Raw genomic sequence first — 55,963 nt, 5'->3', positions numbered from 1 at the left:
CAGCGTGATCCGATAGTCCCGGTCCAGGACGTGCAGTACATCGAGTGGCGAAGATGCCCGGTCCGGCCGGTGCCACGACAATTCGAATGCGTAATCCGTCTGGTTCGAATTTGAATGATGTTTCTGGCCGAGGAAGTGGGCGCGATATTTCATAGGTTCGACCAGATTTGACACCTGCTCAACGACATTCCAGTTCGCTTCGCAAGTGACGACCAGACGGGCGTGATGCTCGCGCGGAATTGTGCCATCCACCCATTTCAGGATCCAAAGCGTGAGCACCGCAAGCACTGTCGCGGCCGTTCCAAGCAGCAACTGTCCGCCGCCGAGGCAGAGCCCAATCACCGTCATCAGCCACAGTGTCGCGGCGGTCGTGACGCCGGTGATCAGGTCGCCCCTCTTGAGGATGGCGCCGCCGCCGATGAAGCCGACGCCGGTCAGGATCCCCAAGGGAAGCCGCATCAGATCCATGATCGCAAAGGACTCCGGTGTCTTGCCGCTCACCGATAGCAGAATATTGGCCTGGATCATGGCGACCGAGGCCGCCAGTCCGACAAGGATCGTGGTCCGGAAGCCGGCCGCATGACCGCGCGCGCCGCGGTTGAAGCCGATGATCGCTCCCGCCAGCATCGTCAGCGCCAGCCGGATTGCAATGTCGGTCCACGATGGTTGCAGCGGTATGTTCATCGCAGCATCCAGAACCACCGGTGCGGCAACGGGCGCTCAGTCCGCTCCGATCGCCTCCGAGTGGCTGAAAATCTCGAACGCGGAGCCGCGCGCAATGCCCACAAGAGACATGCCGCAGGCCCTTGCCGTTCGCACCGCAAGCGCGGTCGGCGCCGAAATCGCGATCAGCACGCCGGCCCCGATCGCTGCCGCCTTTTGCACCATCTCCACGGAGACGCGGCTGGTCAGGACGATGGCACCGCTGCTGCCGTCGCGATTGTCGGTGGCGAGCGCACCCGCAAGCTTGTCGAGCGCATTGTGGCGGCCGACGTCTTCGCGCAGCGCGACCAACCGGCCCTCGGGCAGGTAAAAGCCTGCGGCATGCGTCGCTCGCGTCGCCATGTTGAGGCTCTGCGCCTGCGTCAGCGTCTCGACGGCGTGGCTGACCTGGCGCCGGGTCAAGGTAACGGCGTGACGCAATACCGGAATCGGGCGCGCCGCCTCGCTCAGGCTCTCGATGCCGCAAAGTCCGCAGCCGGTCGGGCCGACAAGACGTCGTCGCCTTGCCTGCAGCTTTCGCTCGCTTTCCGTCGCAAGCCACATGCGCAGCTCAACGCCGTCGGCGTGCGGAACGATGTCCAGGTCCTGGATCTCGGTGGGGCTGGCGATGATGCCCTCGGTCAAGCTGAAGCCGATTGCGAGGTCGGTCAGGTTCGCGGGCGTCGCCATCACCACCGCGGTCGTCGTGCCGTGATAGACAAAGGCAACCGGACATTCCTCGGCTACAGTCCGGGCGCCGGCCTTGCGGAGGTGATCTACTCTCGACATGTCGACCGCCGCCGGCGGCAGCCTTACCGCGTCGCGCTGAGCGAACTGCGAGCCATGCAATGCTTTTCTCCTTGTGACGCTCATTCGACGCGCGGGCGCGCGCAAGGTTCCGTCTGCTGCGGGAACTTCGCGCCGAATCGCCGGTTTCTGCTGCAGCCGAAAATTCGCGTCCTCGCACGCAATCGAAGGAGACGTCATGAGAGCGACAGCGATCTCACTCGCCGCGTTGCTGACGCTGGTTGGCGGCCTAGCCCTGGCGCAATCGCAGGTTCCGAGCGGGCGAGGCTCCGTGACCGGCGACCCCGCGGCAAGCTCGGCGACGCCGGGCACTTCGCCGACTACCGGAAGCGCCGCGAAGTCGGGCCCGAGCGGTAGCGGCACCTCGACGTCGGGCGGCAGCGACGCCAATGGCGATCAGGGCAGGGACACAATGCCGGAAACGCGCAATCGCCCGACGATTCCGCTCGACAAGCAGAACAAGCCCGCTGTCGGGCGTTAGAGGGTGATCCGGAGAAGCGCGCAGCGATTCTTCCCGACCAGATCATGCTCAGACACAAATGCGATGACGATCATCGCGCGCCAGCAACTATTCGTCGCCCAGGCCGGCCTCGGCGTCTTCCAGGGCCGCGTAAAGCGTTGGTAGCTGTTCGGCCGCGAACGCACGAACGGTTTCGTTATCGGGTGACGCCAGGTAGCGCTGCAGCAGAGCGATCGCGGACCTGTGTTCGACGATCTCGACCGTGTAGAAATTGCGAACGTAGTCCGGCCCGTCGAAGGTCTGCAAAGCTGTCAATCGGTCTGCGCGCCTCGGCCTCGCCTGGCGGTCAAACGCGGGATCGGTGTTCACCTGTTCCCGAATCTTGGTGAGCGCTTTGTCACGCTTCTGCGCGGCATCGGCGTGTGCAAGTGCAAAAGCCCTGATCTCCTGGTTGCCGCGTGCATCTGCACTCTCGATCGCGTCTTGCTGGAACCGGTCGAACTCGTAGAGTTCTCCGATCACCTCCGCGGCGGCCGGCGTCGCTTCTGCCGCAATAGTGGCGTCACTCTCGGCGCGGCTTGTCGCAAGCTGGGTAGTGCCGGCAAGGAAAAGAAGCGCGATAGGGATCTTGAACATGCGGATCAACCGGAGGCCTCGCCGCAGGTTCCGGGTGCATTACGATCGCGTAAGAGATGGTTGAGGTTGCGAGGTTCGTTACCACCTCTTTGTCTATGAAACAGTCAGACATATTCCGAGAGAACGCCGAGAACTGCTTGCAGCTTGCGGAAGGCGCGGAAGGCCAGCCGGCATATAGGCGCTATATGCGCATGGCGCAGGCATGGGCGGCCTTGGCAGATGAGCAGGATTGGTTGGACGGGGAGATTCCCCCGCTGCCTCCCGGTCCGAAGGAGGCCGCATGACGGGAGTACGGCGCGCCCTTATAGGCCTCATGATTGCCTTCGGCATTTCCGCGACCATCGCGGCGGTGACGACGATTAGGCAGGTGCACATGGCCTCGTCGTCGGCATCGCCGCCAATCACGCGGATCTAGCCCGGCGCGAGCTTTCCTTGACGGCGCATACCAGGTGGTTGCGCTGCGGCGCGCTTTGCGACCCGGTAGGCTATAGGAACTAAGGCCGCGACTCCAGAATTGGGTGGCGACAATCCCTTCTGGAGGACCAAAATGCGTAAGTTAATTATTTCGGCTGCGGTTGCCACGATGCTTGCCGTGCCCGCGGGTCTCGCCCAATCGGTGGGCGAAAAGACCGGCGTCAATTCCGTTCTCGGTGTCAGCCCCAGCACGGATGATTTCGTCAAGGAAGTCGCGAACAGCGACATGCTCGAAATCGCAACGGCCAAGATCGCAGAGGATAAGGGCAACGCCGACGAAAAGAAATTCGCGCAGCAGATGATCACCGATCACACCAAGACCACGTCCGAACTGAAGGGACTGGTCAACAGCGGCGACGTCAAGGCGCAGATCCCGAGTACGATGGATTCGTCCTACCAGAAGAAGCTCGACAAGCTGCGCGACACCAAGCCTGCGGATTTCGCCAACGAATATGATTCGATGCAGGTGAGCGCGCACAAGGACGCGGTGTCGCTGTTCCAGCGCTACTCGAAATCCGGCGATAATGCCAAGCTCAAGGATTGGGCCGGCAAGACGCTTCCGACCCTTCAGCATCATCTCGAAATGGCGGAGGCGCTGGACAACAAGAAGCGGGATTGATGGCGGTTCAGGCGGCGGGTCGTCCTGCGCGTGGATACGATAGAGCATGAGTGACCCTGACGTCCGCAAGGGCATGCCGCCCGTCAAACTGTCGCGTGAGGAATTCGAGCGTCGTTATCGCCGCCGTTTCATCGACCCGGTGTTTCGCCCTCTGCAACGCGAGATTGATGCAATCATTGCTGCGGCCTGGGACGCCTACAGCCATTCGCGCAAGGCGCCGGTCACGCGCAAGGCCGGCCCCGGATTTGCCGACCCGGATTACGAAATCGCGGTGGATTGGCTCGCCGCGCGCGAGGCGGTGCTGGCAGCGCAGCGGCGGCACGATGACTTGCACGAAAATCCACGCATTCTGCTCATCAACGGCTCCTCGCGCAGCGAGCACACTTGTCCGGGCGAGATGTCGAAGACGTGGCGGCTCGTGAAACTCGCCGAGCCCGTGTTCAACGAAATGGGTTTTGCGACGGATATCCTGGATCTGTCGCGTCTTGCGTCCGAGTTCGGAAAGCAGATTCATCCCTGCAAGTCCTGCGTCGCAACCTCGATGGCGCTGTGTCACTGGCCTTGCAGTTGCTATCCGAACTACTCACTGGGCCAGACCGACGACTGGATGAACGAAATCTATCCGCTCTGGGTCGCCGCCCACGGCATCCTGATTGTCGCGCCCGTGAACTGGTATCACGCACCGGCCGGATTGAAATCCATGGTGGATCGGCTGGTTTGCGCGGACGGAGGTAACCCGGATCCTTCTTCGACGCATGGAAAGCATGCCGCGGAGGCGAAGGCGCTGGAGCTGAAGGGCTGGCCCTATCCGCGACACCTTGCGGGCCGTTACTTCGGCATCATCGCCCCACGGCGATGCTGTCGGGGCGGAGACGCTGCGTCGATCGTTGTCCGATTGGTTGACCGACATGGGACTGATCTCGGCGGGCCGCATGGCCGAACTCGATGGCTACATCGGCTACATGCAACCCTATGCGACGTCGCATCAGGCGCTGGACGAGGATGTGGTGTTCCAGCAGGAAGTGCTGAACGTCGCCCGCGCCCTCGGCCGGGCGGTGCAACTGCATCGCGCCGGTAAGCTCGACAATCCGGGCGCGGGTCTGCTCGACCCCGCGCAAAAATGACGATCAGGGCTGGCCGGAGCCGCCGGCCGACCCATAGACTTGGCCATTGGCGTAGCTCGCATCGGCCGCCGCGAGCTGTACATAGATTGAGCCAAGCTCGGCGGGTTGCCCCGGACGCCCGAGCGGCGTCTGACCGCCGAATTTTTCCAGCTTCTCCATTGGAGCGCCTCCGGACACCTGCAGCGGTGTCCAGATCGGCCCCGGCGCCACGCCATTGACGCGGATACCCTTAGGGCCGAGCTGCTTGGCGAGGGACTTGACGTAGTTCATCGTGGCAGCCTTGGTCTGCGCGTAATCGTAGAGCTCCGGTGATGGATCATAGGCCTGCTCGGAGGTCGTGCCGATGATCACGGAGCCGGGCTTCAGATGCGGCAGCGCCGCTTTGATGATCCAGAACGGCGCGTAGATGTTGGTCTTCATCGTCGCATCGAAATCCTCGGTCGTGAGATCGAGGATCGAATCGCGCGCCTGCTGCCGTGCGGCATTGCTGACGACGATGTCGAGGCCGCCGAGCCCGTCGACCGCGCGACGCACCAGCTCCTGGCAGAATTTCTCGTCCCTGAGGTCGCCGGGAATGGCGAGGCCATTGCGCTCTTCGGCGCGGATCAATGCGATCACTTCCTGGGCATCCGCCTCTTCGGTCGGGTAATAGTTGATTGCGACGTCGGCCCCTTCTCGTGCGAAGGCAATCGCGGCGGCGCGTCCCATTCCGGAATCGCCGCCGGTAATCAGCGCCTTGCGCCCGGCCAGCCGGCCGGAGCCGCGATAGCTGCGTTCGCCATGGTCGGGGCGCGGATCCATCTGGCTGGCGAGGCCGGGCCACGGCTGCGACTGTCGCTTGAACGGCGGCTTCGGGTATTTGTCCGTCGGATTGCTGAGTTCCTGGGCGGCCATTCCTTGGTCTCCCTTCGCGGTTGTAGAAGCGAGAGAAGCAGCCGCCAATGTCGCGCCGCCGCCGACGACCTGTCGGCGGGACATTGAAGGATCCGCGGTGCGTGCCATTCGCTTCTCCATCTGTTGAGGGGATCAACAGGCGAAGCCGCCGAACGTTTCGGCTGCACACGTAAAGCTCCGGCAAATTGCTGCGAGCCAAAACGTGATGTAGCTCACGGGGGGGGATGAGCGCTATCGGACGCTGTTGATTGTGGTGCTGGGGTACGATGGCCGGCGGCGGTCAATTTGCTCAGCGCCGCTTGCTCTCTGCCTGCAGATTTGATGATCTCTCTTGCGATACGCTTGGACCCCGCGTGGCTTTCGCCATTCGCCGTGCTTTCGTAAAACGCGATCCAACGCAAGCCTCATGTAGGTCAGTGTAGTTGATCAAACTTGTGTTCGATCACCTCCCCGTTCTTCTCGCCTTATTTCGAACTTGTATCATTCCGCGTCGCCAGCCATTCGGTGACGGCCAGTACGTTGTCGACCTGCACCGCCTTCTTCATCAGCGCGTCGCGCTCTTTCCCCGGAGGCATCCGACGTGCGGTCTCCCGCGCGTTGTCGGCGTATCTCTCCAGACGCATTTCGAAAGTCTCGGTGGGCCGAGACCTGTTTCTCTTCTTTTTTTGCATAGGTTGTACCCGGCTTGGTTGAGGGCATGCTAGGCCCTCTGAGGGTGCCCGTCGTTAACTTATGACAGGGGCAGGCGGGGGAACGTTTGCCGGCGCACAGCGTAAGCTTAGGGCTTCCGGCGCCGCTTTCTCTCTCAGGCGCGATGTCGCGGTTCCGATCAAAGCGGCCAACCAAGAGAACGTCGCCGGGCCAAGGAGGAGAGAATGCCGCTCTATCATTTCGATCTCGTGAATACAAAGACGATCCTGGATGAGGGCGGCGCAGAGCTGCATGACGACATCGAGGCGCTGGACTCCGCGGATGACATCGCGCGGCGGATATTGGACGAGCGGCCCGAGTTGAAAGGCCGGCACTATTTCATTCTCGTCACCAACGAGGATGGCGAAGAGGTCTTTCGATTACCGCTCGAGATCATTCATTAGGGATAGGAAAAGGCGAAGCGATGAAGAACTCGGGTCAAGGAATTGCCCGCGACAAGGCGGAAGAACAGCCGGCCGACAAGAAGCGCGCGCAGACGGTCCACAAGGCCAATCCGCAAAAGTCGGTCTCGCGCGAAGCGACGCGCGATCCAAAATTGAATGATGCTGAGAAGACGCCCGGGTCCGGCATGACGGCGGACGAAAGCGGAGATGCCCCGACGGGCTGAGCGTATCAGGGCAGGCCACCCTGACCGAACAGCAGTGATAATTCTGTGGTGCGAGCTTGGCGGTAGCGTTGAAAAGCGGCAATGGCGCGGTTGGCCAATGCGAGCTTGTTGCGCTGGCCCTGGCTGATCATGAATTGGACTTTGTCCGCCAGGAATCCGACCGTCTCGGCGGGATCGTCGATTTCGCCGGAACGCGCGAGGAAGTTGAAGGCGATCTGGACCGCGTCCTCCACCAGAAGCGGAGCGTCGTGGTCGTTGAACCAGGCGGACATGACAGTTTCCCGGATTTGCGATCTCTCGCGAACCGCGAACTCCGTCCAGCAAGCATTGGTTCCTAAATTCATGCGATGATCGTGAAAGCCGCCCGGAACCGGCGGCACCGCGCCTCGTTGCACGAATCAATGACTTGCATGGAGGCTGCAATGACTATCGACGAACGCGAAACCGGCAATCTGATCGGCAGCGACAAGGTCGAGGGGACTGCCGTGTACGGCGCCGATGACAGCAGGATCGGCGCGATCGAACGAGTGATGATCGACAAGGTCAGCGGGAGGGTATCCTACGCGGTGCTCGGCTTCGGCGGTTTTCTGGGGCTTGGAAATGACCATTATCCGCTGCCATGGCAGTCGCTCAAATACGATACGCGGCTTGGCGGCTATGTCACCGGCATCACCGAGCAGCAGTTGCGCGGCGCGCCGAAGTATAGCGAGGGCAGCGAGTGGAACTGGAGCGACGTCGCCAGGAACAGGGCGCTCAACGCCTATTACGGCGTACCCGTCGCGTGATGGCGGATCTGCGAGCTGGCGTATCAGCGGTGCGAGATTCGCGACGCGCCTTTTCGCGAGCGCTCATCGCGATTGTCTCGTCGGCTTTCAGACCCGCACGATGGACAAGAGGTCGCTCACAAAGGTCAACGACGGACAACGGGCGCCGCTAGGAACGATCGCCGCCGCGCAACGTCATTTTTGCGCAACCGGCTTCATCCTCCCGGAACGCCGGTTGCATCCAAAGACGACGGCTCCGGCGCTTCACGCCGGAGCCGTCAGTGTGTGCTCGTGAACGAAAAAGCCGCCGATGGGCGGCCTCCTCGAAGGCTTTCGCGTAAGGAGCTTTACCAGGATTCCCAACTATCGCCACGCCAATAGCCGCGCCCCTCATGCTCGCGGAAGACGTAATGCTCGTTGGGGCCCCACCGCCAGTCGTCATCATGGATGATGACCCTCGCCTCCGGCGGATAGCGATAGGTTTCCTGCGTGTGCCAGCACACGTTGCCGCTGCAGACGATCGCGGCGGACGCGCTCACACTCGAGATGGCCAACAACCCCGCAACGGTTACCGCGCTTGCAAGGGTCTTGCCTACCAGCTTCATTTTGTCCTCCTTCTCCTGATCATTGCCCGCTGGCCAACACGAGAGACGTGCTTTCGTTCCGGACGCAGAAATCCACGGCGAGAGGGAACTGGGGGAAAGCCGCGGCTCAGGCTTGCGAGGGCCGGACCAGTGCGCGCAGCGCAATCCTGTCGGCTCAATCGGTTTCTCCAGCCGCAAGATATTTTCAAACTCGCTGGGAATGTGCGCACGCCCGAAGCCGGTGGCAAAGAGGAAAGGGATGTCTCGTTCGGCCAGCGCGCTGCAGATCGCGAACACGTTCTCTCCGCCGAGACCAATGTCGAGGACGGCGCAATCGATTTGCGGCTCCGCCTCGATCGTGCAAAGCCCGTGGGCCAACGTGGGTACGGGTCCAAGAACGTGTGCGCGCTCTTGGACCAGCAGCCGCTTAAGATCATCGGCGAGGAAATACTCGTCCTCCACGACGAGGACCCGTCGTCCGGCGAGCACGCCTTCAGTTGCATTGTCCATGCAAGATCCAACCACGAAATTGATAGGACCAGGGAACTTCAATTTCGGAGGACTAACATAGGTTATTGAATTTGGTTCCCCGCGCGCTGGATTAGCCCTTGGGGAGACGAACCCTTGAGTTCACTTATTCGAAAACTGGAACATTTCGCGCGGCTCTCCGGGGCCGATCGCGCCATCCTCGAGCGCGCAGGCTCCGAGCGCGTCCGCAAGTTCGGGCCGCGCGCGGACATCGCGCGGGAGGGAGACAGGCCGAAGGACGTTCATTTGGTTCTTTCGGGATGGGCCTGCCGCTACAAGCAGCTCGAGGACGGACGCCGGCAGGTGGTCTCCTTCTTCCTGCCGGGCGATCTTTGCGATCTCAACATTTTCATCCTGCGGGAAATGGATCACTCGATCGGCACCATAACGTCCGTTAACATTGCTGACCTGTCGCGCGAGTTCTTTGACGAGATCAGCACGCGCTATCCGCGCATCATCGCCGCGCTGTGGTGGGCGAGCCTGGTCAACGCGGCAATCCAACGTGAGTGGACCATGAATCTCGGCCAGCGCACCGCGTCCGAGCGGATGGCGCATCTGCTATGCGAGCTGTTCTTTCGCCTGAGGGTGGCCGGGCTCACGCGCGACGACAGTTGCGAGTTTCCTCTGACCCAGGCAGATCTCGCCGATGCCACCGGGCTTTCGAAGGTGCATGTCAATCGCACGCTGCAGGAACTACGCTCGGCCGGCCTCATTGTGCTCAAGGGAAAGACGCTGGTCGTGCCCAACCTGGAGCGGCTGATGAATGCGGGCCTGTTCAACGCCAACTACCTGCATCTGGAGCGCGAGGGACGCCAGCTTGATGCTAACGACTGATGGCGCCTCGGTGCGACCGGGCATGGAGCCGCCGAGGAAGAACGGCCGATGATGGTAGACGGCGAGACCGTTGGCAGAGCGGCGTTCGAACGTGAAATCGCCGACCGCTTTGGCCTGCTGCCGAATCTTTTCCGTTCCGCGCCTGCAGCGCCCGGTTTGATCGAAGAGATCTGGACCTTTGGCAAATCCGCCTATCTCGACAATCCTTTGCCGTCGCTGCTGAAGGAGCGTCTATTCGTCTATCTCTCCCGCTTCTGCGGAGCGCCTTACTGCCTCGCGCGGCACGTCGGCTTTCTGCTGGGGAGGGGGCGACCCGCAGGCGACGCAAGGGCGACCCCGGAGACCATTCAAGAGGCCGGCGAGCTCTTGGCCCGTCCCCTGCCGAATGCCGGAACACTCGACCGGGCACTGGCGCGCTTGGAAGCACTGCGTCAGCCCGCGGAAAGTCCCGCTCCGCGCTCGCAGATGGAAGCTGATCTGTTCGACGCGGCGAGCGTCTTGTTCGTTGCGCCCCGCCAGTCCGAGCGGGCCCGGCTCGCCATTCGCAACGCCTGGGGCGACACCAAGCTCGAACTGGTCACCGTGCTGCTCGCCTTCATTCGCATGGCCCATTATTGGACCGAAACGCACCCCGATCTCGGCTACGAGCCCGACGTTACGGCCTTGATGCGCGAACACCCCGAACTCGCGGCCCTGATGCCGGACGCGAACGAAGCCCAACGCGCGCAGGAAACAATACGGCGCATCAGCAGCAATAGCCCCAAAGTCGCGCCGACCAAGGTCGATGAAGATCAGAGCGCGCGGCTCTTGAGCGAATTGCAGCACCGGATGCGCAATACGTTGGCCGTGATTCGATCCGTCGTTCGGCGCACGGCGGAAACCAGCGAGACGATCGAGGATTTCGCCAATCATCTGGATGGACGAATCGGCGCGATATCGCGCGTCCAGCTCGCGGTCGCCCGCGATCCGCTTGCCGGCTTCGACCTCGCTGCGTTGCTCTCTGACGAGTTGTGTGCATGCGCGGCCCGCGAGGGCGAGCAATTCGAGCTGAGCGGGCCTCAGGTGTACTTAAATCCCAAGGCCGCCGAGAACATTGGGCTGGCGATCCACGAACTCGCAACCAACGCGGTCAAGCACGGCGCCTTTACCGCCCAGCGCGGACGCATCGAGGTCACTTGGTGGACGCAGCAGCGGGCCGATAGCGAGTGGCTGTGCCTGCACTGGAAGGAGAGTGGAATGGCAGGCCGGCCCGTGAAACAGGCACGAGAAGGGTTCGGTTCGATCCTGCTGCAGCAAATGTTGCAATACGATCTCGGCGCCGAGGTGACACAGGCCTTCGAGCCGAGCGGCTACCACTGCGAGATTGCGTTTCCGCTGCGGCGAAACAAATCGACATGATCTTCCGCCTCGCACTTGGTAGGAACGGCGCGACCGTGCCTTCGTTACTATCGGTCAATTTCGCCATTGGGATTTCCAAGATGCGCGCTCAATCCGTTGTTGAGGGGCCCGAACGGGTATTTGTCCTGATCCTTGACCAGGGCGAGGAAGCACTCAAGGCCATTGCGGATTTCGCGAACAAGGAGCGCATCACGGGCGCGTCCGTCGCGGCAATCGGAGCGTTTGAGCAGGCCGACCTCGGATGGTTCGATCTCGAAGCCAGGACCTATAGGCCGATCGCCGTCGACGAGCAATGCGAGGTTCTCAGTCTCCTGGGTGATGTCGCCGAAGGTGATGACGGCAACGCAAGCCTGCATCTTCATGCCGTGCTGGGATTGCGCGACGGCCGCGTCCGAGGCGGCCATTTGATATCGGGCATGGTGCGGCCGACGCTTGAAGTTACCATCAGGGAAACTGTGCAATATCTGCGCCGCAAGAAGCGTGCCGATCTCGGCATCGCTTTAATCAACATATAGAGATCGGGGCGCATTGGGGCCGTAGGAACCATTGTACGTTGCCTCGCGTTGGCGGGTCATTGGGCCGCTACATGATCCATCGCCGCAAATTCCTGCTCTCGACAGCGATTTGGCTTGCCGGAACGTCGCTGACGCGCGCGACCGTCATCCGTAACGACATGCCTTGGGACCCCTTCCCGTCGTCGGCGCCGCAAATGGAACGACCGGGTCCATGGCAATTCTTTACCGCGGACGAGGCGAGGACGATGGAAGCGATCGTCGATCGCATCATTCCGCCCGATCCGGAGACACCAGGCGGAAAAGACGCGGGCTGTGCGGTCTTCATCGACCGGCAATTGAAGGGACCGTACGGATCGTCCGAAGGCCTCTACATGCTCGGCCCCTTCATCAAGGGTACGAAGGAGCAGGGCCCGCAGTCGTCGCTGACGCCCGCTGAGCTGTACCGCAAGGGATTGGCCGCGCTCGACACATATTGCAAGGTCAACCGCGGCGGCAAGGCATTTGCGGACCTTTCCACCGACGAGCAGGATGATGTCCTGAAGCAAATCGAAGCCGGCAAGATCAAGTTCGACGAGGTCGATGCCGAGGGCTTCTTCAGCGCGCTTCTGCAAAATGTTCCTGAAGGGTTTTTCTCCGATCCGATCCACGGCGGCAATCGCGACATGGCCGGCTGGAAGATGATTGGATTTCCGGGAATTCGTTACGACTACCGTGATTGGGTCAACCGTCACAACGAGCGTTATCCTTACCCGCCTGTCGGCATCGGCGGGCGAAGCGACTGGACCCCACGCAAAGGCTGAATGCTGCAATGGCCCGCAAGCTGCCGGCAAAGGACGTGGCAATCATAGGGCTCGGCTGGACCGGGTCCATCATGGCCTATGAACTCGCCGATGCGGGGCTTGAGGTGATCGCGATCGAGCGCGGTCCATGGCGCAACACGCCGACCGATTTCCCGCCCAACTTCGCGCCCGACGAACTGCGCTACAGGATTCGCCACGAGCTCTTCCTGCGTCCCGAGCAGACCACGTTCACGTTTCGCAACAAGATGGATCAGACGGCGCTGCCGATCCGCACCTGGGGCGCGTTCATGCCGCCCAACGGCGTCGGAGGCGGTGGCGTGCATTGGAACGCCGAGACCTGGCGGTTCTTGCCGTCCGACTTCGTGCTGCGCACGCATCTGACCCAGCGCTATGGCGCCGGCTTCCTGCCTGAGGACATGACCATCCAGGATTGGGGCGTCACTTACGACGAGATCGAGCCCTATTACGATCGCTTCGAATATCTCTGTGGCACATCGGGGCAGGCCGGCAACATCAAGGGAAAGATCATCGATGGCGGCAATCCCTTTGAGGGCCCGCGCTCGCGCCCCTATCCCACGCCGCCCCAGGATCAGCCGTTCAGCCACACGCTCTTCGCGAAAGCTGCGCGCGATCTCGGCTATAAGCCATTTCCGCAGCCCTCGGGAAATCTGTCGCGACCCTATCAAAATCCGCTCGGCGTCCGGCTTGGCCCGTGTACCTTCTGCGGCTTCTGCGAATGGTTCGGCTGCGGCAATTATTCCAAGGCATCGCCGCAGACGACGATCCTGCCCGCGCTGTTGCGCAAGCCGACCTTTTCAGCGCGCGACAATAGCGAGGTCACCCGCATCAACCTCGATGGCACCGGCAAGCGCGCGACCGGCGTCACCTTCGTCGATGCAGAGGGCAACGAATGGGAGCAACCGGCCGATCTCGTCATTCTCTCGGCCTATACCATCTTCAATGTGCAGCTCTTGCTGCTCTCGGGCATCGGCAAGCCCTACGATCCCGTCGCCAACGCCGGCGTGATCGGGCGTAATTTTTCCCACCAGACGATCTCGAGCGTCGACAGCTTCTTCGAGCCCGGCAAGTTCATCTTCAACCCCTTCATCGCATCCGGCGCGATCGGGATGTGCATCGACGAGTTCAACGGCGACAATTTCGATCACGGGCCGCACGGCTTCGTCGGCGGCGCTTACATGGGCCAGGTGCAGACCAACGGCCGGCCCATCGAGACGACGCCGGTGCCGCCGGGCACGCCGCGCTGGGGGGCTGCGTGGAAGAAGGCTGTGAAGGAAAATTACCTGAGCGCGCTGAAGCCGGGCACTGGCGTGCACGGCAGCATGTACAGCTATCGCGACGTCTATATGGATCTCGATCCCACCTACAAGGATCGCTTCGGCCGACCGCTGGCGCGCATCACGATGGATTTCCATGACAACGAGATCAAGCAGAACGCATTCCTGACCGACAAATTTGCGGAAATCTTCCAGGCGATGGGCGCCAAGCAGGTGGTCAAGCACTATCGCAAGGGGCCCTACGACGTCACGCAATATCAAACGACCCATCTGTGCGGCGGCGCTATCATGGGCACCGATCGCAACACCAGCGCCATCAACCGCTATCTGCAGTGCTGGGATGTGCCAAACCTGTTCGTGACCGGCGCCAGCGGTTTTCCGCAAAATGCCGGCTACAATCCGACCGGCACGCTCGCGGCCCTTGCCTTCTGGGCGGCGAATGCCATTCGCACCCACTATCTGAAAAATCCCGGGCAGTTGATCAATGCGTAAGCGGTCGACGATTGCGATCGCCTTGCTTGCGCTTACCGCAAGTGTCGGCGCGAGCCGCAGCGCCGGCCTGCAGGATTTCGCCGAAATCGAGCGCGGCCGCTATCTGGCCAATGCGGCGGATTGCGCCAGTTGCCACACCGTTCCCGGCAGCAATCAGCCCTTTGCCGGCGGACGGCCGATTGAGACGCCGTTCGGCAACTTGGTTTCCCCGAACATCACGCCCGACCGCGACACCGGCATCGGCACATGGACCGACGAGGAGTTCGACGCTGCGGTGCGAGCAGGGCGGCAGCGCGGTGGAGCGCGGCTCTACCCGGCAATGCCGTTTCCCTATTACAGCCGCATGTCACGCGAGGACGTGAAGGCCATCCGCGCTTATCTCAGCACGGTCCCGCCGGTCCACAATGCGGTGATGTCGGACGCGCTGCCGTTCCCGTTCAATCTGCGGTCCTCCATGATCGTGTGGGACAGGCTTTATTTCAAACCCGGCGAGTTTCACCCGGACCCTTCGAAATCGGCGGAGTGGAATCGCGGCGCCTATCTCGTGGAAGGACCGGCGCATTGCGGAGCCTGTCATACGCCGAAGACTCTGCTCGGCGGAGACAAGAAATCGGACGCGCTGCGCGGTTACACCTTGCAGGGCTGGGTCGCGCCCGACATCACCAGCGGACAGGGGCCGCTCGGCAATTGGTCGGTCGATGACATCGCCGAATATCTGAAAACCGGCCACAACAAATATGCCGCCGCCGCCGGCCTGATGGCGGAGGTCGTTCAGCTCTCGACCTCGAACATGACCGACGAGGACGTACGAGCGATGGCGGTGTATTTGAAAGACATTCAGGGCGCGGCGTCTCCGGGGCCGGGCTCGGTTGACCAGAACGTGCTCACCGCCGGCGGCGCGATCTTCCAGGATCTCTGTGCGGCTTGCCACCGCCAGGACGGTCAGGGAATCCCGAACCTGTTTCCGAGGCTCTCCGATGCCGCCACCGTTGCGACGCCAGACCCCACCACGGTGTTGCGTGTGATTCTGCAGGGAACGCCAACCGTCGCCACCGATCGCGAACCGACCGGACCCGGCATGCCGGCCTTCGGCTGGCAGCTTGATGACGAGCAGGTCGCGGCGGTTGCGACCTACGTGCGCAATCATTTCGCCCACGCACCCGCGGTCACTGCAGAGCAGGTGCACAGGATGCGCGCAACGCTTGCGAAAACGGAATGAAGAGACGGAATGACCGGCATTTTCGCGCCGGTCATTCGAGCGTTCCCTTTGCCTCTCGCTTCACTTTTTGCCGGGCAGTACCGATTCAAGCACCTGTCGCGCTGTCCCCTTAATGACGCTTGCCTCGTTCGGGTCGCCCTTCAGCAACGCGGTCGAGAACGCCTTCGCCTGCTCGAACTTGATGTGCGGCGGCAGCGGCGGCACTTCCGGATCGGTCTTGACTTCAAGAACCACCGGAACGTCGCTTGCCAGCGCCTGCTGCCAGGCCGAGGCGAGCGAGTCGGGATTATCGACGTAGATGCCGCGCAGTCCGATCATCTCGGCAAAGCGCGAATAGGGAACATTCGGGATCGTCTGCGATGCCTCGAACTTGGGGTCGCCGTTCATGACCCGCTGCTCCCAGGTGACCTGGTTGAGATCTTCATTATTGAAGACGCAGACGATCCAGCGGCGATCCGGCCAGTCGCGCCAGTATTTGGCGACCGTGATCAGCTCGGCCATGTTGTTCATCTGCATGGCGCCATCGCCGACGAGCGCGATCACGGGGCGGTCGGGATTGGCGAACTTGGCGGCGATCGCATAGGGAACGGCTGCGCCCATCGAGGCGAGCCCGCCGGAAAGCGACGCCTTCATGCCGCGCCGCATTTTCAGGTCGCGGGCGAACCAGTTCGCGCATGAGCCGGAGTCGCTGGTGATGACCGCGCGGTCCGGGAGCAGCGGCGACAATTCCCAGGCCACGCGCTGCGGATTCACCGGGTTGGCAGGCTGCTTCGCGCGCTCCTCGAGGGTCTTCCACCAATCCTTGAGGTTGGCTTCGATGCTGTTGCGCCAGCTCCGGTCGGACTTCTGCTTCAGTCGCGGTAACAGCGCGCGCAGGGTTTCCGCGGCATCGCCGACAAGTCCGACTTCCATGGGGTAGCGGATCGACAGCATGCCGGCATCGATGTCGATCTGCACGCCGCGGGCCTGCCCTTCCTTCGGCAGGAATTCGGAATATGGGAATCCCGAACCGATCATCAGCAGCGTGTCGCATTCGGTCATCAGCTTCCAGCTCGGCTCTGTTCCGAGCAGGCCGATGCAGCCGGTTACCCAGGGCAGATCGTCCGGCAGGACGGCCTTGCCCAGCAGCGCCTTGGCGCAGCCGGCGGCGAGGCAATCGGCAACCGCGATGACTTCGTCGGTGGCGCCAAGCGCGCCGGCGCCGACCAGCACGGCAACCTTCTTGCCGGCGTTGAGGACATCAGCGGCGCGGTCGAGATCGTCGTCGCTCGGCCTGATCTTCGGCATGCTATAGCCGATGCCCGATCGCAGTGTGCCATGTGCACGAGGCGGATCGCTGTAGGTCTCGTCCTGGAGGTCGTTGGGCAGCACGATCGTGGTCGGGGCACGGCGCGCGAGCGCGATGCGTGCGGCGCGATCGATCAGGTGGCGGACCTGGGCGGGAGAGGCGGCCTGCTCGACGTAGGCGCCTGCGACGTCCTTGAACATCGAGCAGAGGTCGAGTTCCTGCTGATATTGTCCGCCCAGCGCATTGCGCGCCTGTTGTCCGGCGATGGCGAGCACCGGCTGGTGATCCAGCAGTGCATCGTAGAGACCGGTGATGAGGTGAGACGCGCCCGGCCCTGACGTTGCGATGCAGACGCCGAGCCGTCCGGTGAATTTCGCGTAAGCGGAGGCCATGAAGGCCGCCATTTCCTCGTGGCGGGTCTGAATGAAACGGATCTTGCCGTTGGCGCGATTGAGCGCGCCGAACACGCCATTGATGCCGTCACCGGGATAACCAAACATGTGCCGCACGCCCCATTCGTGCAGCCGTTGAACAAGAAAGTCGCCGACGGTCTGAGACATTGTATGAGCTCGCTTTGCAGGGATGACAGCGGCTCAACGATGGCTTTGGAAGGCAGTTCCGTCACCATTTCGATCAATCGTCCACCTTTGGGGGAACCATGTTTCGCAGTTGCAATTAGGCCCTGAGCGGTTGAGGTGCAGGGATGCCATCAACCACCGCCCGAGGTGACGGAATTGGATGCGCACGCAAAAGAGCGTGGGCCATCGGCGGAAAGGCCGGAGCAGCTTGAGCGCCGTTCCGATCAGCCGCCCGCGCGAGAGCAGAATCGAAAAACAGGCGATGGCCCGCGTGATGCGGGCGACAAGGCGCCGCCTTCGCTGCGCGACCGGTTGCGCGAGCACTGGATCGCCGTATCCGTCGCGGCCATTCTGTTCCTGGTCGCGCTGATTGGCGGCACCGCCTATTGGCTCAATGTGCGCAACTACGAGTCGACCGACGACGCCTTCATCGCCGCGCGGAGCTTTTCTGTCGCGCCGAAGGTTGGCGGCTATGTCACCGCTGTTCCCGTGACCGACAACCAGCATGTCAATGCCGGTGACCTGCTGGCCCGGATCGACGATCGCGACTACAAGAACGCGCTCGACCAAAGCCAAGCGCAGGTCGCGGTGGCCCAGGCCAATATCGACAATATCCAGGCGCAGATCGACAGCCAGCGCGAGCAGATCAACCAGGCCAAGGCCCAGCTCGATCAAGCCCAGGCGCAACTGCAATTCGCGCAGCAGGAGGAGAACCGCGCGCTGGACCTGGTCAAAAAGGGCGCCGGCACTGTGCAGCGCGAGCAGCAGACGCGCTCCGACCTGCAGTCGCAGCAGGCCAACACGGCGCGCGCCAAGGCCGGGTTGATCGCGGCCGAACTCGGCATCAAGACGCTTCAAGCACAGCTCGAAAGTGCCCGCGCCAACCTGCAGCAAGCGCAGGCCCAGCTCGATCAGGCGAAGCTCAATCTTCAATACACCGAGGTGAAGGCGGCCCAGTCCGGGCGTGTGGTGAGGCTCACCGGCGCGGTCGGAACGTTCGCCACAGCGGGACAGAGCCTGATGATGTTCGTGCCGGACGATATCTGGATCGTCGCGAATTATAAGGAAACGCAGCTAAGAGACATGCGCCCGGGCCAGCCGGTCGAGTTCACCATCGACGCCTATCCGAACCGCAAGCTGACCGGTCATGTGGATTCGATGCAGCCCGGCTCCGGCACGGCGTTCAGCCTGCTGCCCGCCGAAAACGCCACCGGCAACTACGTCAAGGTGGTGCAGCGCGTGCCGGTGAAGATCGTCGTCGATCAATGGCCGAGCGACGTGGCGATCGGGCCGGGCATGTCGGTCGTGCCCTGGACCAAAGTGCGATGACGGACCTTGCAGAGGGCGGCGGTGCATCACGCGGCTGGTCGCCGGAGCGTTCGGCGGCCGGTGGACACAATCCGTATCTGATCGCCTTCGTCGTCTCGATCGCGACCTTCATGGAGGTGCTCGATACGACGATTGCCAATGTCGCGCTGCGTTATATCGCAGGCGGGCTGGCGGTCGGTCTCGACGAAAGCACCTACATCGTAACCAGCTATCTCGTCGCCAACGCGATCGTGTTGTCGATCTCGGGCTGGCTTTCGACCGTGATTGGCCGCAAGCGCTTCTACATGATTTGCGTTGCAACCTTCACCTTCGCCTCGCTGTTGTGTGGTTTTGCCTGGAGCCTGCAGGCGCTGGTGCTGTTTCGCATTCTGCAGGGACTTGGCGGGGGCGGCATGGCGACGAGCGAGCAGGCGATCCTCGCCGATTCCTTCCCGCCGGAGAAACGTGGCCAGGCATTCGCGATCTACGGCATCGCCGTGGTGGTTGCACCGGTGATTGGCCCGACGCTGGGCGGCTGGATCAGCGACACCTATTCCTGGCATTGGGTGTTCCTGATCAACGTGCCGATGGGCCTGATCTCGCTGTTTCTGGTCGGGACCCTCGTCAGCGAGCCGTCGGGCGCGGAGGAGGAGCGCAGAGAGCTGCTGAAGAACGGCCTGCGCGTCGACTATATCGGCTTTCTGTTGATCGCCGCCGGGCTTGGCTCGCTCGAATTCGTACTCGACGAAGGCCAGCGCAATGACTGGTTCGGATCGAGCATGATCCTGGGCTTCGCGCTGACGTCGGCGTTCTGCCTCGTCACGTTTGTCGTCTGGGAGCTGATCCACGACGATCCCATCGTCGATATCCGCCTGTTGGGCCAGCGCCAGTTCGGCTGCTGCTTCCTGCTCATGCTTGGCACCGGTGCGATCGTCATAGCCACGACGCAGATCCTGCCGCAATTCCTGCAGACGGACATGGGTTACACGGCGATGCTGGCGGGGCTGGCCTTGTCACCGGGCGGTCTGGTGACAATGGTCATGATGCCGATCACCGGACAGTTGATCGGAATGGTGCAGCCGAAATATCTGATCATGGCCGGTGCAACGATTGCGGCGCTTTCGATGTGGCACCTCACCGGGCTCACCGGCGACGTCTCCTACGGTTATGCCGCGATGGCGCGCATTTATCTGGCGGTCGGCCTTCCCCTGCTGTTCCTGCCGGTCACGACCGCCTCTTATGAGGGCATGCCGCCGGAGAAGACCAACCAGGCGTCCGCGCTGATCAACGTGGCGCGCAATCTCGGCGGTTCAATGGGCGTTGCGCTCGCACAAACGCTCTTTGCGCAGCGCCAGCAATTCCATCAGAGCCGGCTGGTCGAGCATATCGCGCCGTCCGACATCGGCTATCAACAGACGGTCGATGCAATGACACGCTTCTTTGAGGCACAAGGGTCGAACGCCTCGGACGCGGCGGGCCAGGCGATCGCCTGGGTCGGCCAGACGCTGCAGCACCAGATCGATCTGTTGGCCTATATCGACGTGTTCTGGGCGCTCGCCATGGTGGGCGTTGCGATGATTCCGACTGCGCTGATCCTCAGGCGGGTCGATCCGTCGGCCGCGAGGGCGCCGCACTAAAGCGCGATGGGATTAGGTTGAAGCGCCATCGCGCTTTAGATTATTGCTTGAGCATGATCTTTTCGGAAAACCGCTTCACACTTTTCCGGATCATGCTCTAGCAGCACACCTCCGCGACTGCATCGTCTTCAGCGCCTTTCCTCTTCAGCTCTGCAGCTCTTCGGCGAGCCGCTGCTCGACGAATCGACGCTCGTGGTCGGAGAGACGCGTGCGAAGCAACTTGCGGTACCGCCTGACGTTGGCCTCGCGGCTCCAGCGCGCCCGGTTGAACGCGATCGGCGGAAGCGAGCGCAGACGGATGTCGGTTGCGTGCGAGGCGTCGGATCGCGCCTCATCCCCCTCATCGAGCTGTCGCAGTGCGAAGAGAATCTCGCCAAGACGCATTTCCCGCGCGATGCCGGGAATCTTGCGCAGCGCGGGTTGGGATTCCACGGCATACATGTCGGAAGCCCAGGACGAGAGGATGGCCCGTTTCTCAGGGGCCGAAAGCGCGGGATCGAGCAGGACCTCCGCGGGTGAGTCGTAATGGGATACAGAATGAAACAGAGCATCAAGACCGTGGGATGCGCGCTCAGCCTGGCTCATGTCGAAACTCCTCGCTGCTCCTTTCTCGAAAATGGGTCAATTGGGGGAGACGGCCGGATTGCCGTCTCCCTCAAACCTGGCTGATTGCCCGAAGCCGTCCTAGGCGGCTCTCTTCTGCTCGATTTTCTCGGGGGCTACGCCATCGCCGATCGGGATACGCCGGGGCTTCATGGCCTCGGGAATCTCGCGGAATAGTTCGACACGGAGCAGGCCGTTATCGAACGACGCGCCTTTCACCTGGACATAATCCGCGAGATTGAACTGCCGCTTGAACGGCCGGGCCGAGATGCCCTGGTAGAGATATTCGTGCTGCTCCTTGTCGGCCTTGCGCCCTTCCACCGTCAGCACATTCTGCTCCGCGGTGATGGCGATCTCATCCGGGTTGAAACCGGCGAGCGCGAGCGAAATCTGATAGCGATCCTCGCCAAGACGCTCGATATTGTAGGGCGGATAGTTGTCCTCGGTAGCCCGCTGGGTCTCGTCGAGGAGATCGAAAAGGCGGTCGAAGCCGATGGTCGAACGCCACAGGGGAGCGAAGTCGTAGGTCCTCATAACCATGTCCTCCTAAGAGCAAAATGGATACGAAGGGGCGTCGGACACCTGGCCGGCGCCCGCTTAGCTCGCCGGACCCGATTTGGCGCCCGGCACCGCGGCGGCGGCGAAAATCCACTTAGAACAAACGCGCCCGCTTTCAAGAGGGGGCGCGAAAAAAATCCAGGCTGGCGGTGGCGTAAGACGGGTTAATTCTGCGAGCGGCGGCGACCCGCGAGTGGGGTCCGGCCGCCGCGCGCCTCAATGCCCGCCGTCCGCCGCCGCGCCCTTCGGCTTCCCGGTCAACAGGATGGCAATGCCGGCGAGGACCAGCACGATCCCGATGACCGCAAAAGTGTCGCTGAAGCCCATTACCAAGGCCTGGCGCTTTATGATCTTGCCCAGCGCGATGATCGCCTGGTGATGCGCGCCGGCCGTGTCGGTCATGCCGTGAGCCATGAAATAATCGGTCAGCCGCGCGATGCGCTCGCGCACCTCGTCGCGGCCGAGGTCGACGGCCTGGCCGATGATGTTGGAATGAAACTGCTCGCGCTTGGTGACGATGGTGGAGAGCAGGGCAGTGCCGATCGCGCCGCCAAGGTTGCGCATCATGTTGGAGATGCCCGAGGCCGCGGCGGCGTCCTGCGGCGCCACGCTGCCGAGCGAGATGGCGCTCAAGGGCGCCAGCGTCAGGGCCTGACCGACCGCGCGCACGATATTCGGGATGAAGAGCTGGTCGCCGGAATAGTCGAGCGACATCGCCGTGTTCATGAAGGAGCTGAGCGCGAAAATGCCAAGGCCTGCGAAAGCGATATAGCGGATGTCGATCCGTTGCATCAGTCTTGGCACCAGCGGGATCAGAATGAGTTGCGGCAGCCCGGTCCAGGCCAGCACATTGCCGATCTGCTCGGCATTGTAGCCCTGCACCTGTCCGAGATACGCCGGCAGCAGATACACCGAGCCGAACAGCGCGAAGCCGAGGAAGACGGCGGCGATGGTGCCAAGCCCGAAGCTGCGCTGCGTCAGCAGCCGCAGGCGAACCAGCGGTTTTTCCACCAGGAGCTCGTTGACGATGAAGAGCGAGAGGCCGATCGCGGCGACAATCGCCAGCTTCACGATGAACGGCGAGCCGAACCAATCGTCCTTGTTGCCTTCCTCCAGCACGGACTGCAATGCGGCAAGTCCGACCGCCATGGTGGCAATGCCGAACCAGTCGCCTTCGCGGAGCAGGCCGAGCTGCATCGGTTGACGCTCGAGCGTGAGATAGAGCATCGTCACCATCACGGCCGTCGGCACCACGTTGACGAAGAAGATGGTCTGCCAGCCGTAGTTCTCGGTGAGATAGCCGCCGATGGTCGGGCCGATCGCCGGCGCGAAGGTCACGGCCAGAGAAAACATCGCAAGCCCGATCGGTTGCTGCGGCTTCGGCAGCTTGGTGAACACAAGTGTGAACGCCATCGGGATCAGCACGCCGCCGAAAAAGCCTTGCAGCGCGCGCATCGCGATCATCGAAGGCAGATCGTGGGTGAAGGCACAGGCGACGGAGAAAGCCGCAAACAGGCTTGCGAATGAGATTATGATGTTGCGGAAGGAAAACACCCGGCTGAGATAGTCGGTGAGCGGGATCACCACGATTTCGCCGATCAGGTACGACGTGGAAATCCACGAGCCGTTGTCGACGCCTGTCCCAATGCCGCCCTCGATGTTGAGCAGAGAGGCATTGGTGATCTGGATGTTCAGGATGGCCATGAACGCTCCGATCATGGCGGCAAGGATCGAGATCCAGACGGTGGCGCTGGCGCGCGCCGGTGACGGCGTGACCTGCCCCGAGCCGCTGCGGATCGCGGCGGCACGCGCTGGCGTCGAGGTGGAGAGCGCAAGGTCCGACATGACATCACCTCTGCGAAGCGAGCATGGCGACGCTGGGTTCGGCGCTCCGATGCTGCGGAACGTCGCGAGTGTCCGCCTTGGTTTGAATGGTGGGGATCACGGACATGCCGGGCCGCAGCTCAACGTCCGAGCTGTCGAGAGCGATCTTCACAGGTATGCGCTGCACCACCTTGGTGAAATTACCGGTGGCATTGTCCGGCGGCAGCAGGGCGAACTCCTGGCCGCTCGCCGGCGCAAGGCTGTCGACGTGTCCGTGGACGATCTTGCCCGGAAACATGTCGACCTCGATATCGACCCGCTGCCCCCGATGCACATCGGTGAGCTGGGTCTCCTTGTAGTTTGCGATCACATAAGCGCCGCTCGAGGGTACCAGCGACATCAATTGCGTCCCGGCCTGCACGAACTGGCCGGTGCGCAAGGTGCGATTTCCGGCGACGCCGTCGATCGGCGCCACGATGGTGGTGTAGGAGAGATTGAGTTCGGCCTGCTGCTGAAGTGCAATGGCGCGGGCCGCCGCCGCGACGGCTTGCGCGATCTCGGCCTGGAGCAACTCCCGCTGCTTGATCGCGGATGCGAGATTCGCCTTGTCGCGCGCGATAGCTGCGACCGCGCTCGCGTCGCGCGATTGCGCGGCTTGCGCGTTTTGCACGCTGCCGAAACCGGTGGCGGCAAGGTCGGTGTAACGCTTGTTCTCCTGCTTGGCGAACGTCTCCGCCGCGGTGTCGACGTCCAGCGTTGCCTTGGCCGCATCGATCACGGCCTCCTGCACGTCGAGCTGGGCGCGCTTGCTCGCGACCGCGGCTTGCGCCGCCGCAACGTCGGCCTTGGCCTGCTCGAGTGCCACCTTGAAGTCGCGATCGTCGATCCGCGCCAGCACCTGGCCGGTTTTCACATGCTCGTTATCGCCGACCAGAACCGCGCTGAGATAGCCGGAGACCTTGGGCGCGATGGTGGTGTTGTCCGCCTTCACGTAGGCGTCGTCGGTCGAGACCTCGAAACGGCCCACGCTCCAGTAGTCCCAGCCATACCATGATGCCCCGGCAAGCAGCGCGACGGCGGTTCCGGCCATCAGCAGTCGGCGAATTGCGCCCGCTTTCGGGGTCTTGGCCGCCAAAGGAGCGGCTTCCTTGGCGGGAGAGGAAGAGGGCACCAGCTCCTGGACAGTTCCGGCCGGGAGCTGGCGTTCGGCGTCGAAAGTCGTGGACTGTCGGCTCACGGCGACCTCGTTCTTGGCTCATCCTCTGGCCAGGACACCCGGATTGGGTGCCGTCAGGCTCGGACCCAAAATTAGGAAACTTGACGTTTTCCAAAATAGACCGCATATTGCTTCTGTCAATGGAATGACAGTCATCATCCAAAAGCATGGCTCGAACGGCATGACGACCAGGACGCCGAAAGTGCAGAGCGGGGGGGAAGCCTCGGAGGTGCGCCGCGGCCGCGGCCGGCCACAGGCCCGGTCGGACGAGGAGACGCGCGCGCTCATTCTGGATGCGGCGCGCGGCGAGTTCGCTTCGAACGGTTACGCGGCAACGAGCATGGAGAGCGTGGCGCGGCGTGCCGGGATATCGACGAAAACGCTCTACCGCTTGATTCCGAACAAGGCGGCGCTGTTCGAGGCGCTGATCACCGATCGCATCGACCGGTTCGCCTCCGTCGTGCGCTTGCGCGCCTGCGATGGTACCGACATTGAGGCCGCCTTGTGCGAAGCGCTTCTGGTTTGCGGCGAGTTGATCCTCGATGCCGACGTGATTGCGCTTCAGCGGATGATCCTGGGAGAGAGCGACAAGTTTCCGGATGTGGCGGAGACATTTTATCACAAGGCGATCAAGCGCACCCAAAGCACGCTCGCCTCATGGCTGCGCACGCAGCACAAGCGCGGCCTCGTCGCGGTCGATGATGCGGACGCAGCCGCCGGCATGTTGCTCGGCATGCTCGCCTTCCAGCCGCAACGCGCGGTGATGTTCGGCCACGCGCCGCCGCCGAGCCGCGAGGAGATCGCGCGGCGCGCGCAGGCTTGCGCAACACTGTTTCTGCGAGGGTGCGCGCGCTGAGTCATCAGCCAAGCTGAGCGAATCGGAGAGTGTCCAGCCTCTCCGCCGTCATTGCGAGCGAAGCGAAGCAATCCAGACTTTCTCCGCGGATATAGCCTGGATTGCTTCGTCGCTTTCGCTCCTCGCAATGACGGGTCGGATTTAACGCGCTCGCGCGCTCGGACCGGTGACTGCGCTAGATGCGCCCGGCCGTAAGCAATCTCTTCAATTTCTCGACCGCGCTGTCCGGCGTCGTCAGCACCGGCCGGCCCGTGGCTTCCGCAACCAGCGGGGCCGCGGGAGCCATGCTGTATTGGGCGAGCGCGATCACATCGCAGCCGCGCAGATCTATCGCGGCTTCCGCGACCAGGCGATCGTGTTGCTCGCGCTCGCCACGATCGAGCGCGGCGAGCGCGCCTTCGGCGAGCTTCGGCACGATCTCGACGGAAGCGGGGAATTCGCGCGGCATCGACGCCAGCGTCGGCGCAAAGGTCGAGAGCAGGCCGATCTTGCGACCTTTTCCGACAGCCTGCTCGATCATGGCCTCATTCGGCTTGAGCACCGGCATCGGTGCATGCGCGCGGGCCACCGCCTCGATGCACGGGCCGAAGGCCGAGCAGGTGAACAGGATTGCGTCGGCGCCGGTCCCGACCACGTAGCGGCCGAGCGTGAGAAAGCGTTCGGTCATGCGATCGGTCAGCCGGCCCTCCTGCGCCAGATCGGCCGACAGGCTGTCGTCGAGCAGGTTCATCAGCCGCGCCTCCGGCCAAAGTCTTGCGAAGGAGGCCGCGATCGGTGCGGGCGAATGCTTCAGGGCATGGATAAGGGCGATGCGCATCGGATCCGTCTCAAGCTGGCGCGGCGGCAACAACCGGCGCCGCGCCAGCTCCTGCTACTTGAAGGGAAGGGCGTACATCAAGCCGCCCTTGCTCCAGAGCGCGTTGAGGCCGCGCTCGAGCTTCAGAGGACCTTGCTGGCCGACATTGCGCTCGAAGATCTCGCCGTAATTGCCGCCCGCCTTGATCGCCAGCAGCAACCATTTGTTGTCGAGCCCGAGCCGCGAGCCGAGATCGCCCGAGGTGCCCAGCAGGCGCTGGATCGCCGGCGAAGCGCTCGACTTCGCCATCTCCTCGGCATTGGCCTGGGTCACGCCGAGCTCTTCCGCCTCGATCAGCCCGTAATGCAGCCAGGTGATGATGTCGCTCCAGACCTCGTCGCCGTTGCGCGTGAACGGCCCGAGCGGCTCCTTGCTGATGGTTTGCGGCAGCACGATATAGTCGGCCGCATTCGGGGCGGCGGTTGCGACGGCGCCGGCCAGTGCGGAAGCGTCCTGGGTCATGGCATCGCAACGGCCGCCGAAGAAGGTCTGGTACATGGTGTCGACACGGTCGAACACCAGCGGCTTCCAGTCGATATTGTTGGCACGACCATAGTCGCCGAGCGTCACCTCATGCGTGGTGCCCTGGGCAACGCACACAGTGGCGCCGTTGAGCGCTCTGATGTCCTTCACGCCGGCGTCCTTGCGGACCACAAATCCCTGTCCGTCGTAGAAGTTGATCGGACCCTGCCGCAGGCCGAGCGTCGTTCCGCGCAAGTATGTCTGGGTCGAATTGCGATAGAGCACATCGATCTCGCCCGATTGCAGCGCGGTGAAGCGGTTCTGCGCGGTCAGCGCGACATAGCGCACCTTGTTGGGATCGCCGAGCACGCCTGCAGCCAAGGCCCGGCAATAATCGACGTCAAGACCCCTAAAATTGCCCTGCGAGTCCGGTGCGGAGAAGCCGGCAAAGCCGGTGCTCACGCCGCACACCAGCGTGCCGCGTTGTTTGACCGCATCCAGCGTCGCAGCCGATCCCGCGCAGGCTGATGCGGCGAGCAGGCCGAGAGCGACAAGCACTGTTCCCTTCATTGGCGTCTCCCCTTAAGTGATCGATTATTGATTGATGCTTCGCAATGCGCTGTCGACCGCGCCCCCGAGCCTGTCGACAATCATGTCGATGTCGTGCTGCGTCGCGATATAGGGCGGCGCTAGCAGCACGTGGTCGCCGCTGCGGCCATCCACGGTCCCGCCGCCCGGATAACAGGCAAGTCCTTCCGCGAGTGCGGCCGCCTTGATCTTCTGGTGCAGCCTGAGCGCGGGATCGAACGGCGCCTTTGTTGCGCGATCGGCCACCAGCTCGATGGCCTGGAACAGGCCGCGGCCGCGGATATCTCCGACATGGCGGTGGTTGCCAAAGCGTTCGGTCAGGCGCTGTTCAAGCTGCTTGCCGCGTTCTCTGACCTGATCCAGAAGGTTTTCGTCGCGGATGACGCGCTGCACTTCGAGCGCGGCCGCGCAAGCGAGCGGATGCGCCAGATAGGTGTGGCCATGCTGGAAGGCGCCGGAGCCTTGGCGGATCGTCTCGACGATCTCGCCGCGCGCGAGCATCGCGCCGATCGGCTGGTAGCCGCCGCCGAGGCCTTTGGCGATTGCCTGAATGTCGGGTGCGACGCCTTCCTGCTCCCAGGCATTTATGGTGCCGGTGCGGCCCATGCCGCACATCACTTCATCCAGGACAAGGAGCGCACCATAACGGTCGCAGATTTCGCGCACGCGCCGAAAATAGCCCTCAGGCGCCGGCACGCAGCCGGCGGTGGCCCCGACGACCGGCTCCGCGATGAACGCCGCCACCGTTTTGGGTCCCAGCCGCTGGAATTCGGCTTCGAGCTCGGCCGCCAGCCGCGCGACAAAATCAGCGTCCGTCTCGCTGTCGCGCCGTTCGTGATAGGCGAAGGCCGGCGTCACGTGGCTGAAAGCCGATGACAACAGCGGCGCATAGGGCTCGCGACGCCAGGCATTGCCCCCTGCGGCTAGCGCGCCCAGTGTATTGCCATGATAGCTCTGTCGACGCGCGATGAAGTGGCGGCGCTGCGCCTCGCCGCGCTCGATGAAATATTGCCGCGCCAGCTTGATGCCGGCCTCGATCGCTTCCGACCCGCCGCTGACCAAATAAGCATAGCCGAGGCCGCCGGGCTCGTGGCCGACGAGAAGATCGGCCAATTCCTCCGCGGGCTCGGAGGAGAAGAATGCGGTGTGTGCATAGGCGAGCTTTGACGCCTGCCTCGCGATCGCGTCGAGGACGCGCGGATGCTGATGACCCAGGCACGAAACAGCCGCGCCGCCTGATGCATCGAGAACCCGTCGGCCATCCCTAGCGATCAGCCAGACGCCCTCGCCGCCGATCGCGAGCGGCGGGGTTTCGCGCAGGCTTCGGTGCAGCACGCGGCTGTTGCGAGCGGCCATGGTTCAACCTTTCTCCGCGACATATTGCGAGGTTGCGGCAAGGCGCGCCTCGGTCTCCCGAAGGCGCTTTCGTGCGCTTGCCCCGCCGAGCGAAAACGTCACCGCCGCAAGCGGTTGCGCAATTGCGATCGCGCCGGTGAGGCTGGGGAAAAATCCAGGCGAAGCGGCGGCCTCGTAGAGCAGCACATGATCGGCGCCTTCCGCCATCGGCGCGGCGGGCGAATCCGCGATCGCGATCAGCGTGGCGCCGGCGCCATGCGCGGCACGGGCGGACAACACGCTGGCGCGAGAGTAGGGCGCAAAGCCGATCACCACGACGGCCTCGCCCGCACGAAAGGCGCCGAGGTCGAGATCCTCCGGCCCCGAACCGCCGACCAATTGCACCTCGTCCGGGCGAAACAGCCGCAGCTCATAGTTGAGCAGTTCCGCAACGCTGCGGCAGCTTCGGAAACCGGCGATCCAGATGCGCCTGGCTGTGTGCAGCGCCTTGGCCGCGTCTGCAATCGACGCCGCCGAGATACGCGTGAGGCCGGCCGCTTCGGCTTCGAGCTTCGCATTGATCAGCGCAACGTCGGAATCGGGGCCGTGGCGACGCCCCTTGGCGCGGCCCGAGAACGGCGAGGCTTGCGACGGCCGCCGCGCCTCGGTCAGCGCGGCGCGAAGCTGGTCCCACCCCGAATAGCCCAGCGCCTTGGCGAGCCGCGTGAAGGCGGCGGGATCGGCGCCGGCCTCCGCCGCGAGATCGCGCATCGAGCGGGTGGTGGCGTCATAATCGTTGGCGGCGACGAACCGTCCGACCTCCTGCAGCCGCAGCGGGAGCGAGGGCAAGGCGCTGCAGAGTTCGCTCAGCGGCGAGGATCGTGTGGGCTGCAATTTCAGGAGGCCGGCCATGAAACATTTGTTGCATAGTTGAAGGAACGGTGCAACATTTGACGCGCGCCGCAAGCGCATGGCCGGAAATCGCTGTTTCAAGAGGATTCCTGTGCTGTGACGACCGCCACGCCCAAACTGCCGCCCCGGAAGCGCTTGCGCATCTCGCTGCGCAGCGAGGCGTTTACCGGCCTGCTCTGGCAGATCCTGGTGGTCGGAATCGCGATCGCCGTGGTGGCCTGGCTCTGGTCGAACGCCGTTCACAATCTCTCGGTGCGCCGCATCTCGACTGGCTTTGCCTTTCTCGGCCGTGAGGCCGGCATGCCGATTACCGACACCTGGCTGTCCTACAGCCCGAGGGACACTTACCTGCGCGCCTTCATGGTGGGCATCGTCAATACGCTCCGCGTCGCGGTGATCGGGATCATGCTCGCGACGGTGCTCGGCACAATGATCGGGATCGCGCGGCTGTCGGCCAACTGGCTGCTGTCGCGGCTGGCCGCGGTCTACGTGGAGGTGCTGCGCGACGTTCCGCTGCTGCTGCAACTCCTGTTCTGGTACGTGCTGATGCAGGGTCTTCCAGGGGCGCGCGCCGCCTGGAGACCGATCGAAGGCGTCTATCTCTCAAACCGCGGGCTGATGTTGCCGTCGATCCCGATCGGAGAGGGGCAGCTTTGGGTACTCGGCACGGCCGCGGTCGGGCTCCTCGTGTTCTATTTGCTGCGCCGTTATCTGATCGCGCGACAGATGCAGGACGGTAAGCCGCGTTACGTTTGGCCCTACGGCCTCGTTCTTGTCATCGCCGCACCGGCTTTGGTGTCGTGGGCTCTCGGCGTGTTCTGGACCGTGACGCTGCCCGAGCTGCGCGGATTCAACTTCGTCGGCGGGCTGACGCTCGCACCGGAATATTTCGCGCTGCTGATCGCGCTTGTCACCTACACTTCGGCCTTCATCGCCGAGATCGTTCGCAGCGGCATTCAGGCAGTCCCGAAGGGCCAATGGGACGCCGCGCTCGCGCTCGGTCTGCGCCGCAGCTTTGTGCTCAAGCACATTGTCCTGCCCCAGGCGCTGCGCGTCATCGTGCCGCCTATGACCAGCCAGTATCTCAATCTGACCAAGAACTCCTCGCTTGCCGTCGCAATCGGCTATCAGGACATCGTCTCGATCGCGAACACGACGCTTAATCAGACAGGACAGGCAATCGAGGCGATTGCGCTGATCATGGCGGTGTTCCTGACCATCAGCCTGGGCATCAGCCTGTTCATGAACTGGTACAACGCGCGCATTGCGCTGGTGGAGCGCTGATCATGAGCTCGGCGCTGGAAGCCCCGCGAAATCCTCGCTCGTTCGGCCAGGTGCAATCGGGCTGGGGAGCAGGGCAGCGCGCACTGCGCTGGCTGCGCGCCAATCTGTTCTCCTCGATCGGCTCGAGCATCATCACGCTGCTGCTGATCTTGCTGCTCGCCAAGGCGCTGATCAGCTTCGTGCAATGGGGCCTTTGGGATGCCGTCTGGACGGTGCCCGGCAACAACACCAGCGCCTGCCGCGCGGTGCGTGGGCTCGGCGCCTGCTGGGCTGTAATCCCCGAGAAATATCGTTTCATCCTGTTCGGCACCTATCCGTTCGACCAGCAGTGGCGGCCGGCGGCTGCGACACTGGTGTTCATCGCGCTGTTCTACGTGTCGAGCCGCCGCGGCTTTTGGCGGCGCGAGCTGGTTTATATCTGGGTGGCCGCGCTGGTCCTCATCGGCGTTCTGATGTGGGGCGGCGTGCTCGGCATGCCCTTCGTCTCGCAGGACCGCTGGGGCGGTCTGCCGGTGACGCTGATCCTGGCGACCTTCGGGCTCGCGTTCGGCTTTCCGCTCGGGATCGTCGTGGCGCTCGGCCGCCGCTCAAAACTGCCCGCGATCCGCTCGCTCTGCGTGCTTTACGTCGAGCTGATCCGCGGCGTGCCGCTGATCAGCCTGTTGTTCATGGCCAGCGTGATGTTTCCGCTGTTCATGCCTGATGGCGTCAACATCGACAAGCTCTTGCGAGCGCAAATCGCGATCGTGCTCTACGCTGGCGCCTACCTTGCCGAAGTCATTCGCGGCGGCTTGCAGGCGGTGCCGCGGGGCCAGCACGAGGCCGCCGACGCGCTCGGCCTGTCCTATTGGCGGAAGCATCGCCTCATCATCCTGCCGCAGGCGATCCGGCACGTGATTCCGCCCTTGGTGAATACGTTCATCGCCTTTTTCAAGGATACCAGCCTCGTGCTGATCATCGGCATTTTCGATCTGCTCACGACGGCCAAGACCGCAATCATCGATCCGGCCTGGCAGTCGTTCAGCGTCGAGGTCTATGTTTTCGTCGGGATAATCTATTTCGCGTTTTGCTTTGCGATGTCGCGCTACAGCCGGCATCTGGAGGCGCAGGGCAGGCCGAAGGCTTGACGAGCCCGCCCGCTTCTCGTCCACTCAGCGACATCATTGTTTGATTGGAAACGCCATGGCCGTCTACATCATCGCGCAACTCAAATTCACCCGTCGCGAGCTTTACGATCGCTACCAGTCGCGCTTCTTCGACGTCTTTCGCAAGTTCAAGGGCAGAGTAGTGATCGCCGATGAACGGCCACAGGTGCTGGAAGGACGCTTCGAGCGCGACAAGGTGGTCGTGCTCGAGTTTCCGGACAGTGCCGCCGCGCTGGAGTTTCAGGAGTCGGCCGAATATGCCGAGATTGCCGCGGACCGCAAAGCCGGCGCGGATGCGGTGGTGATATTGGCGCGCGGCTTCGGTGACAAATCATGACGGGTCCGAAGGTCGAAAGGAGGCGGTTCGCCGTGCGTCGCGCAGCATGCTGAATGGCTAATGAACGCTTCGGTTTTTTGAATTCTCGCTCGCTTTATGCGGCTTGACCCGCACCGCGTTGCACCATTATCTGCGGCAATGAGCCCCAAGATTTCCGCCTCAAAAAGGGCCCGCGGCGCAACCAAATTACGGTATGCGATCAGCGGGGCCGAGAATGAGAAGCGGCAGGCCATTATCGATGCTTGCCGCGGGATGAATGCGCTCGGCATCAACCAGGGCACGTCAGGCAACATTAGTGTCCGTCACGGCGAGGGCATGCTGATCACGCCGACCAGCGTGCCATACGACTGGATGACCCCGGAACAGATAGTGTTCATGGCGATGGACGGCTCGTTCGCGGAAGGCCAGCGGCCTTCCAGCGAATGGCGCTTTCATCTCGACATCCTGCGCGCCCGGCCGGAAATTCACGCGGTGGTCCACGCCCATCCGACCTATGCGACGATCCTGGCGATCATGGGTCTGGACATCCCGCCGGTCCATTACATGATAGCCGCCGCCGGCGGCGACAACATCCGTTGCGCGCCATACGCCACGTTCGGCACGCCAGAGTTGTCGGAATATGCGGTCAAGGCCCTGGAGGGCCGGTTCGCCTGCCTGCTCGACCACCACGGCATGATTGCGATCGGCCCCTCGCTCGACCGCGCGCTTTGGCTGGCCGTGGAGGTCGAGACGCTGGCGCGGCAATATCATGGGTGCTTGCAGATCGGAAAGCCGCCGTTACTCGATAGCGACGAGATCGAACGGGTTCGGCAGAAGATGGTTGGCTACGGACATACGGACCGCAATTCGGACCAATAGGACGCCCCGGTGCTCGCACAGATCGCGCAAATCATCGATCGGAAGAGCTCGAACCGGGTGCTGACACGCCTGCGCGCGCTTCTGCGCAGCAATGAATTCTATCTGATCCCGCTGGCGCTGGTGGTCGGGGTTGTCGCCGGCGCCATCGTGACCTTGATGAGCGAGATCGCCCAGATCGCCCATGTCCTGATCTACGGCATCCCGATCGACGTGCGCCTGAGCGCGAACGCCTGGGTCAACCCGGTCACTGCCATGATCGCACCGGCCATCGGCGGGCTCTCGCTCGGTATCATGGAATGGCTGCGCCGGCGCTGGAAGATCGCCAATGCGGTCGACCCGATCGAGGCCAACGCGCTGCGTGGCGGCCGGCTGTCGCTGCGCGACAGCATGGTGGTGAGCGGACAGACCCTGGTCTCCAACGGTTGCGGCGCGTCGGTCGGATTGGAGGCCGGTTACACCCAGATCGGCTCGGGCGCGGCCTCGCTGCTCGGACAGGTCCTCAATTTGCGCCGCAACGACCTCCGCCTGATCGTCGGTTGCGGTGCGGCGGGCGCCATCGCGGCGGCATTCGGGGCGCCGATCACCGGCGCGTTTTATGCGTGCGAGCTGATCGTCGGGGTCTATTCGGTCGGCAGCGCGGCGCCGATCCTTGCGGCATCGTTGTCGGCGGCCCTGACCGCGCAGTATCTCGGGGGCGCGCCGTATTCGCTGGAAGTGCCCCACGTCAACAGCGTCGGCCTCGAACAATATCTGGCCCTGATCGTGCTGGCGTTGATTTCCGCGGCGATCGGAATTGCCGTCATGCGCAGCTCGGTGTGGTTCGAGCGCGTGTTTGCGCATCCGAAGCTGCCGGTCTGGATCAGGCCGGTGATCGGGGGCCTGTGCGTCGGCGGGCTTGCGATCGTCACGCCGCAAGTGCTGGCGGCCGGCCACGGCGCCATGGTGCTGGATCTGCATCGCGAGATGGCGATCGGCTTTATCGCCATCGTGATCGCCCTCAAGGTGATCGCCTGCCTGATCTCGCTGTCATCGGGCTTCCGCGGCGGCCTGTTCTTTGCCTCGCTGTTCGTGGGCAGCCTGCTCGGAAAGTTCTATGCCGCGGTGGTGCAGGCTTCGGGGCTGGACATCGCGGTCGATCCCCTGGTCGCCATGCTGACGGGGATGGCGACCTTGGGCGTGGCGATCGTCGGCGGTCCGCTCACGATGTCGTTCCTGGTCTTGGAGATGACGCGCAGCGTCGATGTCACCGCGGTCGTGCTGGCCGCCTGCATCGTCACCAGCATCTTCGTCCGCTTCATGTTCGGCCATTCGTTCTCCACCTGGCGCCTTCATCTTCGCGGCGAGACCATCCGCAGCGCGAACGACGTGGGCTGGCTGCGCAATCTCACGGTGGAGCGCATGATGCGCGCCGACGTCGGCAAGGTTCCTAGCACCACCAGCATCGCGGCCTGCCGGCGCGAGTTCGTGCTGGGATCGCGGCCGGCAATCGTGGTGGTCAACAATTCCGATGATTATTGCGGCCTGGTGCTGCTGCCCGAGCTGTTTTCCGGCGAGCTCGATTCCATCGCGGACGAGATCCAGGTGGTGGAGCTTGCGCGTTACGCCGATGTCAGCCTGTTGCCGGAAATGAACGTCAAGACCGCGATGAAGATCTTCGACGACGCCGAGGCCGAGGTGCTCGCCGTGCTGGAGTCGGAAAACAGCCGCAAGGTGATCGGCTTCCTGACGGAATCCTACGCGCGGCGCCGCTATGTCGAGGAAATCGACCAGGCCACGCGCGGCGTGCTGGGCGCAATATCCTAGAATTGAACCGTTCAAATCGCCGAAGATGGAACCGATAACCGTCGGCCGGATTTTTTCGCGTGAGCCTTTGCCGCTGATCTCGCCGGGCTTTTTGCGATCCGGAACGAGCTTTCGACATGGAGGAAGACATGCTGATGCACCTTCCGATCGTCATTCTCACGGCCTTGCCCGTCACCCCTGTTGCCGACAACGTGCCGAAATTCGACATTACGCGCGAGTGCTCCTTGGAGGGTGGGACCGGTGCCAACCAGGATCACTGCAAGGATGATGAGAACCAGGCTCTTCAGCTGGTGCACAAGGAGTGGTCGCAGTTCACCGCCGGCGACAGGCAGCGTTGCCTGTCCGAAACCACGATGGATGGCACCGGCAGCTATGTCGAGTACTTGACCTGCCTTGAGATGGCGCGCGACGCGCGAAACGCGCAAGGGGAGAGTGAAAATTCCCAGACCGTGGGAAGCGCGCGAAAATCCCGCAAGTGAGTTGATGGACAGCCGTCAGCGGACTTCAGATGCGATCCAGGCCGCAACCAGGGCGCGCTCGTCCGCGGTCATTTCCGTGACATTGCCGGGCGGCATTGCGCTCGCCCAAGCGGCATTGCGGCCGATCAGCCGGGCGTTGCGGCGGATGTGATCGGCATCGTCGAGCAAAATGCCTTTCGGCGCGGTGGTGATGCCCGCCCACACCGGCTCGGCGGCGTGGCACATGCTGCAGCGCGACAGGATGATCTCTTGCACATTGGCAAAGCTGGGTTCGGCCGGGAGAGCGCCCGTCGTGAGCTGGCGCGGCCCGGCCGCCGACAACAATCCGATGGCGATCATTCCGACCGCGGCGACGCCCCACACCCACCATGGCGATGCGCGCCCGGCATGCCGCTCGTTGAAGAAGTGGCGGATGATCGGACCGAGCGCGAGCACGATCGCGACAATCAGCCAGTTATAACGCGTGGCGAACAGCAGCGGATAATGGTTGCTGATCATCAGCACCAGGACCGGCAATGTCAGATAGTTGTTGTGGACACTGCGCTCCTTGCCGGCCTTGCCGAGCTTGGGATCGGGCGAGCCTCCCGCCAAAAGCGCCGCCACGATCTTCTTCTGGTTCGGAATGATCACGAGAAATACGTTTGCGACCATGATGGTGCCGATGATCGCGCCGATCTGGTTGAAGGCGCCGCGCCCGCTCAAGACGTGGGTAAAGGCATAGGTCAATGCCACCAGGAAAACATAGCCGCCCAGCGCGAAGGAAAGCTCATGCCTGGCGAGCCCCGAGCGGCAGGCGCCTTCATAGAGCAGCCAGGCGAGCACAAGACTTGCGAAACTGAACAGGCCCGCCTGCAGCGGCGTGAGGTCGAGAACGGATTTGTCGACCAGAAACAGATCGGCATTGAAATAATAGACCACGACCATCAGCGCGAAGCCCGACAGCCAGGTCGTATAGGCTTCCCATTTGAACCAGGTCAGTTCGTCCGGCAGCTTTGCCGGCGCGACCAGATATTTGACGATGCGATAGAAGCCGCCGCCATGGACCTGCCATGCCTCGCCCTGGACGCCGCCCGGCAGGTCAGCGTTGGGTTTCAGGCTGAGATCGAGATGGATGAAGTAGAACGAGCTGCCGATCCATGCGATCGCGGCCACCACATGCAGCCAGCGGAAGATCAGGCTCAGCCAATCCGTCAATATGGATTCCCACATTCCCGCTTCCACATGTCGTCTTTTGCGATCGAGGCTTGCGCCCGGGGTGCCTGCAAATGGGCGTTTGCAGCCCCAAACTCATCTGTTGCATCGATCGTTTTGGTTTTCCAGCGCTTCTGAGCGGCAAGCTCTGCACAGCTTTGAGGCAGTCTAAATCATGTTTTGGGCCGGCAAAGAGCCCGCGCAACAGCGCGCGGATCACATTTGGCCGCAGGCAAATTGATCGCGACCGACCGAACAATTTGCGATGATCCGACATTATGATCGCGAGCCATCGACGGAAGTGGAAATGGAGGACAGTCGGTCATGCCAAAGCCCTCGCTGCGAAGCGCGGCGTTCGTCATGATGATGGCCGCATTCATGGCAGCGGCCGGCGCCGAGCCCGGCGTCCTGCAAGGCAAGGACGCGTTCGGCGATTGGCAGGCTGACAAGCCCGGCACGGTCCGCTTGATCAGGCCGCAGGATCTGCCGGAGCCCGGCGCCACGCGCTCGGTCGCCAACGTATCGCGCGTTGTCGCAAAACCTCCCGGCGCGGAGCTGCAGGTGCCGCCCGGCTTCAAGATCGAACCGTTTGCGGAAGGCTTGAGCGGCCCGCGTATGATCAGGGTCGCGCCGAACGGCGATATCTTCGTTGCCGAAACCCGTGCCGGGCGCATTCGCGTGCTTCGCGCGGCGCACGGCCCATCGCAGCCGATTCAGAAAGAGGTTTTCGCCAGCGGCCTCAATCGTCCGTTCGGCATTGCGTTCTTTCCCGCGGGCGACGACCCGCGATGGATTTACGTCGCCAACACGGATAGCGTGGTCCGTTTTCCCTATCATTTCGGCGATCTGCGCGCGACGGGACGGCCCGAAACCGTGGTCCCGAATCTCGCGCGCGGCTACGGGCATTCCACCCGCGATATCGTGTTCACGCCCGATAACAAGCGCATGCTGGTCTCGGTCGGCTCCGCGGGCAATGACGGCGAGGGATTGGATACCCCGCCGGGCGGATTGGAGGCTTGGATCAGCCGCCATCCGCTGGGGGCGGCCTGGGGCGAGGAGACCGATCGCGCGGCGGTGCTTTCCTTTGATCCCGATGGAAAGGACCGAAAGTTGTTCGCAACGGGCATTCGCAACTGCGTCGGTCTCGCCATCCAGCCGGCAACCGGTACGCCCTGGTGCTCGACCAACGAGCGCGACGGGCTCGGCGACGATCTGGTACCGGATTACGTCACGCGCGTGCGCGAAAGGGCCTTCTATGGCTGGCCGTGGTTTTACATCGGCGGTCATCCCGATCCGCACCACGCCGGCGAGCGCGACGACCTGAAGGACAAGGTAACGGTCCCCGACGTGCTGATCGAAGCGCATTCGGCCTCGATGGCTCTGACATTTTACGACGGCAACAATTTCCCATCGGAGTATCGCGGCGATGCCTTCGCGGCCGAGCATGGCTCGTGGAACAGGTCGAAGCGCACAGGCTACAAGGTGATCCGCATTCGCCTGAAGGATGGCGTGCCGACCGGCGAGTACGAGGATTTTGTCAGCGGCTTTGTCGTCAACGACCGCGAGGTTTGGGGACGCCCTGTCGGCATTGCAGTTGCGAAGGACGGCGCGCTTCTGATCGCCGAGGATGGCAACGGAACGATCTGGCGGGTCAGTCACTGAATTTGCTTGCGAGAGGCGAGCTAAAGCGGCAGTTTTCAAAAGTTCGCAGCGGGACGACCTCGAAAGGCGGGCTCATTTGGCAAAGATCTGGGCGCGGAAGTCGACGGACGAACTGGCCAAGGAAGCGGCCCATAGCGACCCCAGCAGCGAAGTTCGGCCGCTGAGGCGGACTTTGTCGGCTCTCAACCTCGTCGCGCTCGGCATTGGCGGCATCATCGGGGCCGGCATTTTCGTCTTGACTGGCCACGCCGCTGCCGCGAATGCCGGTCCCGCCGTCTCGCTGTCCTTTGTGCTGGGCGCGGTGGCCTGCGCTTTCGCCGGCCTCTGCTATGCCGAGATGTCCTCGACCGTGCCGATCAGCGGCAGCGCCTATACCTATGCCTACGCCACACTCGGTGAGCTTGTCGCCTGGATCATCGGCTGGGACCTGATCCTCGAATATGCCGTCGGTGCCATTGCGGTGGCGATCGGATGGTCCGGCTATGCCGTCAGCTTCGCCAGGGACTTTGGGGTGAACGTTCCGGCCGAATTTGCCTCGTCCCCGCTGGTCTACGACTCCGGCCGCCATGCCTGGTCCGCAACCGGCGCCATTATCAACGCGCCGGCCGTGGCGATCGTCATCATCGTCACCTGGTTGCTCGTGATCGGGATCAGGGAATCGGCGCGGTTCAACAATTTCATCGTCGCGGTAAAGCTCACGGTGATTTTTCTCTTCATCATCTTTTGCGCGCCGCATTTCAGCACGTCGAACTGGATCACGGCGAGCAATCCGCAGGGTTACTTCATCCCGCCGAATGCGGGCCAGGGCGTCTATGGCTGGTCGGGCGTGATCCGCGGCGCTGCCGTGGTCTTCTTCGCCTATATCGGTTTCGATGCGGTCTCCACCGCCGCGCAGGAAGCAAACGCACCAAACCGCGACATGCCGATCGGGATTTTGGGCTCGCTCGTCGTTTGCACCATCCTTTATGTCGCGGTCGGTTTCGTGCTGACGGGGATCGTGCCCTTCGATCGCCTGAACGTGCCGGACCCCATTGCGGTCGGCATCGACAATGCCGGCGTCGGCTGGCTCGCCCCGCTGATCAAGCTCGGCATCGTCTTCGGCCTGACCTCGGTCATTCTGGTGCTGCTGCTCGGGCAACCTCGCATCTTCCGCGCCATGGCCTATGACGGGCTGCTGCCGCCGGCCGCGGCCAAAATCCATCCGCGCTTCCACACCCCCCATGTGGCGACCATCGCCTCGGGCGCCGTTGTTGCCGTTCTCGCTGGGCTGTTGCCGATCGGGCTGGTCGGCGAACTCGTCAGCATCGGGACGCTGTTTGCGTTTGCTGTGGTGTCGATCGGCACGCTGGTGCTGCGCATCGTCGATCCCGAATTGAATCGGCCGTTCAGGGCGCCCGCGATCTGGATCGTGGCGCCCTTGGGCGCAGCCACCGCGATCTTCCTGATGTTCGGCCTGCCGGTCGACACCTGGGTGCGGCTCGCCATCTGGCTCGCGATCGGGCTTGTGATCTATTTCGGCTATGGCGCAAAGCGCAGCCGCCTCGCGCTCGCGGGATAATGAGCTGGCAAGCGCGTGAATCCGCGGCTGGAGCCGATTCAACCAAACTTCGCTTTCAGATTGCGCGGGTCTGCTTGCGAACCTCGTTCGCTAGCGGCCGCAAGGAGTCCATCGGACCCTGGCCGACCAGGCTATAGCCGATGCCGCCATCCGCCCAGGCGAAACCTGCGACGTCGCCCTTCGAGTGGCCCGTCATCGGCGCGTTTTGGTCCGCGCTGCTCATGGTGCGCGTCAGCAGCACGATCCGGCTGCCATGATCGTCGTCATACATGAACATCGCGGCCGGGCCGTGCGAGGTCGCGACCAGGCGTCCGCCCATCAGCCTGTAGCCTGAGGCCGCGAGATCCGGCACCTTGACCGGCTGGTGCAGGCGGCTCGACACCCACTGCACCAGCTCTCCGCTATCCGAGGCGCGCATCTCGACCGGTCGGACGTGATCCGGTGCATAGACATTGTAGGACTCCATTGCCTCCTGCGCGAGCGCGATCACCCCTCCGGGCGCGACCTGCAGCGCGCCGCGCATCGCCCAACCGCCGGCAGCGCCGATGCTGAGCAGCAGCATGGCAGCAACCGCCCAAGGCAAGGGCGAGGACAAGTGCGAAGACAAGCGTGACGAGAAACGCGACAGGCCTCGCCCGCGGTTCTCGATAATGCGCGCCAGGTTGAGCTTGGCGGGCAGCGGCTCCTCCGCGATCGGCGCCAGCGCCGCGCGCAAGAGCTCGCGCTGGCCCGAGAAGGCGGCGACACGTTTCGCGACATCAGGATGGTCGCCGAGATAGGAGGCGACTTCCGCCTGCCGTTCCGGCTCGAGCGCTTGATCCACATAGGCGTGGAGATCATCTTCCGTAATCGGCCGACGGTTCATTTCACGCTCCGTAATGCGACAACATTCGCGCCGCCCTCGATCTCCAGCTGCAACCGCTCGCGTGCGCGGGACAGGCGCGACATCACGGTGCCCACGGGAATGCCGAGCACCTTCGCAGCTTCCGCATAGGAGAGGTCTTCGACTGCGACAAGCAGCAGCACGGCACGCTGATCCTCCGGAATTTTTGCGAGCTTGTTCAGAACGTCCTGGTAGACCAGTTTTTGTTCCTGCGCGGCCGGCTCGCCAAAATTGTCCTCCAGCGCCTCATCAATCGGGACATGCTTGCCGCGCGTCGCCGCCTGCCGGAACTGATTGACGGCGAGATTGTGCAGGATGGTGAAGAGCCAGGCGCGGACGTCGCCGTCGCGCCGCTGGTACCAGCGGCTGACGGCTCGCTCGAGGCAGTCCTGCACCAGATCGTCGGCGCTCGTGCGATTGCGCGTGAGTGCGCGGGCATAGCGGCGGAGCGCCGGGATCAGCGGCTCGACCTGAAGCAGCATGTCGTCCATCATGCGCTCCGCCCGCAGCTCATTGCGCTCGCTCCCTGGTCATGGCGTCTCGATCTGGACCGGCTCGCCGGGTGCTGTTCCGTCGCCGGGCGCGATCACCAGATAGCGCCGCTCCGCCTTCGCCGATGGGTCGACGATTTGCCTGATGGGACCGGCGGCGTTGACGATGGCCGACCCCGCAGGATTTGTCGTGAACGCCGCCAGCGGCTGCAAGGCGCCGCTGCCGTCGGCATGGTCGGCCAGCGCCAGCACATATTTCTGCTTCGGCTTCAGTCCGGTAACCGACGCCTGCAACACCTGGATCAGGCCCTGATCGAACAGCGAGACGCTGGTAGGGGTCTTGCCGGCCTCGGTGCCATTCTTCGGCGTGAGCGCAAGATGCGCGACTTGCCCGGCGACGCCGAGAGGTTGCAGGTTTGCTTCGGTCTCAGGATCGGGCGCGGCATTCGGGACATAGGCAATGGCCTGCGGCGCCTGTCCGATCGGGATGTTGGCGATCACCGTGTTGGTCGCGGTGTCGATCGCCGCCAGCGCATCGGCGTTCTCGAGCCCGACATAGATCCGCGTGCCGTCGCCGGACGGCCACACGCCATGCGGAAGATTGCCGACCGGAATGGTCGCAACCAGCGAGAAATCATCGGTGCGGAACACCTTGACCTGATTGAGGCCGCCGATGGTGACATAGGCGAACGTTCCCTTCGCGGTGTGCGCGAAATTCACGTGGTTGGTGATCGGGCCGGTGTCGATGGTCTTGATCACGTTGAACGGTGGCTTGCCGTTAAAGACCTGGGTGTTGCCGGTGTCCTTCAGCGTGAACCAGACCTGGTTTCCGTCCGGCGTCACCGCGATGTTCGGGCAGAAGGGGCTGTCCTGCTTCACCTTGGCGATGATCTTGTGCTCGGCGACGGAGACGACATCGGTCTCCGGGTTGAAGGAGGAGCAGATGTAGCCGTACTTGCCGTCGGGCGAGAACATTTGCATGCCCGGGCCGCTCGGGGTGGTGATGCGGGTCTTCTCCGTGAATGTCTTGGCATCGATGACGGAGATGTAGTTTTCACCGCGCACCGTGACCCAGACTTCCTTGCCATCAGGCGTGTAGAACGCCTCATGCGGCGAGCGGCCGATATAGGTTACGTGCTTGACCGCGTTGGTCGCGGTATCGATGAATGTCACCGAATTCGATCCGATCGAAACCACCGCAAGCATGCGATGGTCGGGCGAGTAACCCATGCCGTGCACGAGCACCTGCCCCTTATAGAGCGGGCTGAAATTTACCGGCTGCGGATCGCCGAGCCTGATCACGCCGAGCAGCTTGTTGTCGACCGGATCCGTCACCGAGACGGTGTTGGAGAACTGCTCGGCGGCATAGATGCGGTCGTGATGGCTGATCGGGATATCGGGGGCGGATAGCGCGCCCGGCGCCTGTCCGGCCCACGCGCCGGACCAGGTCGCAAGGACCGTGCCTGCAAGGAGAGCGCTCTTCCAGATATTCATGTCTTGCTCCTATTTCTTCGTGCCCGCGGACATGTCCATGTGCATGCCCTGAGGATGGTGCTGCTCGCTTGCCGCGCTTGTCGGCCCGGGTTGGGTCGGGGCAGGCGTGGTATCCGTTGCCGGCTCGCCGATCGCGAGTTTCATGGCCGCGATCTCCTGCATCTGGTCCACGATGATCTCCTGGGCGATGCGTCGGAGCTGTTCGTTCTTGCCGTAGCGCAGCTCGATCACCGCCATATCGATCGCGCCCTGGTGATGCGGGTTCATCATGGCGACGAAGTCGCGGTCGATGTCGCCGGTCGGCTTGGCCGCCATGCCGTCCATCATCTTCGCCATGGCAGCCTCGTTCTCTTTCAGGAAAGCACGTTCGTCGGCGGAGGCTGCCGCCGGCTCTTGCGCGGGGTGTGCTTCGTGCGCGAAGGTAACTGAGGGCAGGGCAAAGGCGATCAGAAGCCGGGCGCCGAACAGCGTCGTGCGAAAGCCCGGTTTGAGAAATCGAAATGGGCCGAGCGTCGTCGCGACGCTGCGAAACGATGGCTGGCGCATCCTGAACTCCCATGCAGTTGCTTGCATGGGTGTGACGTGTCCGGCCGCGTTCTATTCCGTCGGCCTGGAGAGATTTTTGAGCGCATGAAGCGCGCGTCGAAAAAAAGCGCAGCCGCAACAAGGGGAAGAACCCTGCATGTGGCCCGATCACGTAAACGTTAGGGCATTCGCCGATCAAGTTGCAGAACGGGACAAGCGCTTTCCCCGTCATTGCGAGGAGCGAAAGCGACGCGGCAATCCAGACTGTATCCGCGGAGGAAGTCTGGATTGCTTCGCTTGCGCTCGCAATGACGCGAGAGGGTGGGGTGCCATCTCGTTCGCGCGGTTCGGCGACCGTTCTAGTCGCGTGGCCTAACCCCTCCGCACGCTCGCGCCACCATCAACCGGCAGCGTGACGCCGGTGATGAAATTGGCCTCGTCGGATGCCAGAAACAGCGCGGCGTTGGCGACATCCCAGGCGGTACCCATTTTGTGCCGCAGCGGCACCTTGCTGTCGCGCTCGGCGGCGATCTCCGCGCGGCTTTTGCCAAATTCGCGGGCACGCGTGTCCACTGCCATTGGCGTGTCCATCAAGCCCGGAAGGATGACATTGGCGCGAATGCCGTACTCGGCGTTCTGATAGGCGAGCTGCTCGGTGAATGCGATCATCGCCGACTTGGTCGCCTTGTAGGCGACGTAAGGATAGGTCGTGATCGCCGCCATCGAGGAGATGTTGATGATGGCGCCGCTCCTCTGCTGCCGCATGATCGGGATCACATGTTTGGCGGCGAGAATACAACTCTTCAGGTTGATCGCCACACAGCGGTCGAATGCCTCCTCGGTGATCGCCAGCAATTCGGCATCGCCTCCGGCGAGGCTGACGCCGACATTATTGTGGAGCACGTCGACACGGCCCCAACGGACCAGCGCATCCGCCGCCATCGCCTTGATCTCAATATCCTTTGTCACGTCGGCCCTGAACGCGGCTGCCGCTCCGCCCTTGGCCGCGATCATATCGACCGTCTCCTGAGCGGAGGCGAGATTGTGATCGACGCACAACACCTTGGCGCCCTCGCGCGCAAACGTGAGTGCGGTGGCGCGGCCGTTGCCGATACCTTCACCGGGGCTTTGCCCGGCGCCGACAATGATGGCGACGCGATCCTTCAGGCGCATGTCACCTCGCTCCCTTTGGCAGTGTTTTTCTTTGTAGCAGCGCACGTTAGCAGCGTGTCGGCTGGAAGTTAAGCGCGCGAGAGATGCTATCGCAGCGTGACGGATCGTGCGAATTTGATATCGGAGGGGCGAGGCCGACCGTATTCTGCAAAAGGCTTCTTTGGAACCACACCTGACGCGGCGCGTTTTGGGTTGGCCTAAGGGGAAGCGCGGAATGAATATCCTCGAGCCGCAAGGTCCGATTGCAGCCGCCAACAGCACCATTCTGATCGATTCCATCGCGATCATGCTGGCGATCGTGGTGCCGACGATCGTCGCCATTCTCGCCTTCGCGTTCTACTTTCGCCAGTCAAATCACCGCGCATTCTATCTTCCGGATTTCGCCTATTCCGGCCGCCTTGAACTCGTGGTCTGGTCGATACCTGCGCTCACCATCATTCTGCTCGGCGGCGTGGCCTGGATCGGCTCGCACCAGTTGGATCCGAGGGTCCCTGTCGCGGGCACAGGAAGTCCCGTCCGCATCCAGGTCGTCTCGCTCGACTGGAAGTGGCTCTTCATCTATCCGGACCAACGCATTGCGACCGTCAATAGCCTAACCGTTCCGGTCGGCGCGCCGCTGCAGCTTCAGCTCACCTCATCGAGCGTGATGAACGTCTTTTTCATCCCGCAGCTCGGCAGCATGATCTACACCATGAACGGCATGGTGACGCACCTCAACCTTCGCGCCGATCAGGAGGGCGATCTCCAGGGCCTCTCCGCGCACTTCAGCGGTGACGGTTTTCCAAATATGCTGTTCGACGTTCACGTCATCTCCCCGCTCGATTTTCCGAACTGGGTCGCGGCGACCGCGCGAAGTGGGAATGTGCTGAACGAAGATAGCTACAAGAAGCTGACGGAGCAGTCGATCGAAACCGGCCGGCCGACCTATCGTCTGGATGATCCGAGGCTGTTCGACGACATTGCAACACTACGCATCCCGCCGGGACCGGGGCCGCAATTGACCAGCAGCAATTTGGCGAGACCGCAAACCGGAGTAGGCAATGTTCGGTAAGCTGACTTTGCAGGCGATTCCTCTCGATCAGCCGATCCCGCTGATTGTGGGCGCCGTTGTGCTGGTGGTCATCCTGGCGGTGCTCGCCTGGATCATCATCGCCGGTCATCTGCCGTATCTCTGGCACGAATGGATCACCAGCGTCGATCACAAGCGAATCGGCGTCATGTACACGCTGCTTGCGCTGGTGATGCTGCTGCGCGGCGGCAGCGACGCCATCATGATGCGGGCGCAGCAGGCGATCGCATATCGATCCGACGGCTATCTGCCGCCCGAGCATTTCAACCAGATATTCTCCGCCCACGGCACCATCATGATCTTCTTCGTTGGCATGCCGTTCGTGATCGGGCTGATGAACCTCGTCGTGCCGCTGCAACTCGGCGTGCGGGACGTCGCGTTTCCGACGTTGAACTCGGTGGGCTTCTGGCTTACTGCGACCGGGGCGCTCCTTGTCAACATTTCTCTCGTTGTCGGGGAATTCGCGCGCACGGGCTGGCTTCCTTATCCTCCGCTCTCGGAATTGAGATACACGCCCGGCGTCGGGGTCGACTATTATCTCTGGTCATTGTTGATCTCGGGCGTCGGCACCCTTGTGGCCGGCATCAACCTGGTCACCACGGTACTCAAGCTGCGCACCAAGGGCATGACCTATCTGCGCATGCCGATGTTCTGCTGGACCACGCTTGCGTCGAATCTGTTGATCATTGCGGCGTTCCCGATCCTGACCGCGACGCTCACCATGCTCATGCTCGACCGCTATTTCGGCTTCCATTTCTTCACCAATGAGGCCGGCGGCAACGTGATGATGTTCATGAACCTGATCTGGGCATGGGGTCATCCGGAGGTCTACATCCTCGTTCTGCCGGCCTTCGGCATCTTCTCCGAAATCGTCCCCACGTTCTCCTGTAAGCCGCTGTTCGGCTATCGTTCAATGGTACTTGCAACGATGGCGATCTGCATCATTTCGTTCATGGTTTGGCTGCACCATTTCTTCACAATGGGCGCCGGCCCGAACGTGAATGCGATCTTCGGCATTGCCAGCATGATCATCGCGGTACCTACGGGCGTGAAGATCTACAACTGGCTGTTCACGATGTATGGCGGCCGCGTTCGCTTCGAAACGCCGATGCTGTGGTCGGTCGGATTCATGGTGACCTTCATCATCGGCGGCCTCACCGGCGTCCTGGTCGCGGTGCCGCCGGCGGACTTCCTGTTGCACAACAGTCTGTTCCTGGTTGCGCATTTCCACAACGTCATCATCGGGGGCGTGCTGTTCGGCGCGTTTGCCGGCTACACCTACTGGTTTCCGAAAGCGTTCGGCTTCCGCCTGGACGAGGGCCTCGGCAAGACCGCGTTCTGGTTCACTTTCATCGGCTTCTGGGTCACGTTCATCCCGCTCTATGCGGCGGGGATGCTGGGCATGACGCGGCGCATGCAGCACTACGATATTGCGGCGTGGCGGCCATGGATGATTGCCGCGGGCATCGGCACCATTTTGATGACAATCGGCGTTCTCGTTCAGGTCCTGCAGCTTGTCGTCAGCATTCGTCGTCGCGAAGAGTTGCGTGATCTGACGGGCGATCCCTGGGACGGACGATCGCTGGAATGGGCGACATCGTCGCCACCCCCTGTGTTCAACTTTGCCATACCGCCGGATGTTCGTGGCGAGGATGCTTATTGGCTGATCAAGGCCCATGCGAAGCAGCAGCAGACCGCCGAGCACGAGGAACGCGAGTACACGGACATCGAAATGCCGCGCAACTCGCCGACCGGATTCGTCTGCGCCTTCTTCGCGACCATCATGGGATTCGCGCTGATCTGGAATATCTGGTGGATGGTTGCGCTCGGGGGCGTCGGGGCGTTCGCGACCTTTGTTGCCTTCGCCTGGCGCGACCATGAGGAATACATCATTCCCGCCGCGGAGGTCGCCCGGATCGATCGCGCCATTCTGGCGGAACGGCGGGCCGCGATGAACCTCACGGAGGCTGCGGCATGACCGATGCGGCATTGGCCTACGCTCACGGCGATCCTCACCACGTTCGTGTGGCCGCGGTCCACGAGGGACCGGCGCCCAAGCGCATCGTCACCGCCTATGGCTTCTGGCTTTTCCTGCTCAGCGACATCGTGATGTTCTCGTGCTTCTTCGCGGCCTATGCGGTGCTGCTCGGGCAGACCGCGGGCGGGCCGACGGGCGCAGAACTGTTCGACCTCAAAAGCGTCGCGGCCGAGACGGCGTTTCTCTTGATATCGAGCTTCGTTTGCGGGCTTGCCATGATCGCCGCAGACGTGCGCAACGCGTTCTGGTTCCAGACGGGCATGGCGGTGACCTGCCTGTTCGGGCTCGGCTTTCTTGCGCTGGAGGCGCGCGAGTTTGCCGACCTCGTCTCGCGCGATGCAGGTCCGACGCGCAGCGCGTTCCTCACCGCCTTCTTCACCTTGGTCGGCTGCCATGGCGCGCATGTCTCGGCGGGCATTCTCTGGCTGCTGACCATGATGGCACAGGTTTTCGCCAAGGGCTTTCGCGCCGACATCATGCGCCGCTTGGTTTGCTTCGCGCTGTTCTGGCATGCGCTTGACATCATCTGGGTCGCGATCTTCTCCGTCGTCTATCTCATCGGGAGTGCCGCATGAGCGATCAGAGTCACGACTTGCATCATCCCGCCGACCTTGCGCCGGGCGAGGAAGAGGAAGTCCGCGTCGGTCCGCGGCTGCTCGGATATATCGTTGGTCTTGGCCTTGCCATCCTGCTGACCGCAACCTCCTTCTTTGTCGCCGGTACGAACCTCGTATGGCAGCCCTCGATTCCCGTGGCGCTTGTCGTGCTGGCGATCGCCCAGATGGGCGTGCATCTGGTGTTCTTCCTGCACATCACCACCGGGCCCGATAACACCAATAACGTGATGGCGCTTGCCTTTGGGCTGTTGATTGTGGTTCTGGTGATCGGCGGCTCGCTCTGGATCATGAGCAACCTCAACCAGAACATGCCGCCGATGGATCAGATCATGCAGATGCAGCGCTGAGCATCCGCCCGATCAATTGCGGAGCCTTCTGGCCCGTCATTGCGGGGAGCGAAACCGACGACCCGCCGTCGCTCGCTGTGCGAGCTTTGGCGAGGCTTGGAGTCCCGCCGAAGCGCCTTGCGCGTAGGCGGAAGCAATCCAGGCTGCATCTGCGGAGGAAGTCTGGATTGCCTCGCTTGCGCTCGCAATGACGCCGCAGGCAGCGATTCATTTGCCGCGACTGGCGCGGCAATTGTAGGCGCGGCGAAAACCGGCGGCGCGCGCGTCATCCTCCGAGCAGAACCAGCGATCGGGCCTGGTCAGGCCGGCATAGCTGCTGCAGCCCTGCAAGTGATAGATCCCGAGATTGCCGGTCACGCGTGCGCGGACCGCGAACTTGCCCTTGATGCTGCAGCTTGGGGGCATGGCGAGATCTTCCGGAAACAGCATGGCGCGGATTTCGCGGTCGCGGTCGGCGCGGCATGCTGCGCCGACCAATGCGCCGTCCCTTTTGCCGGTGCGAAAATCCAGCGGCGCGACGAAACAGCCGCTCCAGAGACCTTTGTTGTCGGCCCTGGCGGCCGCGGCATCGTCGTTCAGATGCAGCCTTATCGCCGGCTCGATGCTCGCGGCGAGACCCTCGCGCACGAGCTGCCGGTTGAGGCTCGCCGTATCGCCGTCCACACGGCAGATGCCGGCGTGCCTGGTCCTGAAGGTCTTGTCGGCTCCCAGATCGTCGCAATGGACGGCACGTCCGCCGATCAGCTTCGACAGCCGGTCGCGCGCATCGATGCCGCAGCTCCAGGGATCGGCATGGTCGTCGATGCACATCTGGTCGAGCTCGGGCGCATCGATGCCATCGAGGTGATAGGTCACGTCCCCAACTTGGATGGTGTCGCCGTCCCGGACCATGGCGGTCGCGGCGTGGGCCGGGCCGAGCATGAGAGCAAGGCCAAGGATGAACACCGACCAAATCGGAAAAAGCGGGTTTTGTCGTTGCATGACCGGAGGCGCAGGGGAGGGGACTTCGTCGGGCAAGGGCATGTCACAAAACTGCGCGCCTTGCACGCATGCTTCGCATGGATGTCCCCGCTTTCCGGTGGCTTTACTCGCCGCCTGGTCTGATCCTATCGTCTAGTCTGCCGGGGTGGGGTCCGTAAGGCCGCCGGTGGGGACCGATTGCCCGCAAGTGGCGACGGCCTGCGGGAGTGAAACGTTTGAAATGAACGATCCTGTCGACGTTCTGATCATCGGCGCCGGCGCCTCCGGCGCCGCTATCGCCTGGAGTCTTGCCGAGACCAGGATGCACATCCTCTGCCTGGAGCAGGGCGGCTGGATGAATCCGGCCGCCTATCCTTCCACCGGGCGGGATTGGGAGGCGCGCTTTTACGGCGACTATTCGCCGAGCCCCAATATCCGCGCCCGGCCCGAGGACTATCCGATCAACGACGACAACTCGCCGATCAAGGTGGTGAACTTCAACGGCGTCGGCGGCTCGACGGTCATGTACACGGCGCATTTCCCGCGCCTGCATCCTTCCGATTTTCGCGTCAAGACGCTGGACGGCGTCGCCGACGACTGGCCGATCGACTATGAGACGCTTGCGCCGTTCTTCACTGAGAATGACCGCATGATGGGCGTCTCGGGACTATCAGGCGATCCCGCCTTTCCGCCGCGCGAGCCGCCGCCGATGCCGCCCTTGCCGCTCGGCAAATCCGGCGTGCTGCTGGCCAAGGCGATGAACAAGCTCGGTTGGCACTGGTGGCCGTCGGATACGACGGTTGCCACGCTCGATTACGAGGGCCGGGCGCGCTGCATCAATCTCGGCCATTGCACGCCGGGCTGCGCGCAAGGCGCCAAGGCGTCCACCGACATCACCTATTGGCCCGCCGCGCTGCGCGCCGGCGTCGAGCTGCGCACGCATTGCCGGGTGCGCGAGATCACCACCAACGAGCATGGCATGGCGTCCGGCGTCGTCTATTACGACAAGGATGGCGTCGAGCAATTCCAGCCCGCCGAAGTGGTCGTGATCGCCTGCAACGGCATCGGCACGCCGCGCCTGTTGCTCAATTCCGCATCGGCGCGATTTCCCAACGGCCTTGCGAACTCGTCAGGCCTCGTCGGCAAGAACCTGATGTTTCACCCCTATGCCCAGGTCTACGGCTATGTCGAGGAGGAAACCGACAGCAACCGCGCGCCGCCGACTTGCCTGTGGAGCAAGGAATTCTACGAGACCGACCTCTCGCGCGGCTTTGTCCGCGGCTACGCGATCCAGTTCGGCCGCGGCGTCGGTCCCATCATGGAAGCTGTCATGAGTGAGGCCAAGGGCGTCCTGCCCTGGGGCGCCGATCATCACCGCGTCTTCCGCAGGCTCAACGGCCATCGGCTGGCGCTGGCCGCGATCTGCGAGGATCTGCCGGAGGAGCACAATCGCGTGACGCTGGATCCCGTGCTGAAGGACAGCCACGGCATTCCGGCGCCGCGCGTGGATTACGCGATCAGCGAGAACAGCGCGAAGATGATGGAGCATGGCATCGCGCGCGCCGGGGAGATCCTGGCCGCGGCGGGTGCGACCGACATCTGCGTCAACAGCCCGATCCTTTACGGCGGCTGGCATCTGCTCGGCACCGCGCGGATGGGCACGGACCCCGAACTTTCCGTGGTGAACGAATGGGGCCGCTCGCATGACGTGAAAAATCTGTTCATCGTTGATGGCAGCGTATTCGTCACCTCCGGCGGCGTGAATCCGACGTCCACCATCCAGGCGATTGCACTCTACATCGCCGACCAGATGAAACGGCGCCTCGCCAATCTCTTTGATTGAGACCGAAATGAGCATCGTCAAGACCAGAGCAACGGCCGAGAGCGGCCTCACTCCCGCACAGCGCGACGATCTGCGCGTCATCGCCGCCATGATGATTCCGGCGAGCGCCGAATATGGCGTCCCCGGCGCCGACGATCCGGCCATTCAGGCCGATATCCTGGCGACGCTCGGCCGCGATACGATGCGCGTTCGCGAGGCGCTCGACCACATCGCGCGGCTCGCAGGTAGCCCGCTTGCCGCTCTCGATCCGATCAGGCGCGAGGTGGTGGCGAAGGCGTTTCGCGCGAGCGGAGGCGTTGCGGCGGCAACGCTCGTCCGCGTTGTATTGCAGTGCTACTACCGCGACGATCGCGTGCTGCGCTCGTTGGGACTGGAACCGCGGCCGCCTTTTCCGAAAGGACACGCGCTGGAGCAGGGCGACTGGTCGCTGCTGGAACCGGTCAAGGCCAGGCCGTCGGTGTGGCGCAGAGCGCCATGAGCGATTTGCATTAGAACGAGTACAGATTTCTTTACGAATCTGTCTAAAGAAGCTCTCACCGGGCACTGGGGTTCGGCTGAGGGTACGATGACAGATATGAATGGTCGTTTGCCGCGGGGCGGTGATGCCGCCGCGGCGGCGAGGCGTAAGCACGCTGGCGTAACGCGCCGCAGCTTGCTCGCAAGCGCCGCGCTCTTGTTCACCGCAAGCGGTGCCGGGGCAGGGGTGGTCACAAAAGTGCTGCCCTGGAAGCCGAACGAGGCCTATCCGGTGACGCCGGTTGTTCCCGGCGGATATCTGTTCTTCACGGCTCAAGAGGCCGCCATCGTCGATGCCTTTGTCGAGCGCCTGATCCCGACTGACGATCTCGGCATGGGTGCCAGGGACGCGGGGGTAACGACCTTCATCGACCGGCAGTTGACCGGTCCTTACGGCGGTCACGACTGGCTTTATATGCAGGGGCCGTTCTCCGACAAGCCGTTGCCGAGCCAAGGCCTGCAGTCGCCACTGACGCCGCGTCAGCAATATCGTTCGGGGCTCGCGGCGCTGGAGGCCTATTGCAAGGCGAACTTTGGCGGGCGCGGTTTTGTCGAGCTCAAGGCGGACGAGCAGGACAAGCTGATCGGCGCGATGGAGAAGGGCGAAGCCCAGTTCCAGGGCTTCAGCAGCCGGATGCTGTTCTCCGCGATCTACGCCAATACGATGGAAGGCTATTTCGCCGACCCCATCTATGGCGGCAATCGCGACATGGTCGGCTGGAAGCTCGTCGGCTTTCCCGGCACGCGCTACGACTTCCGCGACGTGATGGCAAAGCCCAACCAGGCTTATACGCTGCCGCCTGTCGGCCTGCAGGGCCGTTCGGCCTGGGGAGGACGCTGATGGCCCGCCGTCTTCCCCGCAAGGATGTCGTCATCGTCGGTCTCGGCTGGACCGGATCGATCCTGGCTTACGAGCTTTCGCGCACCGGACTTGAAGTCGTCGCGATCGAGCGCGGCCCGTGGCGCGACACCGCCACCGACTTCAACATCGGCACCGCGCCGGACGAATTGCGTTACGGCGTCCGTCACGACGTCTTCCTCCGCCCGCGGCAGGAAACGTTGACGATGCGCAACAACGCTTCGCAGACGGCGCTGCCGATCCGCAAATGGGGCAGCTTTCTCCCCGGCAACGGCGTCGGCGGCGCGGGCGTGCATTGGAACGGCCAGACCTGGCGCTTCCTGCCCGATGATTTCCGCATCCGCAGCCACATGATCGAGCGCTACGGCGAGAAGATCATGCCCGAAGGCAATCACATCCAGGACTGGCCGGTCTCCTACGACGAGCTCGAGCCCTATTATGACAAGTTCGAGCGGGTCCTGGGCATTTCCGGCAAGGCCGGCAATCTCAAGGGCAAGATCCAGCCCGGCGGCAATCCGTTCGAGGGCGCGCGCTCGAGCGAGTATCCGACGCCGCCCATGACACAGGGCTATGCGCAGGAGCTGTTCACCAAGGCTGCGACCAGCCTCGGCCTGCACCCGTTTCCGCGCCCGTCGGCGAATATCTCGGTGGCCTACACCAACCCTTACGGCTGCACGATGGCGCCTTGCACCTATTGCGGCTTCTGCGAGCGGTTCGGCTGCGCGAATTACTCGAAATCCTCGCCGCAGACCTGCGTGCTGCCGGCATTGGTCCGCGAGCCGACGTTTGAGGCCCGCACCGATTGCGAGGTGACGAAAGTGAACCTGTCGGGCGACGGCAAGATGGCGACCGGCGTCACCTATGTCGACGCCAACGGCGAGGAATGGGAGCAGCCGGCCGATCTGGTGCTGGTGTGCGCGTTCAGCCTGTTCAACGTGCGGCTTCTGCTGTTGTCGGGCATCGGCAAGCCCTACGATCCGGTCAGGGATGAAGGCGTGGTCGGCCGCAACTACGCCTATCAGACCGGGTCTGGCGCGACCGGCTTTTTCGCCGACGTGAAGTTCAATCCGTTCGCGGCCGCCGGCTCGCTCGGCGCCGCGCTGGATGACTACAACAGCGACAATTTCGATCACGGCCCGCACGGCTTTGTCGGCGGCGCCAGCATCACCTGCGCCTACACCAACGGACGGCCGATCCTCTATCACCCGACGCCGAAGGGCACGCCCACCTGGGGCAGCGCCTGGAAGAAGGCCGTCCACGAAAACTATCAGAAGGTCACCAATGTCGGCGCGCAAGGCAGCGTCATGAGCTATCGCAACAACTATCTCGACCTCGATCCGACCTATAAGGATCCGCTCGGTCGGCCGCTGATGCGCATGACGTTCGATTATCAGGACAACGAGCGCAAGATGGCGAATTGGATGGCCGAGCGCTGCGAGGAGATTGCGAAAGCGATGGGCGCCAAGACGACCCAGGTCAATCGCCTGAATGGCCCCTGGTCGGTGGTTCCTTACCAGACCACGCACAACACCGGCGGGGCCGTGTTCGGCAACGATCCCAAGACCAGCGTGCTCAACCGTTATCTGCAATCCTGGGACGTCCATAATGTCTTCGTGATGGGCGCGTCCGCTTTTCCGCAGAACGCGGGCTACAACCCGACGGGCACCGTCGGCGCGCTGACCTATTGGGCGCTGGACGCGATCTTCGACTATCTGAAGTCGCCGCGCGCGCTGGTGCAGTCATGAGGCGCGTCGTGAACGGAGGATGGGCGCAGTTGCGCCACGCGCTGCTGCTGCTGCCGCTGCTTGCAAGCGGAGCAGCCGCTGAACCCGACAATTACGTTGAGATTGCCCGCGGCAAGGCGCTCGCGACCGCCGGAGACTGCATCACTTGCCATACGGCGAATGGCGGTGCGCCATTCGCGGGCGGGCTTGCGCTGCAGACGCCGTTCGGCGCGATCATGACGCCGAACATCACCCCAGACAACGTGACCGGCATCGGAAGCTGGTCGGCGGACGATTTCGCCCGCGCCATGCATGAGGGCAGGCGGCCCGGCGGCTCCTATCTCTATCCGGCCTTCCCCTATCCCTATTACAGCAAGGTGACACGCGCAGACTTAGACGCGATCTACGCTTACTTGCGGACGCTTGCCCCAGTCACGAACGCCGTGAACCGCAGCACGCTGCCGTTTCCCTTCAGCATCCGCCAGTCGATGCTGGGATGGAACAGGCTGTTCTTTACGCCGGGCGTCTTCGTGCCGGATCCGAAACGCTCGGACGAATACAACCGCGGCGCCTATCTCGTCGAAGGCCTCGGCCATTGCGGCGCCTGCCACACGCCGTTCAACTCGTTCGGCGCAGCCAAGACCGACCACTATCTCGAAGGCAACCAGATCGACAACTGGACTGCGCCCAACATCACCAATGATATGCACGCGGGTCTCGGCAAATGGTCGGTCGACGACATCGCGCACTATCTGAAGACCGGGCAGACCGCGACGACGCTCGCCAGCGGGCCGATGAAGGACGTAATCGAGAATTCGACATCGAAGATGCCGGATGCCGATCTCCGCGCCATCGCGGTCTATCTGAAGGAACGCGGCGCTGCAGGCTCTTCGCCGCCCGCGCCGCTCTCCGCCTCCGATCCGCGCATGCAGGCGGGCGAAGCGATCTTCGCCGATACCTGTTCGGCCTGCCACACCAGCAATGGCGGGGGCGTCGAACATATCTTCCCCAAACTCGCCGGCAATGCCATCGCCACGCAGGACGATCCGGCATCGCTGATCCGCATTGTCATCGCGGGTGGGCGAGCGGCAGCGACGAACGAGCGGCCGACGGGGCCTGCGATGCCTTCGCTCGGCTTCCGTCTCAATGACGCGCAGGTCGCGGCCGTCGTGACCTATGTCCGCAACTCCTTCGGCAATGCCGCATCGCCCGTGACGGCCGACACCGTCAAGGCGCTGCGCGGCCGCGTCACCGGCGCCGCGGACTAGAGCGGTTCACGATTTTATTGAATCGAGGGGATTCCGCTGGAGGGCGGCTTGTGATTCAAGATGCTGGCTGGAGTGGAGGCCAGCATCTGATGGTCCGACCTCTTTCCAATGATCTGCGCAAGCGTGTGGTTGCGGCGGTTGCGAAGGGTGAGAGTTGCCGTTCCGTGGCACTGCGGTTCGGCGTTGCAGTGTCCTCGGTGGTGAAGTGGTCGCAGCGCTATCGCTCGACCGGTTCAGTCGTGCCCGACAGGATGGGCGGGCACCGCAAGCGGGTGCTGGAGCCACACGGGGCCTTCATCAAGGAACGGCTTCGCCAGACGCCGCACCTGACGCTGCACGCGCTGAAGGACGAGCT

Annotated in this window: 56 protein-coding genes and 1 pseudogene (1 of these 57 cut by a window edge); 35 read left to right on the top strand and 22 right to left on the bottom strand. The window is 63.1% G+C overall.

Annotation, left to right across the window (positions count from 1 at the left end; all coding sequences use genetic code 11):
- Both F758_RS0110520 and fdhD read right to left on the bottom strand, forming a co-directional pair.
- On the bottom strand, positions 1–684 hold the 5' portion of the coding sequence (locus F758_RS0110520) for an MgtC/SapB family protein (RefSeq protein WP_024507839.1). The gene continues 24 nt to the left of window position 1, outside the view; only the first 684 of its 708 coding nucleotides appear in the window; it begins with the start codon at positions 682–684; the stop codon falls past the left edge of the window.
- A gap of 36 nt (positions 685–720) precedes the next feature.
- Entirely contained in the window at positions 721–1,491 is a 771-nt protein-coding gene (gene fdhD, locus F758_RS43550; protein WP_035721655.1) for a formate dehydrogenase accessory sulfurtransferase FdhD, read from the bottom strand.
- Positions 1,492–1,687: 196 nt separating this feature from the next.
- Between fdhD and F758_RS0110510 the strand changes: the two genes are divergently transcribed.
- Positions 1,688–1,990, top strand: a complete 303-nt coding sequence (locus F758_RS0110510) for a hypothetical protein (protein ID WP_024507837.1) — start codon at positions 1,688–1,690, stop codon at positions 1,988–1,990.
- An 87-nt stretch (positions 1,991–2,077) separates the two neighbouring features.
- On the opposite strand, the gene F758_RS0110505 is transcribed toward F758_RS0110510, so the two are convergent.
- Positions 2,078–2,605 (bottom strand): DUF4142 domain-containing protein, encoded by a 528-nt coding sequence (locus F758_RS0110505; RefSeq protein WP_035721652.1) that lies wholly within the window; start codon positions 2,603–2,605, stop codon positions 2,078–2,080.
- A 95-nt stretch (positions 2,606–2,700) separates the two neighbouring features.
- Between F758_RS0110505 and F758_RS51660 the strand changes: the two genes are divergently transcribed.
- The 4 genes and pseudogenes from F758_RS51660 to F758_RS43545 all read left to right on the top strand — a co-directional run bounded on the left by F758_RS51660 (position 2,701) and on the right by F758_RS43545 (position 4,822).
- On the top strand, positions 2,701–2,889 hold the full coding sequence (locus F758_RS51660; protein ID WP_024507835.1) for a hypothetical protein: 189 nt from the start codon (positions 2,701–2,703) through the stop codon (positions 2,887–2,889).
- Positions 2,886–3,020, top strand: a complete 135-nt coding sequence (locus tag F758_RS52745) for a hypothetical protein (protein WP_283805851.1) — start codon at positions 2,886–2,888, stop codon at positions 3,018–3,020. Before F758_RS51660 ends, F758_RS52745 begins: the two co-directional genes overlap by 4 nt.
- A gap of 132 nt (positions 3,021–3,152) precedes the next feature.
- Positions 3,153–3,698: a DUF4142 domain-containing protein gene (locus F758_RS0110490; RefSeq protein ID WP_024507834.1), complete on the top strand. Its 546-nt coding sequence runs from the start codon at positions 3,153–3,155 to the stop codon at positions 3,696–3,698.
- A gap of 46 nt (positions 3,699–3,744) precedes the next feature.
- Positions 3,745–4,822 (top strand): annotated as a pseudogene (locus F758_RS43545) (flavodoxin family protein).
- Between the two features lie 3 nt (positions 4,823–4,825).
- Here F758_RS43545 and F758_RS0110475 read toward each other — a convergent pair.
- Positions 4,826–5,824, bottom strand: coding sequence for an SDR family oxidoreductase (locus F758_RS0110475; protein WP_024507831.1), 999 nt, complete (start codon positions 5,822–5,824; stop codon positions 4,826–4,828).
- Positions 5,825–6,591: 767 nt separating this feature from the next.
- Here F758_RS0110475 and F758_RS0110465 point away from each other — a divergent pair.
- Together F758_RS0110465 and F758_RS0110460 are read left to right on the top strand one after the other, a co-directional pair.
- Positions 6,592–6,810 carry a DUF6894 family protein gene (locus F758_RS0110465; RefSeq protein WP_024507829.1) on the top strand — a complete coding sequence of 73 codons (219 nt, stop codon included), beginning with the start codon at positions 6,592–6,594 and terminating at the stop codon, positions 6,808–6,810.
- Between the two features lie 20 nt (positions 6,811–6,830).
- The gene (locus F758_RS0110460) at positions 6,831–7,034 is read left to right on the top strand and encodes a hypothetical protein (protein ID WP_024507828.1); all 204 of its coding nucleotides are present in this window, start codon (positions 6,831–6,833) and stop codon (positions 7,032–7,034) included.
- 5 nt (positions 7,035–7,039) lie between these two features.
- Here F758_RS0110460 and F758_RS43540 read toward each other — a convergent pair whose 3' ends face one another.
- Positions 7,040–7,306: a hypothetical protein gene (locus F758_RS43540; RefSeq protein ID WP_024507827.1), complete on the bottom strand. Its 267-nt coding sequence runs from the start codon at positions 7,304–7,306 to the stop codon at positions 7,040–7,042.
- A 150-nt stretch (positions 7,307–7,456) separates the two neighbouring features.
- Between F758_RS43540 and F758_RS0110450 the strand changes: the two genes are divergently transcribed.
- A complete protein-coding gene (locus tag F758_RS0110450; RefSeq protein ID WP_157449943.1) occupies positions 7,457–7,819 on the top strand; it encodes a PRC-barrel domain-containing protein in 363 nt (120 codons plus the stop codon).
- A gap of 326 nt (positions 7,820–8,145) precedes the next feature.
- On the opposite strand, the gene F758_RS51655 is transcribed toward F758_RS0110450, so the two are convergent.
- Entirely contained in the window at positions 8,146–8,844 is a 699-nt protein-coding gene (locus tag F758_RS51655; RefSeq protein WP_245286452.1) for a response regulator, read from the bottom strand.
- A 162-nt stretch (positions 8,845–9,006) separates the two neighbouring features.
- On the opposite strand from F758_RS51655, the gene F758_RS0110430 reads away from it, so the two are divergent.
- From F758_RS0110430 to F758_RS0110405, 6 genes are all read left to right on the top strand, one after another.
- Complete coding sequence (locus F758_RS0110430; RefSeq protein WP_024507825.1) at positions 9,007–9,744, top strand: Crp/Fnr family transcriptional regulator; 738 nt, start codon at positions 9,007–9,009, stop codon at positions 9,742–9,744.
- 48 nt (positions 9,745–9,792) lie between these two features.
- Positions 9,793–11,142: a sensor histidine kinase gene (locus tag F758_RS0110425; RefSeq protein WP_024507824.1), complete on the top strand. Its 1,350-nt coding sequence runs from the start codon at positions 9,793–9,795 to the stop codon at positions 11,140–11,142.
- 80 nt (positions 11,143–11,222) lie between these two features.
- Entirely contained in the window at positions 11,223–11,657 is a 435-nt protein-coding gene (locus F758_RS0110420; protein ID WP_024507823.1) for a PPC domain-containing DNA-binding protein, read from the top strand.
- A 71-nt stretch (positions 11,658–11,728) separates the two neighbouring features.
- Positions 11,729–12,457 carry a gluconate 2-dehydrogenase subunit 3 family protein gene (locus F758_RS0110415; protein ID WP_035721591.1) on the top strand — a complete coding sequence of 243 codons (729 nt, stop codon included), beginning with the start codon at positions 11,729–11,731 and terminating at the stop codon, positions 12,455–12,457.
- Positions 12,458–12,465: 8 nt separating this feature from the next.
- The gene (locus F758_RS0110410) at positions 12,466–14,244 is read left to right on the top strand and encodes a GMC family oxidoreductase (RefSeq protein WP_024507821.1); all 1,779 of its coding nucleotides are present in this window, start codon (positions 12,466–12,468) and stop codon (positions 14,242–14,244) included.
- Positions 14,237–15,463, top strand: coding sequence for a c-type cytochrome (locus tag F758_RS0110405; RefSeq protein WP_024507820.1), 1,227 nt, complete (start codon positions 14,237–14,239; stop codon positions 15,461–15,463). Before F758_RS0110410 ends, F758_RS0110405 begins: the two co-directional genes overlap by 8 nt.
- Before the next feature lie 60 nt (positions 15,464–15,523).
- On the opposite strand, the gene F758_RS0110400 is transcribed toward F758_RS0110405, so the two are convergent.
- Positions 15,524–17,311, bottom strand: coding sequence for a thiamine pyrophosphate-requiring protein (locus tag F758_RS0110400; RefSeq protein WP_024507819.1), 1,788 nt, complete (start codon positions 17,309–17,311; stop codon positions 15,524–15,526).
- A 345-nt stretch (positions 17,312–17,656) separates the two neighbouring features.
- On the opposite strand from F758_RS0110400, the gene F758_RS0110395 reads away from it, so the two are divergent.
- Both F758_RS0110395 and F758_RS0110390 read left to right on the top strand, forming a co-directional pair.
- The gene (locus F758_RS0110395) at positions 17,657–18,658 is read left to right on the top strand and encodes an HlyD family secretion protein (protein ID WP_502689130.1); all 1,002 of its coding nucleotides are present in this window, start codon (positions 17,657–17,659) and stop codon (positions 18,656–18,658) included.
- Positions 18,655–20,274, top strand: a complete 1,620-nt coding sequence (locus F758_RS0110390) for a DHA2 family efflux MFS transporter permease subunit (RefSeq protein ID WP_024507817.1) — start codon at positions 18,655–18,657, stop codon at positions 20,272–20,274. The genes F758_RS0110395 and F758_RS0110390 overlap by 4 nt, the downstream gene beginning before the upstream one ends.
- Positions 20,275–20,418: 144 nt before the next feature.
- Here the strand turns inward: F758_RS0110390 and F758_RS0110385 are convergent, their stop codons facing one another.
- The 4 genes from F758_RS0110385 to F758_RS0110370 form a co-directional block, all read right to left on the bottom strand.
- Positions 20,419–20,859 carry a hypothetical protein gene (locus F758_RS0110385; RefSeq protein ID WP_024507816.1) on the bottom strand — a complete coding sequence of 147 codons (441 nt, stop codon included), beginning with the start codon at positions 20,857–20,859 and terminating at the stop codon, positions 20,419–20,421.
- A gap of 99 nt (positions 20,860–20,958) precedes the next feature.
- A complete protein-coding gene (gene hspB / locus F758_RS0110380) occupies positions 20,959–21,411 on the bottom strand; it encodes a small heat shock protein HspB (protein ID WP_024507815.1) in 453 nt (150 codons plus the stop codon).
- Between the two features lie 240 nt (positions 21,412–21,651).
- The gene (locus tag F758_RS0110375) at positions 21,652–23,280 is read right to left on the bottom strand and encodes a DHA2 family efflux MFS transporter permease subunit (protein ID WP_024507814.1); all 1,629 of its coding nucleotides are present in this window, start codon (positions 23,278–23,280) and stop codon (positions 21,652–21,654) included.
- A gap of 4 nt (positions 23,281–23,284) precedes the next feature.
- Positions 23,285–24,496, bottom strand: coding sequence for an HlyD family secretion protein (locus F758_RS0110370; protein WP_024507813.1), 1,212 nt, complete (start codon positions 24,494–24,496; stop codon positions 23,285–23,287).
- Between the two features lie 124 nt (positions 24,497–24,620).
- Between F758_RS0110370 and F758_RS0110365 the strand changes: the two genes are divergently transcribed.
- Entirely contained in the window at positions 24,621–25,331 is a 711-nt protein-coding gene (locus F758_RS0110365; RefSeq protein ID WP_024507812.1) for a TetR/AcrR family transcriptional regulator, read from the top strand.
- Positions 25,332–25,506: 175 nt separating this feature from the next.
- Here the strand turns inward: F758_RS0110365 and F758_RS0110360 are convergent, their stop codons facing one another.
- Genes F758_RS0110360 through F758_RS0110345 form a run of 4 tightly spaced genes read right to left on the bottom strand, consistent with a single transcriptional unit; the run spans position 25,507 to position 29,484 of the window.
- On the bottom strand, positions 25,507–26,148 hold the full coding sequence (locus F758_RS0110360) for an aspartate/glutamate racemase family protein (RefSeq protein ID WP_024507811.1): 642 nt from the start codon (positions 26,146–26,148) through the stop codon (positions 25,507–25,509).
- 54 nt (positions 26,149–26,202) lie between these two features.
- On the bottom strand, positions 26,203–27,219 hold the full coding sequence (locus F758_RS0110355; protein ID WP_024507810.1) for an amino acid ABC transporter substrate-binding protein: 1,017 nt from the start codon (positions 27,217–27,219) through the stop codon (positions 26,203–26,205).
- A gap of 24 nt (positions 27,220–27,243) precedes the next feature.
- Positions 27,244–28,593, bottom strand: coding sequence for an aspartate aminotransferase family protein (locus tag F758_RS0110350; protein WP_024507809.1), 1,350 nt, complete (start codon positions 28,591–28,593; stop codon positions 27,244–27,246).
- A 3-nt stretch (positions 28,594–28,596) separates the two neighbouring features.
- Complete coding sequence (locus tag F758_RS0110345) at positions 28,597–29,484, bottom strand: MurR/RpiR family transcriptional regulator (protein WP_035721587.1); 888 nt, start codon at positions 29,482–29,484, stop codon at positions 28,597–28,599.
- A 96-nt stretch (positions 29,485–29,580) separates the two neighbouring features.
- Here F758_RS0110345 and F758_RS0110340 point away from each other — a divergent pair, with 96 nt between their 5' ends.
- The 6 genes from F758_RS0110340 (at position 29,581) to F758_RS0110315 (ending at position 35,390) form a co-directional block, all read left to right on the top strand.
- Positions 29,581–30,768 (top strand): amino acid ABC transporter permease, encoded by a 1,188-nt coding sequence (locus tag F758_RS0110340; protein WP_024507807.1) that lies wholly within the window; start codon positions 29,581–29,583, stop codon positions 30,766–30,768.
- 2 nt (positions 30,769–30,770) lie between these two features.
- Positions 30,771–31,895, top strand: a complete 1,125-nt coding sequence (locus F758_RS0110335; protein WP_024507806.1) for an amino acid ABC transporter permease — start codon at positions 30,771–30,773, stop codon at positions 31,893–31,895.
- A gap of 55 nt (positions 31,896–31,950) precedes the next feature.
- Positions 31,951–32,250 carry a DUF1330 domain-containing protein gene (locus F758_RS0110330; RefSeq protein WP_024507805.1) on the top strand — a complete coding sequence of 100 codons (300 nt, stop codon included), beginning with the start codon at positions 31,951–31,953 and terminating at the stop codon, positions 32,248–32,250.
- Positions 32,251–32,388: 138 nt separating this feature from the next.
- Complete coding sequence (locus tag F758_RS0110325) at positions 32,389–33,108, top strand: class II aldolase/adducin family protein (protein WP_157449942.1); 720 nt, start codon at positions 32,389–32,391, stop codon at positions 33,106–33,108.
- Positions 33,109–33,117: 9 nt separating this feature from the next.
- Positions 33,118–34,911, top strand: a complete 1,794-nt coding sequence (locus tag F758_RS0110320) for a chloride channel protein (protein ID WP_024507803.1) — start codon at positions 33,118–33,120, stop codon at positions 34,909–34,911.
- A gap of 128 nt (positions 34,912–35,039) precedes the next feature.
- Positions 35,040–35,390, top strand: coding sequence for a hypothetical protein (locus F758_RS0110315; RefSeq protein WP_157449941.1), 351 nt, complete (start codon positions 35,040–35,042; stop codon positions 35,388–35,390).
- 15 nt (positions 35,391–35,405) lie between these two features.
- Here the strand turns inward: F758_RS0110315 and F758_RS0110310 are convergent, their stop codons facing one another.
- Entirely contained in the window at positions 35,406–36,599 is a 1,194-nt protein-coding gene (locus F758_RS0110310; protein ID WP_024507801.1) for a urate hydroxylase PuuD, read from the bottom strand.
- A 342-nt stretch (positions 36,600–36,941) separates the two neighbouring features.
- On the opposite strand from F758_RS0110310, the gene F758_RS0110305 reads away from it, so the two are divergent.
- Positions 36,942–38,243 carry a PQQ-dependent sugar dehydrogenase gene (locus F758_RS0110305; protein WP_502689129.1) on the top strand — a complete coding sequence of 434 codons (1,302 nt, stop codon included), beginning with the start codon at positions 36,942–36,944 and terminating at the stop codon, positions 38,241–38,243.
- A gap of 76 nt (positions 38,244–38,319) precedes the next feature.
- Positions 38,320–39,801, top strand: coding sequence for an amino acid permease (locus F758_RS0110300; protein ID WP_024507799.1), 1,482 nt, complete (start codon positions 38,320–38,322; stop codon positions 39,799–39,801).
- 55 nt (positions 39,802–39,856) lie between these two features.
- Here F758_RS0110300 and F758_RS0110295 read toward each other — a convergent pair whose 3' ends face one another.
- The 5 genes from F758_RS0110295 to F758_RS0110275 all read right to left on the bottom strand — a co-directional run bounded on the left by F758_RS0110295 (position 39,857) and on the right by F758_RS0110275 (position 44,367).
- Positions 39,857–40,666, bottom strand: coding sequence for an anti-sigma factor family protein (locus tag F758_RS0110295; protein WP_024507798.1), 810 nt, complete (start codon positions 40,664–40,666; stop codon positions 39,857–39,859).
- Positions 40,663–41,175, bottom strand: coding sequence for a sigma-70 family RNA polymerase sigma factor (locus tag F758_RS0110290; protein ID WP_024507797.1), 513 nt, complete (start codon positions 41,173–41,175; stop codon positions 40,663–40,665). Before F758_RS0110290 ends, F758_RS0110295 begins: the two co-directional genes overlap by 4 nt.
- A 39-nt stretch (positions 41,176–41,214) precedes the next feature.
- On the bottom strand, positions 41,215–42,669 hold the full coding sequence (locus tag F758_RS0110285; RefSeq protein ID WP_024507796.1) for a YncE family protein: 1,455 nt from the start codon (positions 42,667–42,669) through the stop codon (positions 41,215–41,217).
- Between the two features lie 9 nt (positions 42,670–42,678).
- Positions 42,679–43,215, bottom strand: a complete 537-nt coding sequence (locus tag F758_RS43525) for a DUF305 domain-containing protein (RefSeq protein ID WP_024507795.1) — start codon at positions 43,213–43,215, stop codon at positions 42,679–42,681.
- A gap of 351 nt (positions 43,216–43,566) precedes the next feature.
- Positions 43,567–44,367, bottom strand: a complete 801-nt coding sequence (locus tag F758_RS0110275; protein WP_024507794.1) for an SDR family NAD(P)-dependent oxidoreductase — start codon at positions 44,365–44,367, stop codon at positions 43,567–43,569.
- Between the two features lie 214 nt (positions 44,368–44,581).
- Between F758_RS0110275 and F758_RS0110270 the strand changes: the two genes are divergently transcribed.
- From F758_RS0110270 to cyoD, 4 genes are read left to right on the top strand one after another with little or no spacing between them, the layout of a single operon-like run.
- Positions 44,582–45,418, top strand: a complete 837-nt coding sequence (locus F758_RS0110270) for a cytochrome ubiquinol oxidase subunit II family protein (RefSeq protein ID WP_024507793.1) — start codon at positions 44,582–44,584, stop codon at positions 45,416–45,418.
- Entirely contained in the window at positions 45,408–47,414 is a 2,007-nt protein-coding gene (cyoB, locus tag F758_RS0110265) for a cytochrome o ubiquinol oxidase subunit I (protein WP_024507792.1), read from the top strand. Before F758_RS0110270 ends, cyoB begins: the two co-directional genes overlap by 11 nt.
- Positions 47,411–48,049, top strand: a complete 639-nt coding sequence (locus F758_RS0110260) for a cytochrome (ubi)quinol oxidase subunit III (protein ID WP_024507791.1) — start codon at positions 47,411–47,413, stop codon at positions 48,047–48,049. The genes cyoB and F758_RS0110260 overlap by 4 nt, the downstream gene beginning before the upstream one ends.
- The gene (gene cyoD / locus F758_RS0110255; RefSeq protein WP_024507790.1) at positions 48,046–48,438 is read left to right on the top strand and encodes a cytochrome o ubiquinol oxidase subunit IV; all 393 of its coding nucleotides are present in this window, start codon (positions 48,046–48,048) and stop codon (positions 48,436–48,438) included. The genes F758_RS0110260 and cyoD overlap by 4 nt, the downstream gene beginning before the upstream one ends.
- 207 nt (positions 48,439–48,645) lie before the next feature.
- On the opposite strand, the gene F758_RS0110250 is transcribed toward cyoD, so the two are convergent.
- Positions 48,646–49,359, bottom strand: coding sequence for a thermonuclease family protein (locus tag F758_RS0110250; protein WP_245286462.1), 714 nt, complete (start codon positions 49,357–49,359; stop codon positions 48,646–48,648).
- 280 nt (positions 49,360–49,639) lie between these two features.
- Here F758_RS0110250 and F758_RS0110245 point away from each other — a divergent pair, with 280 nt between their 5' ends.
- The 6 genes from F758_RS0110245 to F758_RS0110220 all read left to right on the top strand — a co-directional run.
- Positions 49,640–51,241 carry a GMC family oxidoreductase gene (locus F758_RS0110245; RefSeq protein ID WP_024507788.1) on the top strand — a complete coding sequence of 534 codons (1,602 nt, stop codon included), beginning with the start codon at positions 49,640–49,642 and terminating at the stop codon, positions 51,239–51,241.
- 7 nt (positions 51,242–51,248) lie between these two features.
- The gene (locus tag F758_RS0110240) at positions 51,249–51,719 is read left to right on the top strand and encodes a hypothetical protein (protein WP_024507787.1); all 471 of its coding nucleotides are present in this window, start codon (positions 51,249–51,251) and stop codon (positions 51,717–51,719) included.
- An 87-nt stretch (positions 51,720–51,806) separates the two neighbouring features.
- Positions 51,807–52,598, top strand: coding sequence for a gluconate 2-dehydrogenase subunit 3 family protein (locus F758_RS0110235; protein WP_024507786.1), 792 nt, complete (start codon positions 51,807–51,809; stop codon positions 52,596–52,598).
- The gene (locus F758_RS0110230; RefSeq protein WP_024507785.1) at positions 52,598–54,361 is read left to right on the top strand and encodes a GMC family oxidoreductase; all 1,764 of its coding nucleotides are present in this window, start codon (positions 52,598–52,600) and stop codon (positions 54,359–54,361) included. The genes F758_RS0110235 and F758_RS0110230 overlap by 1 nt, the downstream gene beginning before the upstream one ends.
- 8 nt (positions 54,362–54,369) lie before the next feature.
- On the top strand, positions 54,370–55,608 hold the full coding sequence (locus tag F758_RS0110225; protein ID WP_245286450.1) for a cytochrome c: 1,239 nt from the start codon (positions 54,370–54,372) through the stop codon (positions 55,606–55,608).
- 89 nt (positions 55,609–55,697) lie between these two features.
- Positions 55,698–55,963: helix-turn-helix domain-containing protein (locus F758_RS0110220; protein WP_024507783.1), on the top strand; the 266-nt coding region annotated here is incomplete at its 3' end.

The organism is Bradyrhizobium sp. ARR65 (assembly GCF_000472385.1).
In the GTDB taxonomy this organism is placed as follows: domain Bacteria; phylum Pseudomonadota; class Alphaproteobacteria; order Rhizobiales; family Xanthobacteraceae; genus Bradyrhizobium.
Note: the sequence above shows the minus strand (reverse complement) of the source record. Positions and strands in the feature narration are given on the sequence as shown.

Bases quoted from the DNA above. Each gene is read 5' to 3' on its own strand.
- F758_RS0110275 (WP_024507794.1), bottom strand. From the start codon at position 44,367: ATGCGCCTGAAGGATCGCGTCGCCATCATTGTCGGCGCCGGGCAAAGC.
- F758_RS0110400 (WP_024507819.1), bottom strand. From the start codon at position 17,311: ATGTCTCAGACCGTCGGCGACTTTCTTGTTCAACGGCTGCACGAATGG.
- hspB (WP_024507815.1), bottom strand. From the start codon at position 21,411: ATGAGGACCTACGACTTCGCTCCCCTGTGGCGTTCGACCATCGGCTTC.
- F758_RS0110505 (WP_035721652.1), bottom strand. From the start codon at position 2,605: ATGTTCAAGATCCCTATCGCGCTTCTTTTCCTTGCCGGCACTACCCAG.
- F758_RS0110335 (WP_024507806.1), top strand. From the start codon at position 30,771: ATGAGCTCGGCGCTGGAAGCCCCGCGAAATCCTCGCTCGTTCGGCCAG.
- F758_RS0110345 (WP_035721587.1), bottom strand. From the start codon at position 29,484: ATGGCCGGCCTCCTGAAATTGCAGCCCACACGATCCTCGCCGCTGAGC.
- F758_RS0110260 (WP_024507791.1), top strand. From the start codon at position 47,411: ATGACCGATGCGGCATTGGCCTACGCTCACGGCGATCCTCACCACGTT.
- F758_RS0110390 (WP_024507817.1), top strand. From the start codon at position 18,655: ATGACGGACCTTGCAGAGGGCGGCGGTGCATCACGCGGCTGGTCGCCG.
- F758_RS0110490 (WP_024507834.1), top strand. From the start codon at position 3,153: ATGCGTAAGTTAATTATTTCGGCTGCGGTTGCCACGATGCTTGCCGTG.
- F758_RS0110325 (WP_157449942.1), top strand. From the start codon at position 32,389: ATGAGCCCCAAGATTTCCGCCTCAAAAAGGGCCCGCGGCGCAACCAAA.
- F758_RS0110310 (WP_024507801.1), bottom strand. From the start codon at position 36,599: ATGTGGGAATCCATATTGACGGATTGGCTGAGCCTGATCTTCCGCTGG.
- F758_RS0110295 (WP_024507798.1), bottom strand. From the start codon at position 40,666: ATGAACCGTCGGCCGATTACGGAAGATGATCTCCACGCCTATGTGGAT.
- F758_RS0110250 (WP_245286462.1), bottom strand. From the start codon at position 49,359: ATGCTCGGCCCGGCCCACGCCGCGACCGCCATGGTCCGGGACGGCGAC.
- F758_RS51660 (WP_024507835.1), top strand. From the start codon at position 2,701: ATGAAACAGTCAGACATATTCCGAGAGAACGCCGAGAACTGCTTGCAG.
- F758_RS0110510 (WP_024507837.1), top strand. From the start codon at position 1,688: ATGAGAGCGACAGCGATCTCACTCGCCGCGTTGCTGACGCTGGTTGGC.
- F758_RS0110330 (WP_024507805.1), top strand. From the start codon at position 31,951: ATGGCCGTCTACATCATCGCGCAACTCAAATTCACCCGTCGCGAGCTT.
- F758_RS52745 (WP_283805851.1), top strand. From the start codon at position 2,886: ATGACGGGAGTACGGCGCGCCCTTATAGGCCTCATGATTGCCTTCGGC.
- F758_RS0110350 (WP_024507809.1), bottom strand. From the start codon at position 28,593: ATGGCCGCTCGCAACAGCCGCGTGCTGCACCGAAGCCTGCGCGAAACC.
- cyoD (WP_024507790.1), top strand. From the start codon at position 48,046: ATGAGCGATCAGAGTCACGACTTGCATCATCCCGCCGACCTTGCGCCG.
- F758_RS0110270 (WP_024507793.1), top strand. From the start codon at position 44,582: ATGAATATCCTCGAGCCGCAAGGTCCGATTGCAGCCGCCAACAGCACC.
- F758_RS0110305 (WP_502689129.1), top strand. From the start codon at position 36,942: ATGATGATGGCCGCATTCATGGCAGCGGCCGGCGCCGAGCCCGGCGTC.
- F758_RS0110230 (WP_024507785.1), top strand. From the start codon at position 52,598: ATGGCCCGCCGTCTTCCCCGCAAGGATGTCGTCATCGTCGGTCTCGGC.
- F758_RS0110450 (WP_157449943.1), top strand. From the start codon at position 7,457: ATGACTATCGACGAACGCGAAACCGGCAATCTGATCGGCAGCGACAAG.
- cyoB (WP_024507792.1), top strand. From the start codon at position 45,408: ATGTTCGGTAAGCTGACTTTGCAGGCGATTCCTCTCGATCAGCCGATC.
- F758_RS0110290 (WP_024507797.1), bottom strand. From the start codon at position 41,175: ATGGACGACATGCTGCTTCAGGTCGAGCCGCTGATCCCGGCGCTCCGC.
- F758_RS0110375 (WP_024507814.1), bottom strand. From the start codon at position 23,280: ATGTCGGACCTTGCGCTCTCCACCTCGACGCCAGCGCGTGCCGCCGCG.
- fdhD (WP_035721655.1), bottom strand. From the start codon at position 1,491: ATGTCGAGAGTAGATCACCTCCGCAAGGCCGGCGCCCGGACTGTAGCC.
- F758_RS0110475 (WP_024507831.1), bottom strand. From the start codon at position 5,824: ATGGCACGCACCGCGGATCCTTCAATGTCCCGCCGACAGGTCGTCGGC.
- F758_RS43525 (WP_024507795.1), bottom strand. From the start codon at position 43,215: ATGCGCCAGCCATCGTTTCGCAGCGTCGCGACGACGCTCGGCCCATTT.
- F758_RS0110420 (WP_024507823.1), top strand. From the start codon at position 11,223: ATGCGCGCTCAATCCGTTGTTGAGGGGCCCGAACGGGTATTTGTCCTG.
- F758_RS0110240 (WP_024507787.1), top strand. From the start codon at position 51,249: ATGAGCATCGTCAAGACCAGAGCAACGGCCGAGAGCGGCCTCACTCCC.
- F758_RS0110410 (WP_024507821.1), top strand. From the start codon at position 12,466: ATGGCCCGCAAGCTGCCGGCAAAGGACGTGGCAATCATAGGGCTCGGC.
- F758_RS0110415 (WP_035721591.1), top strand. From the start codon at position 11,729: ATGATCCATCGCCGCAAATTCCTGCTCTCGACAGCGATTTGGCTTGCC.
- F758_RS0110285 (WP_024507796.1), bottom strand. From the start codon at position 42,669: ATGAATATCTGGAAGAGCGCTCTCCTTGCAGGCACGGTCCTTGCGACC.
- F758_RS0110405 (WP_024507820.1), top strand. From the start codon at position 14,237: ATGCGTAAGCGGTCGACGATTGCGATCGCCTTGCTTGCGCTTACCGCA.
- F758_RS0110355 (WP_024507810.1), bottom strand. From the start codon at position 27,219: ATGAAGGGAACAGTGCTTGTCGCTCTCGGCCTGCTCGCCGCATCAGCC.
- F758_RS0110365 (WP_024507812.1), top strand. From the start codon at position 24,621: ATGACAGTCATCATCCAAAAGCATGGCTCGAACGGCATGACGACCAGG.
- F758_RS0110315 (WP_157449941.1), top strand. From the start codon at position 35,040: ATGCTGATGCACCTTCCGATCGTCATTCTCACGGCCTTGCCCGTCACC.
- F758_RS0110460 (WP_024507828.1), top strand. From the start codon at position 6,831: ATGAAGAACTCGGGTCAAGGAATTGCCCGCGACAAGGCGGAAGAACAG.
- F758_RS0110360 (WP_024507811.1), bottom strand. From the start codon at position 26,148: ATGCGCATCGCCCTTATCCATGCCCTGAAGCATTCGCCCGCACCGATC.
- F758_RS0110245 (WP_024507788.1), top strand. From the start codon at position 49,640: ATGAACGATCCTGTCGACGTTCTGATCATCGGCGCCGGCGCCTCCGGC.
- F758_RS43540 (WP_024507827.1), bottom strand. From the start codon at position 7,306: ATGTCCGCCTGGTTCAACGACCACGACGCTCCGCTTCTGGTGGAGGAC.
- F758_RS0110425 (WP_024507824.1), top strand. From the start codon at position 9,793: ATGATGGTAGACGGCGAGACCGTTGGCAGAGCGGCGTTCGAACGTGAA.
- F758_RS0110465 (WP_024507829.1), top strand. From the start codon at position 6,592: ATGCCGCTCTATCATTTCGATCTCGTGAATACAAAGACGATCCTGGAT.
- F758_RS0110385 (WP_024507816.1), bottom strand. From the start codon at position 20,859: ATGAGCCAGGCTGAGCGCGCATCCCACGGTCTTGATGCTCTGTTTCAT.
- F758_RS0110235 (WP_024507786.1), top strand. From the start codon at position 51,807: ATGACAGATATGAATGGTCGTTTGCCGCGGGGCGGTGATGCCGCCGCG.